The sequence below is a fragment of the Streptomyces sp. NPDC048523 genome (genome assembly GCF_043199815.1).
Taxonomy (GTDB): domain Bacteria; phylum Actinomycetota; class Actinomycetes; order Streptomycetales; family Streptomycetaceae; genus Streptomyces.
In genome coordinates, this window is sequence record NZ_JBICWQ010000005.1 from 731,475 (window position 1) to 786,956 (window position 55,482).

At 71.3% G+C, this 55,482-nt stretch carries 52 protein-coding genes (1 of these 52 cut by a window edge); 33 read left to right on the forward strand and 19 right to left on the reverse strand.

Annotated elements, in window-relative coordinates; all coding sequences use genetic code 11:
• Positions 1-810, forward strand: the 3' portion of a protein-coding gene (locus ACGFWE_RS29020; protein ID WP_393602729.1) for a hypothetical protein. It extends 426 nt beyond the left edge of the window; only the last 810 of its 1,236 coding nucleotides appear in the window; its start codon lies off the left edge, out of view; it ends in the stop codon at positions 808-810.
• A gap of 46 nt (positions 811-856) precedes the next feature.
• Here ACGFWE_RS29020 and ACGFWE_RS29025 read toward each other — a convergent pair whose 3' ends face one another.
• A complete protein-coding gene (locus tag ACGFWE_RS29025) occupies positions 857-2,200 on the reverse strand; it encodes a PH domain-containing protein (RefSeq protein WP_393602731.1) in 1,344 nt (447 codons plus the stop codon).
• Positions 2,197-2,700: a PH domain-containing protein gene (locus ACGFWE_RS29030; RefSeq protein WP_393602733.1), complete on the reverse strand. Its 504-nt coding sequence runs from the start codon at positions 2,698-2,700 to the stop codon at positions 2,197-2,199. Before ACGFWE_RS29030 ends, ACGFWE_RS29025 begins: the two co-directional genes overlap by 4 nt.
• A 31-nt stretch (positions 2,701-2,731) precedes the next feature.
• Between ACGFWE_RS29030 and ACGFWE_RS29035 the strand changes: the two genes are divergently transcribed.
• On the forward strand, positions 2,732-3,883 hold the full coding sequence (locus tag ACGFWE_RS29035; RefSeq protein WP_352387930.1) for an NADH-quinone oxidoreductase subunit D: 1,152 nt from the start codon (positions 2,732-2,734) through the stop codon (positions 3,881-3,883).
• On the opposite strand, the gene ACGFWE_RS29040 is transcribed toward ACGFWE_RS29035, so the two are convergent.
• On the reverse strand, positions 3,848-4,867 hold the full coding sequence (locus ACGFWE_RS29040) for an SAM-dependent methyltransferase (protein ID WP_352387932.1): 1,020 nt from the start codon (positions 4,865-4,867) through the stop codon (positions 3,848-3,850). The genes ACGFWE_RS29035 and ACGFWE_RS29040 overlap by 36 nt on opposite strands.
• Positions 4,868-4,985: 118 nt before the next feature.
• Between ACGFWE_RS29040 and ACGFWE_RS29045 the strand changes: the two genes are divergently transcribed.
• Both ACGFWE_RS29045 and ACGFWE_RS29050 read left to right on the forward strand, forming a co-directional pair.
• Positions 4,986-6,188: a sensor histidine kinase gene (locus ACGFWE_RS29045; protein ID WP_352387934.1), complete on the forward strand. Its 1,203-nt coding sequence runs from the start codon at positions 4,986-4,988 to the stop codon at positions 6,186-6,188.
• Positions 6,189-6,269: 81 nt separating this feature from the next.
• Entirely contained in the window at positions 6,270-6,941 is a 672-nt protein-coding gene (locus ACGFWE_RS29050) for a response regulator transcription factor (protein ID WP_352387936.1), read from the forward strand.
• A gap of 30 nt (positions 6,942-6,971) precedes the next feature.
• Here ACGFWE_RS29050 and ACGFWE_RS29055 read toward each other — a convergent pair whose 3' ends face one another.
• Positions 6,972-8,213: a threonine aldolase family protein gene (locus ACGFWE_RS29055; RefSeq protein ID WP_393602736.1), complete on the reverse strand. Its 1,242-nt coding sequence runs from the start codon at positions 8,211-8,213 to the stop codon at positions 6,972-6,974.
• A gap of 173 nt (positions 8,214-8,386) precedes the next feature.
• Here ACGFWE_RS29055 and ACGFWE_RS29060 point away from each other — a divergent pair, with 173 nt between their 5' ends.
• The 10 genes from ACGFWE_RS29060 (at position 8,387) to ACGFWE_RS29105 (ending at position 16,662) form a co-directional block, all read left to right on the forward strand.
• Entirely contained in the window at positions 8,387-9,316 is a 930-nt protein-coding gene (locus tag ACGFWE_RS29060) for a DUF2520 domain-containing protein (protein WP_352387940.1), read from the forward strand.
• Complete coding sequence (gene panC, locus ACGFWE_RS29065) at positions 9,313-10,305, forward strand: pantoate--beta-alanine ligase (RefSeq protein WP_393602738.1); 993 nt, start codon at positions 9,313-9,315, stop codon at positions 10,303-10,305. The genes ACGFWE_RS29060 and panC overlap by 4 nt, the downstream gene beginning before the upstream one ends.
• Positions 10,302-12,011, forward strand: coding sequence for an L-aspartate oxidase (locus ACGFWE_RS29070; RefSeq protein ID WP_393602740.1), 1,710 nt, complete (start codon positions 10,302-10,304; stop codon positions 12,009-12,011). The genes panC and ACGFWE_RS29070 overlap by 4 nt, the downstream gene beginning before the upstream one ends.
• 5 nt (positions 12,012-12,016) lie before the next feature.
• Positions 12,017-13,000, forward strand: a complete 984-nt coding sequence (nadC, locus tag ACGFWE_RS29075; RefSeq protein WP_352387946.1) for a carboxylating nicotinate-nucleotide diphosphorylase — start codon at positions 12,017-12,019, stop codon at positions 12,998-13,000.
• A 5-nt stretch (positions 13,001-13,005) separates the two neighbouring features.
• Positions 13,006-13,803 (forward strand): type III pantothenate kinase, encoded by a 798-nt coding sequence (locus ACGFWE_RS29080; RefSeq protein WP_352387948.1) that lies wholly within the window; start codon positions 13,006-13,008, stop codon positions 13,801-13,803.
• A 285-nt stretch (positions 13,804-14,088) separates the two neighbouring features.
• A complete protein-coding gene (locus ACGFWE_RS29085) occupies positions 14,089-14,781 on the forward strand; it encodes a hypothetical protein (RefSeq protein WP_393602811.1) in 693 nt (230 codons plus the stop codon).
• Between the two features lie 58 nt (positions 14,782-14,839).
• On the forward strand, positions 14,840-15,004 hold the full coding sequence (locus ACGFWE_RS29090; RefSeq protein ID WP_352387950.1) for a hypothetical protein: 165 nt from the start codon (positions 14,840-14,842) through the stop codon (positions 15,002-15,004).
• Between the two features lie 149 nt (positions 15,005-15,153).
• Positions 15,154-15,546: a BlaI/MecI/CopY family transcriptional regulator gene (locus ACGFWE_RS29095; protein WP_352387952.1), complete on the forward strand. Its 393-nt coding sequence runs from the start codon at positions 15,154-15,156 to the stop codon at positions 15,544-15,546.
• Positions 15,547-15,555: 9 nt separating this feature from the next.
• On the forward strand, positions 15,556-16,104 hold the full coding sequence (locus tag ACGFWE_RS29100; RefSeq protein ID WP_393602743.1) for an amino-acid N-acetyltransferase: 549 nt from the start codon (positions 15,556-15,558) through the stop codon (positions 16,102-16,104).
• A 222-nt stretch (positions 16,105-16,326) separates the two neighbouring features.
• Positions 16,327-16,662 (forward strand): Lsr2 family protein, encoded by a 336-nt coding sequence (locus ACGFWE_RS29105; protein ID WP_007383771.1) that lies wholly within the window; start codon positions 16,327-16,329, stop codon positions 16,660-16,662.
• Between the two features lie 34 nt (positions 16,663-16,696).
• On the opposite strand, the gene ACGFWE_RS29110 is transcribed toward ACGFWE_RS29105, so the two are convergent.
• Positions 16,697-17,464 carry an SCO3374 family protein gene (locus ACGFWE_RS29110; RefSeq protein WP_393602745.1) on the reverse strand — a complete coding sequence of 256 codons (768 nt, stop codon included), beginning with the start codon at positions 17,462-17,464 and terminating at the stop codon, positions 16,697-16,699.
• Between the two features lie 430 nt (positions 17,465-17,894).
• On the opposite strand from ACGFWE_RS29110, the gene ACGFWE_RS29115 reads away from it, so the two are divergent.
• A complete protein-coding gene (locus ACGFWE_RS29115) occupies positions 17,895-20,420 on the forward strand; it encodes an ATP-dependent Clp protease ATP-binding subunit (protein ID WP_352387958.1) in 2,526 nt (841 codons plus the stop codon).
• Between the two features lie 67 nt (positions 20,421-20,487).
• On the opposite strand, the gene ACGFWE_RS29120 is transcribed toward ACGFWE_RS29115, so the two are convergent.
• From ACGFWE_RS29120 to ACGFWE_RS29130, 3 genes are all read right to left on the reverse strand, one after another.
• Positions 20,488-23,808, reverse strand: coding sequence for an NACHT domain-containing protein (locus ACGFWE_RS29120; RefSeq protein WP_393602747.1), 3,321 nt, complete (start codon positions 23,806-23,808; stop codon positions 20,488-20,490).
• On the reverse strand, positions 23,808-24,158 hold the full coding sequence (locus ACGFWE_RS29125; protein ID WP_352387962.1) for a trypco2 family protein: 351 nt from the start codon (positions 24,156-24,158) through the stop codon (positions 23,808-23,810). The genes ACGFWE_RS29120 and ACGFWE_RS29125 overlap by 1 nt, the downstream gene beginning before the upstream one ends.
• A 93-nt stretch (positions 24,159-24,251) precedes the next feature.
• On the reverse strand, positions 24,252-24,872 hold the full coding sequence (locus tag ACGFWE_RS29130) for an HAD family acid phosphatase (RefSeq protein ID WP_393602749.1): 621 nt from the start codon (positions 24,870-24,872) through the stop codon (positions 24,252-24,254).
• 390 nt (positions 24,873-25,262) lie between these two features.
• Here ACGFWE_RS29130 and ACGFWE_RS29135 point away from each other — a divergent pair, with 390 nt between their 5' ends.
• Positions 25,263-25,811 (forward strand): M23 family metallopeptidase, encoded by a 549-nt coding sequence (locus ACGFWE_RS29135; RefSeq protein WP_352388083.1) that lies wholly within the window; start codon positions 25,263-25,265, stop codon positions 25,809-25,811.
• A 729-nt stretch (positions 25,812-26,540) separates the two neighbouring features.
• Here the strand turns inward: ACGFWE_RS29135 and ACGFWE_RS29140 are convergent.
• Positions 26,541-27,137 carry a TetR/AcrR family transcriptional regulator gene (locus ACGFWE_RS29140; RefSeq protein WP_352387966.1) on the reverse strand — a complete coding sequence of 199 codons (597 nt, stop codon included), beginning with the start codon at positions 27,135-27,137 and terminating at the stop codon, positions 26,541-26,543.
• 144 nt (positions 27,138-27,281) lie between these two features.
• Here ACGFWE_RS29140 and ACGFWE_RS29145 point away from each other — a divergent pair, with 144 nt between their 5' ends.
• The 4 genes from ACGFWE_RS29145 to ACGFWE_RS29160 all read left to right on the forward strand — a co-directional run bounded on the left by ACGFWE_RS29145 (position 27,282) and on the right by ACGFWE_RS29160 (position 30,783).
• Positions 27,282-28,847 (forward strand): MDR family MFS transporter, encoded by a 1,566-nt coding sequence (locus ACGFWE_RS29145; protein ID WP_352387968.1) that lies wholly within the window; start codon positions 27,282-27,284, stop codon positions 28,845-28,847.
• Between the two features lie 114 nt (positions 28,848-28,961).
• Positions 28,962-29,510: a helix-turn-helix transcriptional regulator gene (locus ACGFWE_RS29150; protein WP_352387970.1), complete on the forward strand. Its 549-nt coding sequence runs from the start codon at positions 28,962-28,964 to the stop codon at positions 29,508-29,510.
• Positions 29,507-29,941, forward strand: a complete 435-nt coding sequence (locus tag ACGFWE_RS29155; RefSeq protein WP_352387972.1) for a VOC family protein — start codon at positions 29,507-29,509, stop codon at positions 29,939-29,941. Before ACGFWE_RS29150 ends, ACGFWE_RS29155 begins: the two co-directional genes overlap by 4 nt.
• Positions 29,932-30,783 carry a class I SAM-dependent methyltransferase gene (locus ACGFWE_RS29160; protein ID WP_393602813.1) on the forward strand — a complete coding sequence of 284 codons (852 nt, stop codon included), beginning with the start codon at positions 29,932-29,934 and terminating at the stop codon, positions 30,781-30,783. The genes ACGFWE_RS29155 and ACGFWE_RS29160 overlap by 10 nt, the downstream gene beginning before the upstream one ends.
• A gap of 26 nt (positions 30,784-30,809) precedes the next feature.
• On the opposite strand, the gene cseC is transcribed toward ACGFWE_RS29160, so the two are convergent.
• The 5 genes from cseC to ACGFWE_RS29185 all read right to left on the reverse strand — a co-directional run bounded on the left by cseC (position 30,810) and on the right by ACGFWE_RS29185 (position 35,338).
• The gene (gene cseC, locus ACGFWE_RS29165; protein ID WP_352387974.1) at positions 30,810-32,144 is read right to left on the reverse strand and encodes a two-component system sensor histidine kinase CseC; all 1,335 of its coding nucleotides are present in this window, start codon (positions 32,142-32,144) and stop codon (positions 30,810-30,812) included.
• Between the two features lie 17 nt (positions 32,145-32,161).
• Positions 32,162-32,866 (reverse strand): two-component system response regulator CseB, encoded by a 705-nt coding sequence (cseB, locus tag ACGFWE_RS29170; RefSeq protein WP_352387976.1) that lies wholly within the window; start codon positions 32,864-32,866, stop codon positions 32,162-32,164.
• 66 nt (positions 32,867-32,932) lie between these two features.
• Positions 32,933-33,610: a hypothetical protein gene (locus tag ACGFWE_RS29175; protein WP_352387978.1), complete on the reverse strand. Its 678-nt coding sequence runs from the start codon at positions 33,608-33,610 to the stop codon at positions 32,933-32,935.
• Positions 33,595-34,137: a SigE family RNA polymerase sigma factor gene (locus ACGFWE_RS29180; protein WP_020122536.1), complete on the reverse strand. Its 543-nt coding sequence runs from the start codon at positions 34,135-34,137 to the stop codon at positions 33,595-33,597. The genes ACGFWE_RS29175 and ACGFWE_RS29180 overlap by 16 nt, the downstream gene beginning before the upstream one ends.
• A gap of 235 nt (positions 34,138-34,372) precedes the next feature.
• A complete protein-coding gene (locus tag ACGFWE_RS29185) occupies positions 34,373-35,338 on the reverse strand; it encodes an A/G-specific adenine glycosylase (protein ID WP_393602753.1) in 966 nt (321 codons plus the stop codon).
• 332 nt (positions 35,339-35,670) lie between these two features.
• On the opposite strand from ACGFWE_RS29185, the gene ACGFWE_RS29190 reads away from it, so the two are divergent.
• Positions 35,671-36,540 (forward strand): hypothetical protein, encoded by an 870-nt coding sequence (locus ACGFWE_RS29190; RefSeq protein ID WP_393602755.1) that lies wholly within the window; start codon positions 35,671-35,673, stop codon positions 36,538-36,540.
• 51 nt (positions 36,541-36,591) lie between these two features.
• Here ACGFWE_RS29190 and disA read toward each other — a convergent pair whose 3' ends face one another.
• Together disA and radA are read right to left on the reverse strand one after the other, a co-directional pair.
• Positions 36,592-37,716, reverse strand: a complete 1,125-nt coding sequence (gene disA, locus ACGFWE_RS29195; protein WP_352387984.1) for a DNA integrity scanning diadenylate cyclase DisA — start codon at positions 37,714-37,716, stop codon at positions 36,592-36,594.
• 81 nt (positions 37,717-37,797) lie between these two features.
• Complete coding sequence (gene radA, locus ACGFWE_RS29200) at positions 37,798-39,207, reverse strand: DNA repair protein RadA (RefSeq protein ID WP_352387986.1); 1,410 nt, start codon at positions 39,205-39,207, stop codon at positions 37,798-37,800.
• Positions 39,208-39,437: 230 nt separating this feature from the next.
• Here radA and ACGFWE_RS29205 point away from each other — a divergent pair, with 230 nt between their 5' ends.
• The gene (locus ACGFWE_RS29205) at positions 39,438-41,114 is read left to right on the forward strand and encodes a hypothetical protein (protein ID WP_352387988.1); all 1,677 of its coding nucleotides are present in this window, start codon (positions 39,438-39,440) and stop codon (positions 41,112-41,114) included.
• Positions 41,115-41,132: 18 nt separating this feature from the next.
• Here ACGFWE_RS29205 and ACGFWE_RS29210 read toward each other — a convergent pair whose 3' ends face one another.
• On the reverse strand, positions 41,133-41,990 hold the full coding sequence (locus tag ACGFWE_RS29210) for a hypothetical protein (RefSeq protein WP_393602758.1): 858 nt from the start codon (positions 41,988-41,990) through the stop codon (positions 41,133-41,135).
• 71 nt (positions 41,991-42,061) lie between these two features.
• Between ACGFWE_RS29210 and ACGFWE_RS29215 the strand changes: the two genes are divergently transcribed.
• From ACGFWE_RS29215 to ilvD, 4 genes are all read left to right on the forward strand, one after another.
• Positions 42,062-43,003 carry a Ppx/GppA phosphatase family protein gene (locus tag ACGFWE_RS29215; RefSeq protein ID WP_352387992.1) on the forward strand — a complete coding sequence of 314 codons (942 nt, stop codon included), beginning with the start codon at positions 42,062-42,064 and terminating at the stop codon, positions 43,001-43,003.
• 105 nt (positions 43,004-43,108) lie between these two features.
• On the forward strand, positions 43,109-43,933 hold the full coding sequence (locus tag ACGFWE_RS29220) for a sugar phosphate isomerase/epimerase (protein ID WP_352387994.1): 825 nt from the start codon (positions 43,109-43,111) through the stop codon (positions 43,931-43,933).
• 31 nt (positions 43,934-43,964) lie between these two features.
• Positions 43,965-44,576, forward strand: a complete 612-nt coding sequence (locus ACGFWE_RS29225) for a TetR family transcriptional regulator (protein WP_352387996.1) — start codon at positions 43,965-43,967, stop codon at positions 44,574-44,576.
• Positions 44,577-44,743: 167 nt separating this feature from the next.
• Complete coding sequence (ilvD, locus tag ACGFWE_RS29230) at positions 44,744-46,597, forward strand: dihydroxy-acid dehydratase (RefSeq protein ID WP_352387998.1); 1,854 nt, start codon at positions 44,744-44,746, stop codon at positions 46,595-46,597.
• Between the two features lie 69 nt (positions 46,598-46,666).
• On the opposite strand, the gene ACGFWE_RS29235 is transcribed toward ilvD, so the two are convergent.
• Positions 46,667-48,760 (reverse strand): serine/threonine-protein kinase, encoded by a 2,094-nt coding sequence (locus ACGFWE_RS29235; RefSeq protein WP_393602761.1) that lies wholly within the window; start codon positions 48,758-48,760, stop codon positions 46,667-46,669.
• Between the two features lie 182 nt (positions 48,761-48,942).
• On the opposite strand from ACGFWE_RS29235, the gene ACGFWE_RS29240 reads away from it, so the two are divergent.
• The 7 genes from ACGFWE_RS29240 (at position 48,943) to proC (ending at position 53,785) form a co-directional block, all read left to right on the forward strand.
• The gene (locus tag ACGFWE_RS29240; protein WP_393602763.1) at positions 48,943-49,272 is read left to right on the forward strand and encodes an SH3 domain-containing protein; all 330 of its coding nucleotides are present in this window, start codon (positions 48,943-48,945) and stop codon (positions 49,270-49,272) included.
• 47 nt (positions 49,273-49,319) lie between these two features.
• Entirely contained in the window at positions 49,320-49,628 is a 309-nt protein-coding gene (locus ACGFWE_RS29245; RefSeq protein ID WP_352388085.1) for an SH3 domain-containing protein, read from the forward strand.
• A gap of 44 nt (positions 49,629-49,672) precedes the next feature.
• On the forward strand, positions 49,673-50,182 hold the full coding sequence (locus tag ACGFWE_RS29250) for an EamA/RhaT family transporter (protein ID WP_352388004.1): 510 nt from the start codon (positions 49,673-49,675) through the stop codon (positions 50,180-50,182).
• Positions 50,183-50,417: 235 nt separating this feature from the next.
• Positions 50,418-51,197 (forward strand): class I SAM-dependent methyltransferase, encoded by a 780-nt coding sequence (locus tag ACGFWE_RS29255; protein WP_393602765.1) that lies wholly within the window; start codon positions 50,418-50,420, stop codon positions 51,195-51,197.
• A gap of 53 nt (positions 51,198-51,250) precedes the next feature.
• On the forward strand, positions 51,251-52,075 hold the full coding sequence (locus ACGFWE_RS29260; protein WP_393602767.1) for an ABC transporter ATP-binding protein: 825 nt from the start codon (positions 51,251-51,253) through the stop codon (positions 52,073-52,075).
• The gene (locus ACGFWE_RS29265) at positions 52,072-52,857 is read left to right on the forward strand and encodes an ABC transporter permease (protein WP_352388010.1); all 786 of its coding nucleotides are present in this window, start codon (positions 52,072-52,074) and stop codon (positions 52,855-52,857) included. Before ACGFWE_RS29260 ends, ACGFWE_RS29265 begins: the two co-directional genes overlap by 4 nt.
• 115 nt (positions 52,858-52,972) lie before the next feature.
• Complete coding sequence (gene proC / locus ACGFWE_RS29270) at positions 52,973-53,785, forward strand: pyrroline-5-carboxylate reductase (protein WP_352388012.1); 813 nt, start codon at positions 52,973-52,975, stop codon at positions 53,783-53,785.
• A gap of 78 nt (positions 53,786-53,863) precedes the next feature.
• Here proC and trpS read toward each other — a convergent pair whose 3' ends face one another.
• Positions 53,864-54,931 carry a tryptophan--tRNA ligase gene (trpS, locus tag ACGFWE_RS29275; protein ID WP_393602770.1) on the reverse strand — a complete coding sequence of 356 codons (1,068 nt, stop codon included), beginning with the start codon at positions 54,929-54,931 and terminating at the stop codon, positions 53,864-53,866.
• Positions 54,932-55,482: the final 551 nt, after the last annotated feature.

Here is a 55,482-nt window from a genome sequence, read left to right on the forward strand (position 1 = left end):
GGCCGCCGACTGCTGGAGATAGAGGCCGCCCCGGCACGTGCGCTGCCGTCGGGGGAGCGGGCCGACGCGCAGACCGTGGCGGTGGCTGCCGAGGACGGGCCCGAGACGGAAGCTTCGGATGCCGTGGAGGTCGCGGACGGGGCGGAGGCTGCGGAGGTTTCGGAGGCCGCGGAGGCTTCCGAGGAGAAGCCGGAGCGGCCCGCGATCTTCTCCCCGGAGGGGTCCCGGCTGTTCCTGCGGGCGAACGCGGCGCTGAAACGGCTCGACGAGGGCGGCGACGGGGCCATCGGGACGAAGGCCAAGGACGACGCCGATCCCGAGGTCGACAAGGGGCAGTCGGCGAACGCCGGTTCGGCCGCGGCGGAACCCGCCGGCACCGAGGCGGAGGCCGCGCAGGAGGACGAGGCGCGGGGGAAGCCCGAGGCGGCCGACGTGCATGAGCGTGCGGCCGCCACCACCACGGCGAGGGCCGCCGCCCAGCCGCAGCAGCGGCCCGCCGGGCACTTCATAGCGCCGACCGCCGTGGCGGTCGCACCCGCGGCCCCCGTGCGACGCCCACGGGTCGAGGGCGGGTTCGACTTCTTCGGCACCAAGTCGGGGGCCTCGCGGGACGCCCTGGAGGCCGTGCAGAACGAGGACCTCGCCGACGTCGTCGGCCAGGAGGCCCTCGCCCTGCACAAGGCCGAGGCGGAGGCGGAGTTCAAGCCGGCCGGCGAGGAGTCGCGGGGCATCGGCCAGGTCATCGACCTGACGGCCCACGACGAGACGGAACAGATCGACGTACAGGGACTGCGCAGCGCGGTCTCCTGACGGACGCGGTCTCCTGACGGACATACAGATGCTCGCGGGGGCACGGTCAGACCATCCAGCGGTCGGGCCGTGCCCCTCTCCGTCCCGTCCGTGACCGCTCCGCCTGCGCCCCGAGCAGCTCCGCGGCCTCCTGGGCGTCCCGCAGGCGGGCCGTGACGGTCTTGTTGGCTCCCGTGTCCACGTGCACGTCGGCGACCCGCCACAGCCGCTCCCAGGGCCCCTGCGTGAGCCGTACGCTCTGGACCTTCGCGTGCGGGACGAGCGACAGGCGCCGGCGCAGCAGCCCCTGACGGGAGGCGAACACCGCGTCCGTGACGGCGAGTCCGTAGCCGCGCCACCACAGCGGCACGCACCAGCGGGCCCGCCGCGGGGGCCGTGACAGCGTCTGCAGCGGGGGCACGGTCACCCCCGGCAGCACGCGTGCGACGACCGCCTCGGCGACCTCGCGCGGGGCGACCGGCACCAGCACGGAGTTGGACGACCCGGCGACGTCCAGCTCGACGCGCACCCAGCCGCGCCGCCGCCACAGCAGCGGCTCCACGATCCGTACGGTCTGCACGCGCCCCGGCGGCACCGTCTCGTGGGTGCGGTCCAGGAGGCCGTGGTCGATGCGCAGCCCGTCCGGGGACTCGCCCACCGTCCAGTCGTACTCGGTGACGAACCGCCCCACACTGCTCGCCCCCGCCGCGCCGAGCAGCGGTACGGCGGTCGCGAGGACCGTCCACAGGCTGTGGGTGGCCATCCACAGCAGCGACGGAACGACGAGGGTGGCGACCAGAGTGCCCCAGGTGGCGCCCGTCAGCACGACGGAGAGCGCCAGATCACGCGGCGGCGTGCGCATCAGCTCGCGCGCCGGAGCCTCACCGACCTCGTGCGCGGTCTCGGGGGCGAACCCGGCGGCCCGCGCGAGGAGTTCCGCGCGCAGGTCCCGCGCCTCGCCCTCCCCGAGGAAGGCCAGTTCGTCCTTCTTGTCGGTGCCGACGACGTCCAGCCGGAGCTTGGCGACACCCGCCACGCGCGCGAGGAGCGGCTGGGTGACGTCGATCGCCTGGATCCGCTCCAGCCGGATGTGCGCGGTGCGCCGGAACAACAGGCCGGTCCTTATGCGCAGTTCGCTGTCGGTCACCGCGAAGTGGGTGAACCACCAGGTGAGAAAGCCGTACAGGGCGGCGGCCGGGACGATGACGGCGAGGGCGATCAGCAGCGTGGTGGTCGTCAGCCGGGTCAGCTGGCGCTGCGCCTGGTCGGGGTCGTGCACGGCCCACCCGATGACGACGGCGACCGGCGCCCACGCCCGCCTGAGCGGCGTTATGGGATGCAGCCGCCGCTCGGCGACGGGTTCCTGCTCCGGCTTCTCCGCTACGGCGCCGTCGACGCCCGGCGCTGTCACAGGCCCGCCGATCGGGCCTCGCCGAGTTCGGTGAGCCGGTCGCGCAGCCGCTCCGCCTCGGCCGGGACGAGGCCGGGGATGGTCGCGTCGGTCGCCGCGGCCGCCGTGTGCAGTTGGACGCTGGCCAGCCCGAAGTGCCGCTCCACCGGCCCGGAGGTGACCTCCACCAGCTGCATGCGGCCGTACGGCACGACGGTCTCCTCGCGCCATAGCACGCCCCGGCTGATCAGCAGGTCGTCGGCGCGCTCGGCGTAGCGCCAGGAGCGCCAGTTGCGGCCGAGCAGCACCCAGCCCCAGCCCATCAGGCCGAGCGGCAGCAGCGCGAAGGCCGCCCACAGGGGCCCGCACAACAGCCCGAGCAGCAGCCCCAGGGCCACCGCGAGCAGTCCCAGCCACACCACCAGCAACAGCCGCCGCATCCGCAGCAGCCCCCGCGGCAGCCCGGTCCACACCGGTTCGTCGCCCGCGACCTCTGTGTCCTGCCCGCTCCCCGTCTCCATGAGGCCAGCGTACGTAGGAGAGACTGTGTCCATGACTCCTACGACGGAGACCACGGTCGGCATCGGCGGCGCCGCGGAGAGCACCGACATGGTGCTGAACATCGGACCGCAGCACCCGTCCACCCATGGCGTCCTGCGCCTGAGGCTGGTCCTGGACGGCGAGCGCATCCTGAGCGCGGAGCCGGTGATCGGCTACATGCACCGCGGCGCGGAGAAGCTCTTCGAGGCGCGCGACTACCGCCAGATCATCATGCTCGCCAACCGCCACGACTGGCTGTCGGCCTTCTCCAACGAGCTGGGCGTGGTCCTCGCCGTGGAGCGCATGCTCGGCATGGAGGTCCCCACGCGCGCGGTGTGGACGCGCACGCTGCTCGCCGAGCTCAACCGGGTGCTGAACCACCTGATGTTCCTGGGCTCGTATCCGCTGGAACTCGGCGGCATCACCCCGGTCTTCTACGCGTTCCGGGAGCGGGAGGTCCTGCAGAACGTCATGGAGGAGGTCTCCGGCGGCCGGATGCACTACATGTTCAACCGGGTCGGCGGCCTCAAGGAGGACCTTCCGGCCGGCTGGAGCACGCGCGCCCGTGCCGCGGTCTCCGCCGTGCGCTCGCGCATGGACCGCTTCGACGACCTGGTGCTCGGCAACGAGATCTTCCGGGGCCGCACCCGGGACGTGGGCGTCCTCGCGCCCGAGGCCGTCCACGCGTACGGCGTCAGCGGGCCCGTCGCGCGCGCCTCGGGCGTCGACTTCGACCTGCGCCGCGACGAGCCCTACCTCGCCTACGGGGAGCTCCAGGACACCCTGAAGGTGGTGACCCGCGAGGAGGGCGACTGCCTCGCCCGCTTCGAGGTCCTCCTGGAGCAGACCCACAACGCCCTCGACCTTGCCGACGCCTGCCTCGACCGGCTCGCCGAGCTGCCGCCCGGGCCGATCAACCAGCGCCTTCCCAAGGTCCTCAAGGCGCCCGAGGGGCACACGTACGCGTGGACCGAGAACCCGCTCGGCATCAACGGCTACTACCTCGTCAGCAAGGGCGAGAAGACCCCGTACCGGCTGAAGCTGCGCTCGGCGTCGTACAACAACATCCAGGCGCTGGTCGAGTTGCTGCCGGGCACGCTGGTGGCGGACATGGTGGCGATCCTGGGGTCACTGTTCTTCGTGGTCGGGGACATCGACAAGTAGGTCCGCACAGGGCGTGCCCACTGGCTGGAGCAGCCAGCCGAAGTCGCCGAGCCCGCCCGCCGCGGTGAGCTCGGCGGCCTCTCCGGCGCGGGCGAGGGCGCGCACGTACTCCGTGGGGTGCGTGGACGCCAGTGAGAGCGAGGGGCGTGTGCCCTCGATGCCCAGGGCGCGCAGGGCATCGCGCTGGGTCCGCACGCGCCCCCCGGGGAGCGCGCACGCGTCCAGCGCCACCTGGGTCGTGAGGTCGCACGACCCGTCCGGTACGGGTGCCGTCCCGCGCCCGTCACGGAAGCCGGTGAGCGTCCCGAAGAGGGGGCGTGAGGACGCCGTGTGGGCGTAGTCGACGGCGACCGCGAGCCCCCGGTCCACCGCGGCGACCGCCGACGCCCACGCCTCGTCCCGGGGCAGGCCGATCTCGGCCCGCAGTCCCTCCTCGGCCGGCAGCGGCCACCACCGGTCCAGCCACTCGGCCTCCGCACCGGCCACCGGTTCCCCGAGACGCTCGCGGCCGTCGCGTCGTACGAGCACCCGTCGCGGTACGCCGGAGGAGTCCGTCTCGGCGATCTCCACGGGTACGTTGTCCAGCCATTCGTTGGCGAACAGCAGCCCCGTGATGTTCTTCGGCGGCTCGGACAGCCACTCGATCCGGTGATCGAGGGCGGCCGGGCGGTCGGCGACCTCGACGGCGTACACACGCGTGCGTGCGGTCACCTCGGCGGGCAGCGCGGCGAGGACACCGGTGGCCAACTCGCCCCGCCCCGCGGCCATGTCGACGAAGTCGAGCCGGGCGGGCCGGCCCAGCGCCTCGTCGAGGCGGCACAGCAGCCGGGCCACGGCCCGTGCGAACAACGGGGAGGCGTGCACGGACGTACGGAAGTGTCCGGCGGGCCCCTCCGGCCTGCGATAGAAGCCGTCCGGGCCGTAGAGCGCGGCCTCGGTGGCGGCCCGCCAGCCGGTCCAGCCGCCCGTCGTGTCATCGGTCACGTCGCCAGGCTAGGCGCACCGGGGAACGGGGCCTCCACCTTGGGGAGTACGCGCGAGCGGTACGGATCGGTCCTCCGGTTGACCCCTGCACACATCCCGCTTCCCTACGCTGGGTTACGTGCAACGCCTCTATGACTTCCTCCGCAGGCACCCGACAGGGGTCGACGTCTTCTGGGCCGTCTTCCTGCTCGGGATCTCGCTCGCGAGCGAAACCACCCGTGAGGAGTCCCGGGGGACCGAGTCCCCCCTGGCGATCATTCCGATCGTCCTGCTGTTGTGCCTGGTGACAGCGCTGCGCAGGCGTATGCCGGAGCGGATGCTGCTGCTGGCCATCGGGCTCGGCCTCGCGCAGGTCGTCCTGGACGTGCAGACCACGCCCGCCGACTTCGCCTTCCTGGTGATCGTCTACACCGTCGCCGCCACGGGCACCCGCTGGGCCTCCCGGCTGGCGCTGACGGTCGGCCTGTGCGCCGCTCCCGTGGCGCAGCTGCGCTGGTGGAACGACAACACCAGCGGCCTCGGCAATGTCGCCCTCATGGTCTTCCAGGCCGTGCCCTTCGCCCTGGCCTGGGTCCTCGGCGACTCGATCCGCACCCGCCGCGCCTACTTCGCGCAGCTCGAGGAGCGCAACGCCCGCCTGGAGAAGGAGCGCGAGGCACAGGCCAAGGTCGCCGTCGCCGCCGAGCGCGCCCGGATCGCCCGCGAACTGCACGACGTCGTCGCGCACAACGTGTCGGTCATGGTCGTCCAGGCCGACGGCGCCGCCTATGTCCTCGACGCCGCGCCCGACCAGGCCAAGAAGGCCCTGGAGACCATCTCCTCGACCGGCCGCCAGGCGCTCGCCGAGATGCGCCGCCTGCTGGGCGTGCTGCGCACCGGCGAGCACCAGGAGGGCGGCGAGTACGTCCCGCAGCCCGACGTCGAGCAGATCGAGGACCTCGTCGAGCAGTGCCGCGGCTCCGGGCTCCCCGTCGACTTCAAGATCGAGGGCACCCCGCGTCCGCTGCCCAGCGGCGTCGAGCTCACCGCGTACCGCATCGTGCAGGAGGCGCTCACGAACACGCGCAAGCACGGCGGCCCCAACGCGGGCGCGAGTGTGCGCCTGGTCTACTTCGACGACGGTCTCGGCCTGCTCGTCGAGGACGACGGCAAGGGCGCCCCGCACGAGCTGTACGAGGAGGGCGGCGCCGATGGAGCCGGCCACGGCCTGATCGGCATGCGCGAGCGCGTCGGCATGGTCGGCGGCACCCTGGACGCGGGCCCCCGCCCCGGCGGAGGATTCCGCATCAGTGCGCTGCTGCCGCTCAAACCGGCGCACTGACACCGACGCACGCCCCCTGTTGACACCTGTCACGCCCCCTGGCGACCCGCCGTACGACCCCGAGAAAACGGAAGAGGCCCGATGACGATCCGCGTGATGCTCGTCGACGACCAGGTGCTGCTGCGCACCGGGTTCCGGATGGTGCTCGCAGCCCAGCCGGACATGGAGGTCGTCGCGGAGGCGGGCGACGGCGTGGAGGCCCTCCAGGTGCTGCGCGCGACCGCCGTGGACGTGGTCCTGATGGATGTGCGCATGCCCAAGCTCGACGGTGTGGAGGCCACCCGCCGCATCTGCTCGGAGCCCGACCCGCCGAAGGTGCTGATCCTGACCACCTTCGACCTCGACGAGTACGCCTTCTCCGGGCTGAAGGCGGGCGCCTCCGGCTTCATGCTCAAGGACGTGCCCCCCGGCGAACTGCTCACCGCGATCCGCTCGGTGCACAGCGGTGACGCCGTGGTCGCCCCCTCGACGACCCGGCGCCTGCTCGACCGGTTCGCACCGATGCTGCCCACCACCGGCAAGGAGCCCCAGCACAAGGAACTCGAGCGGCTCACCGGCCGCGAACGCGAGGTCATGATGCTCGTCGCGCAGGGGCTGTCCAACGGCGAGATCGCGGCCCGGCTGGTGCTGTCGGAGGCGACGGTGAAGACCCACGTCGGCCGCATCCTGACCAAGCTCGGCCTCAGGGACCGGGTGCAGGTGGTGGTCCTCGCCTACGAGACGGGGCTGGTGCGCGCGGGCGGCCAGGCCTGAGACACGGCCCGGACACCGGCTGCCGACTCCCTAGCGGCCGACCTCCTGGCCGCCGACTTCTTGGTTGCCGACCTCCCGCAGCCGGGCGACGAAGTCGGCGGCCGCCGCCTTCACATCGGCCGCCGTCCACTCCAGGGCGGCGGCACGGACGTAGACCTCGGTCATGGACAGGCCCGGGCCCTTCGCGTCCCAGGGCTGGACGAACAGGGCCGTCCCCGTCTCCTCCGACTGCCGGATCGCCGCCTCGGAGAGCTCGTCGACGCCGTACGGCAGCCAGACCTGGAAGTCGAACGTGTGCGGCACCTCGGGGTGGACCCGCGCCCACGGCACCCCGGCCTGCGCGAACCCCTCGCGCAGCGCGGCGGCCACCACGCGCGCGTGGGTCACGTACTCGGGCAGCCTGGGCAGTTCGTGTTCCAGGCCCGCGAGGGCCGACAGGGCGGTCGGGAACTGCTGGAAGACCGCGCCTCCGTAGCGGTGCCGCCAGGTCTTCGCCTCCTCGACCAGGGCCCTCGGGCCGGCGAGGGCGGCTCCGCCGAAGGCCTGGAAGGACTTGTAGAACGACACGTAGACGCTGTCCGCGAGGTCCGCGATCTCGGCCAGGGGGCGGCCGAAGTGGACGGTGGTCTCCCACAGGCGTGCCCCGTCGAAGTGCACCACCGCGTCCCGCTCCCGTGCCGCCTCCACGACCTCGGTGAGCTCCTCCCAGGTGGGCAGCACGAAACCGGCGTCCCTCAGGGGCAGTTCCAGCATCAGCGCCCCGAAGGGCTCCTCGAAGCCGCGTATCTCGTCGGCCGTGGGCTGCCGCGGTTCGCTCGTCACACGGACCGGGCGCAGACCGGAGACCTCCCTGAACGCGTCGCGCTCGTGCACCTCGGGGTGGGCCAGGGCGTGCAGGGCGACGGTGGGGTTGCCGGTACGGCCCGCCCAACAGCGCAGCGCCACCTGCTGGGCCATCGTGCCGGTCGGGAAGAAGGCGGCCGCCTCCTTGCCGAGGAGTTTTGCGACCTTCTCCTCCAGGGCCTCGACGATGCCGTTGCCGTAGAGGTCGCCCGGCTCGTCCAGGTCGTAGAGCGTGTGCGCCTCGTCGAACAGTGCCAGGCGCTCGCGGAGGGGCGCGAGCAGTCCCAGACGCGCCAGCGTGCGCTCTGCGCTGTGGTAGGCGCTGATGCGCCGTGCGCGGCGGCGCAGGAGCCGTTCCTCCTCCGTGAGCCGCTCCGGCCGGGCCTCGTCCGCCGCCTGCTCCGCGCTCTGCTCCGCTGTGTCACTCATGCGCGGATCATCTCGTGCGCCCCGGGCGCGGGCACCCGGATTTCCGCGCTCCCCGGCCCACACGGAAACCCACAGCCTGTGGACAACCGGACGCCCCTCGAACCGATCGCGTTAACATGACGAGAAATCGTCCGGTACCCAGATGCGGACTGGAACGGGAAGGCCGCCGTCGCGTGACTACAGTCCAACAGCCAGACAGCAAGGACCGCCCGGCGCGGCTCACCGTCGGCGTCGTCGGCGCCGGCCGGGTGGGGCCGACGCTCGCCGCGTCCCTCCAGCTCGCCGGACACCGTCCGGTGGCCGTCTCCGGAGTCTCCGACGCTTCCAGGCGGCGGGCCGCGCTCATGCTCCCGGACGTCCCGCTGGTCACCCCCGCGGACGTCCTGCAGCGCGCCGACCTGGTGCTGCTCACGGTCCCCGACGACACCCTGCCCGGTCTCGTCGAGGGCCTCGCCGAGACCGGTGCGGTGCGGCCGGGGCAGCTGCTCGTGCACACCTCCGGGCGCTACGGCGCGAAAGTCCTGGACCCCGCCCTGCGCGCGGGAGCGCTGCCGCTGGCCCTGCACCCGGCGATGACCTTCACGGGCACCCCCGTGGACGTCCAGCGCCTCGCGGGCTGCTCCTTCGGCGTCACCGCCCCCGAGGAACTGCGGCTGGCAGCCGAGGCCCTCGTCATCGAGATGGGCGGCGAGCCCGAGTGGATCGACGAGGAGATGCGCCCGCTCTACCACGCGGCCCTCGCCCTCGGCGCCAACCACCTGGTCACGCTGGTCGCCCAGGCCATGGAGCTGCTGCGCTCGGCCGGCGTCGAGGCACCCGACCGGATGCTCGGCCCCCTGCTCGGCGCCGCCCTCGACAACGCCCTGCGCTCAGGCGACGCGGCCCTCACCGGACCCGTCGCGCGCGGGGACGCAGGCACCGTCGCCGCGCACATCACGGAACTGCGCAAGCACGCCCCGCAGACCGTCGCCGGCTACCTGGCGATGGCCCGCGCGACCGCCGACCGGGCGCTCGCCCACGGCCTGCTCAAGCCGGAGCTCGCCGAGGACCTCCTCGGGGTACTCGCCACCGGGACCAACGGCGCCGAGGGAGACACCCGATGACCACGACCCTGCTGCGCACCGCCGGTGAACTGCACGCACGCACGCGCGTGGGCCGCCGCGCCGTCGTGATGACCATGGGCGCCCTGCACGAGGGCCACGCCACGCTGATCCGCACCGCGCGCGAGATCGCCGGACCGGACGGCGAGGTCGTGGTCACGGTCTTCGTGAACCCCCTCCAGTTCGGCGCGGGCGAGGACCTCGACCGTTACCCGCGCACCCTGGACGCCGACCTCAAGATCGCCGAGGACGCCGGCGCGGACGCCGTCTTCGCGCCCTCCGTCGACGAGGTCTACCCCGGCGGCGAGCCCCAGGTGCGCATCAGCGCGGGCCCGATGGGGGAACGCCTGGAGGGCGCCTCACGCCCCGGCCACTTCGACGGCATGCTCACCGTCGTCGCCAAACTGCTCCACCTCACCCGCCCCGACATCGCCCTCTACGGCCAGAAGGACGCCCAGCAACTCGCCCTGATCCGCCGGATGGTGCGCGACCTGAACTTCGGCGTCGAGATCGTCGGCGTGCCCACCGTGCGCGAGGACGACGGCCTGGCCCTCTCCAGCCGCAACCGCTACCTCGGCCCGCAGGAACGGCGCACGGCACTCGCGCTCTCCCGAGCCCTGTTCGCCGGCCGCGACCGGCACGCGGCACAGGAGGCGCTGCGCGCCCGGGCCCGAGAAGTGCCCGCCACACACGCGCGTGCCGAGGCCCTGAGCGCCCTCGGCGAGTCCCGCGCGGCCGCCGACGCGCACGCGGTCGCGAAGGCCCTGCCCGGAGCCCCCTCGTCCGTCCGCGCGGCCGCCCGCCTGATCCTCGACGACGCCGCGCGCCAGGACCCGCCGCTCGCCCTGGACTACCTCGCGCTCGTCGACCCGTCCGACTTCACCGAGATCGAGGACGACTTCACCGGCGAGGCCGTCCTCGCCGTCGCCGCCCGGGTGGGGACGACCCGGCTGATCGACAACATCCCCCTGACCTTCGGAGCCGCCGCGTGACCAGCACAGGCATACGACTGCACGCCCCCGCCCCCGGGTGGTCCATCGACGCGGACGTCGTGGTCGTCGGCTCCGGCGTCGCCGGCCTCACCGCGGCCCTGCGCTGCGAGGCCGAGGGCCTGAGGACCGTCGTCGTCACCAAGGCCCGCCTGGACGACGGCTCCACCCGCTGGGCGCAGGGCGGCATCGCCGCGGCCCTCGGCGAGGGCGACACCCCCGAACAGCACCTGGACGACACCCTGGTCGCGGGTGTGGGCCTGTGCGACGAGGAGGCCGTCCGCATCCTCGTCACCGAGGGACCCGACGCCGTACGCCGCCTGATCGAGACCGGCGCGCACTTCGACGAGTCCGAGGCGGGCGACCTGGAGCTCACCCGCGAGGGCGGCCACCACCGCCGCCGCATCGCGCACGCGGGCGGTGACGCCACCGGCGCGGAGATCTCCCGGGCACTCGTCGAGGCCGTACGCGCGCGAGGACTGCGCACGATCGAGAACGCGCTCGTGCTCGACCTGCTGACCGACGCCGACGGCCGCACGGCGGGCGTCACCCTGCACGTCATGGGCGAGGGCCAGCACGACGGCGTGGGCGCCGTGCACGCCCCCGCGGTCGTCCTCGCGACCGGCGGCATGGGCCAGGTGTTCTCCGCGACCACCAACCCGTCCGTGTCCACCGGCGACGGCGTCGCGCTCGCCCTGCGCGCGGGCGCCGAGGTCAGCGACCTGGAGTTCGTGCAGTTCCACCCCACCGTGCTGTTCCTCGGCCCGGACGCCGAGGGACAGCAGCCGCTCGTCTCCGAGGCCGTGCGCGGCGAGGGCGCCCACCTGGTCGACGCCGACGGCGTGCGCTTCATGACCGGGCAGCACGAACTGGCCGAGCTGGCACCCCGCGACATCGTCGCCAAGGGCATCACGCAGCGCATGCAGGAGCAGGACGCCGAGCACATGTTCCTCGACGCCCGGCACTTCGGCGCCGACATGTGGGAGCACCGCTTCCCGACGATCCTCGCCGCCTGCCGCGCCCACGGCATCGACCCGGTCACCGAGCCCATCCCGATCGCACCGGCCGCCCACTACGCCTCCGGCGGCGTGCGCACCGACTCCCGTGGCCGTACGACCGTCCCCGGCCTGTACGCGTGCGGCGAGGTCGCCTGCACCGGTGTGCACGGCGCGAACCGGCTCGCCTCCAACTCCCTCCTCGAGGGCCTGGTCTACGCCGAGCGCATCGCCGCCGACATCACGGGGAGCCGCGCCGGCCTCCACGCGCGCGTGCCCGCCCCTGTCGAGCGGTCCGAGAGGCCCGCGCACCCGCTGCTCGCCCCCGAGACGCGGTTCGCGATCCAGCGGATCATGACCCGGGGCGCGGGCGTACTGCGCTCCGCCGACTCCCTCGCCACGGCCGCCGACCAGTTGCAGCGGCTGCACACCGACGCCCGCGACGCCCTCGCCGAGAACGGCAAGACGGCCGAGCCCGGCGTCGACACCTGGGAGGCCACCAACCTCCTGTGCGTGGCCCGTGTCCTGACCGCCGCGGCCCTGCAGCGCGAGGAGACGCGCGGCTGCCACTGGCGCGAGGACAAGCCGGACCGGGACGACAGGGCATGGCGCCGCCACATCGTCGTACAGCTGAATCCGGACCGGACCCTCGCCGTACGCACCACCGATACCGCAGACTTCCCCCCGACCCGGCAGCATCCTCAGGAGCAGTGACACCAGTGAGCACCGACGACCTTTCCCTCGCCCCGTCCGGCGGCTGCGGCGACGGCTGTGCCTGTGGCACCGCCGACGGCGGCGACGAGGAATACCTGGAGTGCGGGCTCGACCCCGCGCTCGCGCAGCTCCTGGCCGACGCCGGGCTCGACCCGGTGGAGGTCGAGGACATCGCCAACGTCGCCATCCAGGAGGATCTCGACCACGGCGTGGACGTGACGACCGTCGCGACCATCCCCGAGGACGCCGTCGCCACCGCCGACTTCGTCGCGCGCGAGGCGGGCGTCGTGGCCGGCCTCCGGGTCGCCGAGGCGGTCGTCTCGGTGGTCTGCACGGACGAGTTCGAGGTCGAGCGGCACGTCGAGGACGGCGACCGGGTGGAGGCCGGACAGAAGCTCCTGTCGGTCACCACCCGCACGCGTGACCTCCTCACCGCCGAGCGCAGCGCCCTGAACCTGCTGTGCCGGCTCTCCGGCATCGCGACCGCCACGCGCGCGTGGGCGGACGCTCTGGAGGGCACCAAGGCACGCGTGCGGGACACGCGCAAGACGACTCCCGGGCTCCGGTCGCTGGAGAAGTTCGCGGTGCGGTGCGGGGGCGGGGTCAACCACCGGATGTCGCTGTCCGACGCGGCGCTGGTCAAGGACAACCACGTGGTCGCCGCCGGTGGCGTCGCGCAGGCCTTCAAGGCTGTCCGGGAGGCCTTCCCGGACGTGCCGATCGAGGTCGAGGTCGACACCCTGCACCAGCTGCGGGAGGTCGTGGACGCGGGCGCCGACCTGATCCTGCTGGACAACTTCACGCCCGGCGAGTGCGAGGAGGCGGTGGCGCTCGTGGACGGGCGGGCCGCGCTGGAGGCCTCCGGGCGGCTGACGCTGGCCAACGCGCGCGCGTACGCCGACACCGGCGTCGACTACCTCGCCGTCGGGGCGCTCACCCACTCCTCGCCGATCCTCGACATCGGTCTCGATCTGCGCGAGGCGGAGTAGTCGCGATGCTCCTCACGATCGACGTAGGCAACACGCACACCGTCCTCGGGCTGTTCGACGGCGAGGACATCGTCGAGCACTGGCGGATCTCCACGGACGCGCGCCGGACGGCGGACGAGCTGGCGGTCCTGCTGCAGGGCCTGATGGGCATGCATCCGCTCCTCGGGGACGAACTGGGCGACGGCATCGACGGGATCGCGATCTGCGCGACTGTGCCGTCCGTGCTGCACGAGCTGCGCGAGGTGACGCGCCGCTACTACGGCGACGTGCCGGCCGTGCTGGTCGAGCCGGGGGTCAAGACGGGGGTGCCGATCCTCACCGACAACCCCAAGGAGGTCGGCGCCGACCGGATCATCAACGCGGTGGCGGCCGTCGAACTGTTCGGCGGACCGGCCATCGTCGTGGACTTCGGTACGGCGACGACGTTCGACGCGGTGTCCGCGCGCGGGGAGTACGTCGGTGGGGTCATCGCGCCCGGTATCGAGATCTCCGTGGAGGCGCTCGGTGTGAAGGGGGCGCAGCTGCGGAAGATCGAGGTGGCCCGGCCCCGGAGCGTGATCGGGAAGAACACGGTCGAGGCGATGCAGTCCGGGATCGTGTACGGCTTCGCCGGGCAGGTCGACGGCGTCGTGGGCCGGATGGCCCGGGAGCTCGCGCAGGACCCGGACGAGGTGACGGTGATCGCCACGGGCGGGCTCGCGCCGATGGTGCTGGGGGAGTCGTCGGTGATCGACGAGCACGAACCCTGGCTGACCCTGGTGGGGCTGCGGCTGGTGTACGAGCGGAACGTGTCCCGCATGTGACTGCCCGACCGCCCGACCGCCCGACCGCCCGACGGTCCGGCTGTCCAACGGCTCGACCGCCTGACGGCTCGACGGCGCGGCTGCAACCGTCCGGCGGTCCGACCGCTCGGCTGCGATTGTCCGGCGGTCCGACCGCTGGCGGCCCCGCCCCCCGGCGGCCCCGCCCCCCGGCCGCCGCAGGTCCGGGCGGGTGGCTCCTCGCGCCACACCCGTCCGCTATGACGAGTTTGTCTGATTAGCGCGTACTGTCGCCGCATGCCCACGCCATACGGATCCCGCGGCGGCATGGCGTTCGGCGTGGAGGAGCTGCGTGTGCTCCGCCGCGCTCTCGCCCTCGCCCTTCACCCCGCCCCTGCCTCGGCCGAGGACATCAAGGACTGCCACCGCCTCGCCGAGTCCCTCGACGAGGCGGTGCGCGAGGGGGCCCGGCTGCGTGCCTTCCTGGTGGCCGACCTCGCCCGCTACCGCGCCGCACTGCCCGGCACCGCCGCCGGTTACTTCACCCTGCTGGAGGAGGCGCTGGGCGCCGGGTACCGGCCCGACCCCGACGATCTCGCCGCACTCCGGGCGCTGCGCGGCAACCCCGTCGCGGCGGCGCTGCTGATCCGCTGCCAGATGCTGGCCGAACGGGACGTACGAGCCCGTCTCGCGGGCGCCACGAGCACCCGGCGCACTCCGGTGGCCCCGGTGGTCCCCGCCTCCCGTACGCGTCTCCTGGCGTTGCCCGGGGGCCTGTCCGCAGGCCCTTCCGGCGTCCCTCGTGGGGGCGTCCTGGGTGGTCCGGCGGAACAGGACGCCAAGGAGCCGCAGCGCGCACCGCGGAAGGAGCCGGCCAAGCACCCGGTGAAGCCCGCGGAGAAACCGGCCCCCGCCGCCCCGAAGCCCTCCCGCCCCATCCCCACCCCGGGCGAGGTCTTCCCGCGCCGCAAGCCGGCCCAGCCCCCGTCGAACCCGCCGCAGCACCTGGCCGCGGGCTGACACGGCACAGTCCGCACCCCGCCCGAGTTGTCCGTGCGTGCGTGGCTACCCTGGACGCATGGACTATGTCTCCGCGCTCGTGCCCCCGGTCGTCATGGCCGCGTTCTTCATCGGCCTGATCCGGGTGATCGTGAAGACCCAGGGCGGGGCCAACAAGGCCAAGGAGGACGCGGCCGTCGACGCGGCGCTCGCGCGCGCGGAGGCGACCAGGCAGGCCGACTGACCGGCCGCGCCCTCGTCGGCGTACGACTCTCCGAGCCAGCGCGCTTTCGGAGTCGTACGCCCTTTTTGTTGCTGTTTGACGTCGAAAGAGCACGTCCGTCACGCCGATAGCCGGATCTCCCACTATTGTGCTGAGCTGTGCCTCGCCCATTGGGAGAACTCGAAGACGCGGTCATGACGCGGGTGTGGAAGTGGAACCGCCCGGTCACCGTTCGAGAAGTCCTGGAAGACCTTCGGCAGGAACGGTCCATCGCCTACACCACGGTGATGACCGTTTTGGACAATCTCCATCAGAAGGGCTGGGTGCGCCGTGAGGCGGAAGGCCGGGCCTATCGATATGAGGCGGTCTCCACACGGGCCGCCTACGCCGCCGCACTGATGAACGACGCCTGGTCCCAGAGCGACAACCCCGCCGCCGCTCTCGTCGCCTTCTTCGGGATGATGAGCGAGGAACAGCGACTGGCACTGCAGGACGCTGTACGGATGGTCGAGGGGCCGTCCATGGAGAACCCCGACTCGGCATCGCGGGACGGCGGGCGATAGCGTCCGCTCATGTCCGCGAAGAGGCCCTCCGCCGAGAACCCCGAAGTCACCGCAAAAGCCATCACGGTCCGGCGGGCCCGCACCAGCGATGTCGCCGGCATCCGTGGTCTGCTCGACACCTACGTCCGCGACCGCATCCTGCTCGACAAAGCGACGGTGACGCTTTACGAGGACATCCAGGAGTTCTGGGTCGCCGAGCGCGACGACAACGCCGAGCTGGTCGGCTTCGGCGCCCTGCATGTCATGTGGGAAGACCTCGCGGAAGTGCGCACTCTCGCCGTGAAGCCCGGGCTGAAGGGGGCCGGCGTCGGGCATCAGTTGCTGGAGAAGTTGTTGGAGACGGCCCGCTGGCTGGGTGTTCGCCGCGTTTTCTGTCTCACCTTCGAAGTGGACTTCTTCGGCAAGCACGGCTTCGTCGAGATCGGTGAGACACCCGTTGACACCGATGTCTACGCGGAGCTGCTGCGTTCCTATGACGAAGGCGTGGCAGAGTTCCTCGGTCTCGAACGAGTGAAACCGAACACCTTGGGCAACAGTCGGATGCTTCTGCATCTGTGATCGCCAAGGATTCCGCCGCTCGGCCCTGCCCAGGTTCCCTATGTCCGAAACGCGCATGTTTCCGGACGGGGTGGCCCCTGTCGGTCTCTCCCGGGGGTTTGTGTTTTCCAGGCAAAAGCGGTTTGCTTTCCGACGTACTGCAGTACTGCATATAACAGGGGACGGCGAAACGGCGGACGCCGCAGACCCCCGGCCCTCAAGTATTGGATGAAAGGAAATCCGGTGGCACAGAAGGTTCAGGTCCTTCTTGTCGATGACATCGACGGCGGCGAGGCGGACGAGACCGTCACGTTCGCGTTGGACGGCAAGACGTACGAGATCGATCTCACGACCGCCAATGCGGACAAGCTTCGTGGCCTTCTCGACCCGTACGTGAAGGGCGGTCGCCGCACCGGAGGCCGTGCTTCGGGCGGGCGCGGAAAGACGCGGGCCGCTTCCGGCGGCAGCCAGGACACCGCTCAGATCCGCGCCTGGGCCAAGGAAAACGGTTACGAGGTCAATGACCGCGGCCGTGTTCCGGCGAGCATTCGCGAGGCTTACGAGAAGGCCAACGCCTGATCGAAAGGTCCATGAAGGCCGGGGCCGCGAAGGCTTATGCCCGAGCGCGCCGCAGCCGCAGCCGGTGGCACTGGGTCGCCACCGTGTTCACGACGCGTACGAGATCGGGGGCGCCTCCATCGCCCCCCAGCGCCGACATGGTCGGCAGCGAGGCCTCGACCTCGCACCCAGGCTCGGGGGGTCGCAGCCATACGGCGGCCCCCTGCAGGGCGCCCGGGCGCCCCGGGGCGTGAGGCCGCAGGCCTGCGGTGACCCCGCTCGCCTCTGTCTGTGACGGCAGGGGTACGAATCCGCCCGGCTCCGGGAGTGAGGGCGGGACAAGAGATGCGACCGCGCCGGGCCCCGGACGCGCGGGCCGCCCCGACGGCACCTTGCCGGGCGCGCCCACCGCGGGCTCCGGCGGACGCGGTGCCCGCATCACGCATCCACTGCCGAGCGCCCGCAGGTCGAGCGCCAGCGTGCCCCACTCCAGCCAGTCCAGCAGGCCCGGCAGCTCCTCCGCGCTGCCCGCCGCCACCAGGAGCCGCATGCGGTCGCCCCGCAACGCCACCGGAGAGGCCTCGGTGAGATGGCGCAGGGCCGCGCGACCCGCCTGCGCCGGAACGTCCAGGACGTCGAAGCGCAGCCCCAGAAGCAGTCGTACGGGAGATTCGGGGGCGCTCGCGGGCACCGTGGGCCAGCCCAGTTCGTTCTCGTACCAGCGGCGGACCGGATCGTCGCCGGAGGTTGCCCCGTCGAGCGGTCGTCGGGGGAGCGGGACCGCGGTGAGATCCGCGGCCGGAGGGAGGTGGCTGGCGACCATGCCGAGTGCAACCGCCGGAAAGGCTCGAGAGTTACGCTGGGTGTACCGGCGTGCGCGAAGAGTGGTCGAACAGGGGGCGTGCGGGGGTGCGGAGTGGCACAAGGTTGTTCGCCCGTAGCGGAGGGACGGGGGGCGTACGGCATGGAGTGTCGGTCCGAGCGGGTAAGACATCCCTAGTGGGAGGGGGCGACACGCAGGAAAGGCCGTCTCACGTTCGCCATCGGCGTACTGGCGACTGGGGTAACTGCCTGGCCTGCGGGAACATCGTCTCGCACCATCGGGTTGGAGCAGATGTCGGCGTTCGGGGTCAGGAGGCCATCGACGGTGTCGGCAGTTGGAATGAGCGGTCCCCGCTTGCGGGACTAAGCTGCGGAAGGACAGGGAGGGGAAGTTCCCCCCACTGCCTGACCGCTCTGAGGAGCGATTAACGATGTTCGAGAGGTTCACCGACCGCGCGCGGCGGGTTGTCGTCCTGGCTCAGGAAGAAGCCCGGATGCTCAACCACAACTACATCGGCACCGAGCACATCCTCCTGGGCCTGATCCACGAGGGTGAGGGTGTCGCCGCCAAGGCCCTTGAGAGCCTCGGGATTTCGCTCGAGGCGGTCCGCCAGCAGGTGGAGGAGATCATCGGCCAGGGCCAGCAGGCCCCGTCCGGGCACATCCCCTTCACCCCCCGTGCCAAGAAGGTCCTGGAGCTGTCGCTCCGCGAGGCCCTTCAGCTCGGCCACAACTACATCGGCACGGAGCACATCCTGCTCGGCCTGATCCGTGAGGGCGAGGGCGTCGCCGCCCAGGTCCTGGTCAAGCTGGGCGCAGATCTCAACCGGGTGCGGCAGCAGGTCATCCAGCTGCTCTCCGGTTACCAGGGCAAGGAGACCGCCACCGCCGGCGGGCCTGCCGAGGGCACCCCCTCGACGTCCCTGGTCCTCGACCAGTTCGGCCGGAACCTCACCCAGGCCGCTCGTGAGTCCAAGCTCGACCCGGTCATCGGGCGCGAGAAGGAGATCGAGCGGGTCATGCAGGTGCTGTCCCGCCGTACCAAGAACAACCCGGTCCTGATCGGTGAGCCCGGCGTCGGCAAGACCGCCGTCGTCGAGGGCCTCGCCCAGGCCATCGTCAAGGGCGAGGTGCCCGAGACGCTGAAGGACAAGCACCTCTACACGCTCGACCTCGGCGCGCTGGTCGCCGGCTCCCGCTACCGCGGTGACTTCGAGGAGCGCCTGAAGAAGGTCCTCAAGGAGATCCGCACCCGCGGCGACATCATCCTGTTCATCGACGAGCTGCACACGCTGGTCGGTGCGGGTGCCGCCGAGGGCGCCATCGACGCCGCTTCGATCCTGAAGCCGATGCTGGCCCGCGGTGAGCTGCAGACCATCGGTGCGACCACGCTGGACGAGTACCGCAAGCACCTGGAGAAGGACGCGGCCCTCGAGCGCCGCTTCCAGCCCATCCAGGTCGCGGAGCCGTCACTGCCGCACACGATCGAGATCCTCAAGGGTCTGCGCGACCGGTACGAGGCCCACCACCGTGTCTCGATCACGGACGAGGCCCTCGTCCAGGCCGCGACGCTGGCCGACCGGTACATCTCGGACCGCTTCCTGCCGGACAAGGCGATCGACCTGATCGACGAGGCCGGTTCCCGGATGCGCATCCGCCGGATGACCGCGCCGCCGGACCTGCGCGAGTTCGACGAGAAGATCGCGGGAGTGCGCCGCGACAAGGAGTCCGCGATCGACTCGCAGGACTTCGAGAAGGCCGCCTCCCTCCGCGACAAGGAGAAGCAGCTCCTGGCCGCCAAGGCCAAGCGGGAGAAGGAGTGGAAGGCCGGCGACATGGACGTCGTCGCAGAGGTCGACGGCGAGCTGATCGCCGAGGTCCTCGCGACCGCCACCGGCATCCCGGTCTTCAAGCTGACCGAGGAGGAGTCCTCGCGTCTGCTGCGCATGGAGGACGAGCTCCACAAGCGGGTCATCGGCCAGGTCGACGCCGTCAAGGCGCTGTCGAAGGCGATCCGTCGTACGCGTGCGGGCCTCAAGGACCCGAAGCGTCCCGGTGGTTCGTTCATCTTCGCCGGTCCGTCCGGTGTCGGTAAGACCGAGCTGTCCAAGGCCCTCGCGGAGTTCCTCTTCGGTGACGAGGACGCGCTGATCTCCCTCGACATGTCGGAGTTCAGCGAGAAGCACACGGTCTCGCGGCTCTTCGGTTCGCCCCCCGGATACGTGGGCTACGAAGAGGGCGGCCAGCTGACGGAGAAGGTGCGGCGCAAGCCGTTCTCGGTGGTTCTCTTCGACGAGGTCGAGAAGGCCCACCCGGACATCTTCAACTCGCTGCTGCAGATCCTGGAGGACGGTCGTCTGACCGACTCCCAGGGCCGGGTCGTGGACTTCAAGAACACGGTCATCATCATGACGACCAACCTCGGCACCCGGGACATCTCCAAGGGCTTCAACCTGGGCTTCGCGGCCTCGGGTGACAAGAAGACCAACTACGAGCGCATGAAGAACAAGGTCTCGGACGAGCTCAAGCAGCACTTCCGGCCCGAGTTCCTCAACCGCGTGGACGACGTGGTCGTCTTCCCGCAGCTGACCCAGGCCGACATCCTCCAGATCGTCGACCTGATGATCGGCAAGGTGGACGAGCGTCTCCGGGACCGGGACATGGGCATCGAGCTCTCCCAGTCCGCCAAGGAGCTGCTGTCCACGAAGGGTTACGACCAGGTGCTGGGTGCGCGGCCGCTGCGTCGCACGATCCAGCGCGAGATCGAGGACACGCTCTCGGAGAAGATCCTCTTCGGTGAGCTGCGTCCCGGTCACATCGTGGTCGTCGACACCGAGGGCGAGGGTGAGACCAAGACCTTCACCTTCCGCGGCGAGGAGAAGTCGGCGCTGCCGGACGTCCCGCCGATCGAGCAGGCGGCCGGCGGTGCCGGGCCGAACCTGAGCAAGGAGGCGTAAGCCTCACGGCCGCAGGGCCGACAAGAGGGGCCGGTGCTCTCAGAGCACCGGCCCCTCTTGCGTCCCGTCACAGCCTGCCGGGCTCCACGACCTGCCCGTTCACCTCGATCGCCAGTCCGGTGCGACGGCTCAGCGGGGTCAGGTCCAGGGGCGCGTCGTCGGCGTTCTCCAGGGTGAGCCGGGTGAGGGAGGGAAAGACCCGGGCCAGGTCCCTGGCCGAGCCGCCCCGGGTGACGTTCCGGAGGGTGAGGGAGCGGATCGCCGGGAGGGGTTCGAGTTCGCGGGGTCTGCGGGGCAGCACACCGTCCTCCTTGTCGACGGCCGGCGTCACGACCTGGCGCGGCAGCCGCAGCGAGGCGAGCGAGAAGTCGAGGCTACTGAGCGAGGGGGCGCGGGAGGCCGCGAGCAGGAGGGAGTGCGCGTGGCAGTCGCCCTCCACGACGAGTTCGCGCAGCGCGGGCCACTGGGACAGGTCGTTGATCATCATCTTGGCCGGACTGCTCAGCCGTAGCCGCTGCACGGTCGGGTGGCCCGGAGGCAGCGGGATATTGCTGTCGAGCAGCGTCCCCGTGAGCGACAGGTCGGTCAGCCGGTCGAGTGTCCGAAGTACCGCCAGGTCGGCCTTCTCCGTCTCGTGGAGCTCCAGATGGAGCGAGGTGAGGGGGAGGCCTTCGAGGGCCGGCCAACGTCTGACCCGGGGACACCGGACGAGCGACAGGGCCGTCAGCCCGGACAGCGCGCGGACGAAGGAGAGACTGTCGAGTAGTGGGTTTCCGAGCACGGTCAGCTTGTCGATCCCCCCGTCCGGCAGCAGTTTCGCCAGGTCGGGACCGCTGACGGGCATGCCGACCACCAGAAGGCCGATGGGCCCGCAGTGCGTCAGCGCCGCGGCCATGGCGGGGTTGAACACGCCCACCACCTCGTGCTCCAGCGGTATGTGGGCCAGGACCTCACGGGCGTACGCCTCCGCCGGATAACGGGGCCAGGCGTTGAGGAGGACTTCACGGACATGAGGGGAGGGATGTCCGGCGAAGCGCCGCAGCAGCGGCAGGGACGCAGGGTCGCCGATGTCCCGGATCACCTGGACGACCGCCTCGGCCTCCCGGTCGTCGAGCCCTTCCGGGTCCGGGATCAGGGGAAGGACGTAGGACCCCAGAGAGGTCAGCTTGGCGGCCGCGGTGTCGTCGGGCGGCGGGATCAGCGCGCGGACGCGGCCCGCGATCCGCTCCCGTACCTCTTCCGCCAGCACCACCGCGCCGAGGGCGCACCGGGCAGCCAGGACATGGATGTCCCCGCGCGTGCGGGGGTCCGCGGCCCGGTCGCCCTTCTCGATCAGACCTTCGATCAGCCGGCGCACCTCGCCCCGGTGGCAGTGGCCCACGGCCAGCAGGATGATGTCCTGCCACTCCTCGTCGGTCGCGTGACTCAGCAGTTCGCCCAGGCCGTCGCTCTCCTGGAGTTCCTTCGCCGCCAGGTAGTCCTGGAAGGTGCGATGGATGAACTGGATGGCGGTGTCGTTGCGTTCCTGGAGGAGGCCGCTGCGATTGAGCAGATGGGTCAGTACGTCCTCGGCGGTGCCCTGACGGCCCACCTGGGGCATGCCCCTCATGGCGAGCTCGATCTGGTGTCGCGCCTGCTCGTGGTTGAACTCGGCGTATCCGCTGCGGGCCAGCCAGGCCGCGATCCGCTGGAGCAGCTGCTGGTGCTCCTCCACGCCGAGGGTGATGCCCTCCGGTGCCGCGACCCGGCGCAGGGTGTCCCGGCTGCCCAGCAGCATGGTCAGCGCCGCGTTGTACAGCGACCAGCGGGTCTCCGGCAGAAAGCCGCGGCGGCGCCGGTGCAGCGCGCAGACGACGGCGGCCAGCAGCGGGGTGCGGGACAGGTGGAGCAAGGTGGCGTTGCGGCCCAGTTCCTGTTCCAGGGCGCGCTCCAGGGCACGGAGGTTCGCGTCCTCGGCGGCGGCCCGGTGCGGGTCGCGGAAGCCCGCGCACTCCAGGCGGGCGGCGGCGTGCCAGGCCTTCGAGAAGGCCAGGACGTCCTCGTCCCGCATGGGCAGCAGCCGTAACTCCTCGAAGTGCTCGGAGCCGAGCCAGTCGGGGGCCACCGCCAGGGGCCGTACGGTGACCAGGCAGCGGTTGTGCGGGTACATCGTCAGGAGGTCGGCGAGGCGGCGCCGGGCCTCCTCCCGGTCCGCGGGCGGAACCTCGTCCATGCCGTCGACCAGGAGCAGTGCCCGCCCGGCCTCCAGCACCCGGCGGGCCCAGCCCTCGGGGATCTCGTCGATCTGGAGCTCGGCGACGGTGGCCAGTTCGTGCGGTCTCGGGAAGGCCATCCCCCGGGACAGCAGGCTGCGCATGGGGATGACGAAGGGCACCAGGTCGTTCAGCTCGGCGAGTTCGTGGTCGAGGGCACCGCAGGCGGCGTGCGAGGCGAGCCACCACACCAGCGTGGTCTTGCCCGCGCCGGCCTCACCGCGCAGCACCGAACGCGGCCGGTCGGCGAGCAGGTCGTTGATCCGGCGCGGGGCGACGACCGCCTTGGACACCGGTACGTTCTCGCGCGTCTCCGAGGCCGACAGGGCCTCCAGGCTCAGATAGGCGGTGTCGAGGTCCCAGTTGGTCTCGGTGGTGCCCAGCTCGTCGATGCCGAAGATCTCGATCTTGCGGTAGCGGGTCTTCAGAGCGCGCGCGTAGTGCCGTTCGAAGCGTTCGTCCTGGAGGTGATGACCGGGTACGACGGTTTCGAGCACCGGAGGCACATGGCCCGGGGCGGCACCCGTCACATGGTGGGGGAAACCCGGTGCCTGCAGGATGCGCTGTACGGGGACCGCCTCGACGCGTCGGTGGTCGCGGCCCCGCGGTACCTGGGTGACCACACCGATCAGGACGGAGCCGGCGAACACCGGGGCTCCGGACAGCCCCGCGAACGGCGACTCGCCCGGCCCCGGCGCAGCGACGGGGGCGCGGTCGAACTCGACGACCAGCATGGATCTGATCCGGCCCGCCATCGGCAGGACCGTGCCGGTGAACTGGTCGTACTCCAACTGCTCGTCGGGACCGTAGCGTTGGACCGCGGGGAACCCGACGACCTGGCAGCCGGGCAGCGGGTCGGGTGGCCCGACGGCTCCCCACCGCAGCCTGGCCAGCGCCCACCGCTCCGGATCCACCAGCTCCTCGCCGGTGAGCAGGAGAGCCACGTCGCTCTCCTCGTCCTGCCACACCGCCCGGCTGGGCAGGGGCTGTTCGCTCTCGGGGTGGACCGTGCGGATCCACTCCTTGTTGCGCAGCACGTGGGCGCTGGTCAGTACCAGCCGGGGCGACAGCATGATCCCGCTGCCCTGCGAGCCCGCCAGCACCACCACGGACCGCTCGACGGCCGAGCGCAGCATCACCGCGGGTCGGGGGTGCCCCGGCCGAACGCCGCGACGCTGCCCTCGGTCTCATTGCCGACCTTCAGAGGAGCGCCGGTGCGGGTGTCCTGGGCGCGCAGTGTGAAGGAGACCTTGTGCGTACGGCTGTCGCCCCGCGTGCCGTCCGCGCCCGCGTCGACCACCCAGGCCTTCACTCGCGCGCCGGCCTTGATCTCCCTGCGGATCTCGACCGTGAACTCCATCTGGATGTCGCCCAGTTCGAAGACGACGTCCTGCCCCGCAGCACGCCGGGCCGCGGTCAGCAGTTCGTCGCGGATGGTCTGTACGGCGTCCGCGAGTTCGATGCGTGACTCGTCCGCAGCGCTCATGGGTCCTCCCTGTGCCGTCGGAACGCGTGATGGGGCCGGTACCCGAAGGTACCGGCCCCACGACGTTCGTGTACGCGGTCCGCTGTCAGTGGGTCAGGACAACTGGCCGTTGTAGTCCGGGAGTTTGAAGGTCTTCTCGGCGTGGCCGCCCGACAGGTCGGTGGCGCTGTTGCCGATGTTCGCGATGATCGTGTAGCCCTTGTTCTCGATGTCGACGCGCTGGGCGGTCTTGTAGGCGGCCACGTCCTTGAAGAGGTCGATGAAGCCGCGGACGTAGAGGCCGCCGACGTACTTGAGGTTGTAGTTGGTCGCCGAGGCGATGATGCCGGGGCGGGCGGTCACGAAGAACAGGGAGACGCCGTGCTCCTGGGCGTACTTCGCGGCCTCCAGGACGGGCTTGTTGGCCGGCGAGGGGTAGCTGAAGCCGAAGTCCGTCTCCAGGGTGGTGTTGTCGATGTCGAAGACGATCGCCTGCTTCTCACCGGGCTTGGTGGCCGCGATACGCGTCTTCAGGTAGGGCAGTGCCTGGTTCATCACGGCCTGGCAGTCGGACTGCCAGGTGGCGTAGTCGACGTCCGCGGCGGCGGCCGTGGCGGTCGTGGGGGCGCTTGCGGTGGCCGTCGCGGCCTCGGCGGGTACGGCCAGGGCGACGAGTGCGGCTGCGGAGACGGTCGTTACGGCTGTGCGGCGCGCCCAGGGGCGTCGGCTTCTCATTGTCGTGGGGGTCCTCTCACGTCCGTATGCCGTTGTCTGGTGCATGTTCGGGGACGAGGGTGGCGCGAGAGGAACCGTAGGGTTACCGGTTGGTAGGAAGCCAGAGACGTGCGTCACTTGGCGAGGCTTTTGCCTTGCGGCCGCCGGTGACTTGCCGCACAGGCGATTTGTCCATTACTAGCCGGAATAGTGGAAGTTCCAGGGCCGAATTCAAGGCGATTCCGACAAAGAGGGGGACTTTACGGATGTCCTTCTCGCCCCATTACTACATTCCGTCGTAGTTGCGCTGTTTGGGGGTATTCGCCCTCCGGGGTTACCAAGGGATGCGCCATCCGGCCGCCGTCGTGCGTCGGGTGGTTTCCCCTTGTCCCCGGCTTCATGAGGTTCCGAATGTTCCAGCGCGTCTCCCACCGCTCCTCCCGTACGTCCCTGCTCCGCACCCGTGTGGCCGTCATGGCCGCGTCCGTCGGGGCGTCGGCTGTGCTGGGGGCCGGAGTCGCCTCCGCCGCGTCCTCCTCGGCGTCCTGGGTCGACCCGGTGAAGAAGTACACGCTCAGCGCGAGCTACGCCCAGGCCGGCAGCATGTGGCACTCGACCCACAGCGGGCAGGACTTCGCGGTGCCGAGCGGTACGACCGTCGTCGCCGCGCACGGCGGGACCGTCGTCAAGGCGGGTCCGGGCGGTGCCGGTGACGGTCCCGCCTACGGCAACGCCATCGTGATCAAGCACGGCAACCGGACGTACTCGCAGTACGCCCACCTCTCCCGGATCAAGGTCAAGGTCGGCCAGATAGTCAAGACCGGTCAGCGCATCGCCCTGTCCGGCAACACCGGCAACTCCAGTGGCCCGCACCTGCACTTCGAGATCCGCACGACCGCCAACTACGGCTCGGCCATCGACCCGGTCGCCTTCCTGCGCGGCAAGGGAGTCAAGGTCTGAGCCTGACGGCGGGCGCGCGGGGTGTGTTCTGCCGGGGTCGGTGAGCGGGGGCGGCTTGCGGGGGTGGGCGTTCTTCCCTCCGGGGCGAGGGCGGCCGCGGGGGCGGGCTGTGCGGGGGTGCGCCGTGCGGGGGTTGGGCCGGCCGTGAGGGCGGCGCCACGTTGGGGCGGGCCGCGGGTGTCGGCCCGTCGCGCTGTCCCGACCGAACCGCGGGCCGGTCGGTCTGGTTGCCCTCGGAGCGGGCGGCGGGCGTCGGGCTCTCGTGCTGCCTCGGGGCCGAACCGCGGGTGTCGGCTCGTCGCGTCGCCCTCGGCTGAACCGTAGGCCGACCAGTCCGGTTGTCCTCGGGGTGGGCGGTGGACGGCGGGCGGCGGGCGCCGGGCTCTCGTGCTGCCTCGGGGTCGAACCGCGAAAGTCAGCTCGTCGCGTCGCCCTTGGCCCAACTGCGGGCCGGTCGGTCCGGTTGTCCTCGGGGCGGACGGCGGACGGCGGACGGCGGACGGCGGACGGCGGGCGTCGGGCTCTCGTGCTGCCTCGGGGCCGAACCGCGGAAGTCAGCTCGTCGCGTCGCCCTCGCCCCGGACCGTAGGTCCTTCTGGTTGCCCTCGGCCCGACTGCGGGCGTCAGCCCCTTGCCCCCTCGGCCCGACTGTGGGCGTCAGCCCCCCGTTCCCCTCGGGCTCCGGCCACGGGCGTCAGTCACTCTCGCCGCCGCCCCGAACCGCACCCCCTACCCCTCCCCGCTCCCCCCGTGCGCCCGCGTCACCAGGTCCGTCGCGACCTCCAGGACGGCCTTGCGCTTGGCTTCCGGGTCGCCGGCGATGTCCTGGAGGAAGAACATCCCGGCGTGCAGGGTGAAGATCGCGCTGACGCAGCGGACCTGGTCGGTCAGGGCCGCCTCGGGGTCGACGATGATCTCGCGCAGGCCCTGCATGCGTTCCTTGAAGGTCTCGCCGACGCGCAGTTCACGGACCGCCGCCTGGTTCTCCTGCATGAAGCGGAACAGTGGCGTCGCACCGGCCAGGAGCTCGCTGTAGCGCCGTACGATCTCCTGCTTCGTCTCCAGCGTGTGCGGCTGCTTCCGGCCCCACTCGATCAGGTCGAGGATCGGCTGCGTCAGGTCGTCGAAGATGCTGACAAGGATCTCTTCCTTGGTCTTGAAGTGGTAGTACAGCGCCGCCTTGGTGACGTCCAGGTGCTCGGCGATCTCCCGCAGGGACGTCTTCTCGTACCCCTGCTCCGCGAAGAGTCCGAGCGCCACGTCCTGGATGCGCTGGCGCGTGTTGCCGCGGCGCTGCTGCTTCGTGACGTCCATGGTGCCGCCCATCCTCGTGCTCCTCGGCTTTCCATAAAACTTACTTGACGCCCGGCTAGTTACGCGTCTACCTTCCCTCAGTGTAGACAACTAGCCGGGCGGCAAGTAAGTACCCCGGTGAGGGCAATACCGCAGGACCTCAGGGGAGTGGGAACAATGGCGGACACACAGACGGTCGAGACCGAACCGGACAAGAAACAGCGCAGTGTGCGGGTCGTCCTGCTCGCGCTGATGATCACCATGATGCTCGCGATGCTCGACAACATGATCGTGGGCACCGCGATGCCGACGATCGTCGGCGAGCTCGGCGGGCTCGAGCACCTGTCGTGGGTCGTCACGGCCTACACGCTGGCCACCGCGGCCGCCACCCCGCTCTGGGGCAAGCTCGGCGACATGTACGGCCGCAAGGGCGTCTTCATGACGTCGATCGTGCTCTTCCTGATCGGCTCCGCGCTCAGCGGAATGGCCCAGGACATGGGGCAGCTCATCGGTTTCCGGGCCGTGCAGGGCCTCGGCGCCGGCGGTCTGATGGTCGGCGTCATGGCGATCATCGGTGACCTGATCCCGCCCCGTGAGCGCGGCAAGTACCAGGGCATGATGGCCGGCGTCATGGCGCTCGCGATGATCGGCGGCCCGCTGGTCGGCGGCACCATCACCGACAACTGGGGCTGGCGCTGGTCCTTCTACATCAACCTGCCGCTCGGCGTGGTGGCGCTCGGCCTCATCAGCGTCGTCCTGCACCTGCCGGCGAAGCGCGCGCAGGCGCGGATCGACTATCTGGGCGCCGCACTGCTGACCATCGGCATCACCGCCATCGTGCTGGTGACCACCTGGGGCGGCACGGAGTACGCCTGGAGCTCCGCGCGGATCATGGAGCTGATCGGCATCGGTGTGGCCGCGCTCGTCGGGTTCGTGTTCTGGCAGACCAAGGCGACCGAGCCGGTGCTCCCGCTGCACATCTTCCGCAGCCGCAACTTCACGCTGATGTCGATCATCGGCTTCGTCACCGGCTTCGTGATGTTCGGCGCGACCCTCTTCCTGCCGCTGTACCAGCAGTCCGTGCAGGGTGCCTCCGCCACAAACTCCGGGCTGCTGCTCCTGCCGATGCTCGGCGCGATGCTGGTGACCTCGATGGTCGCGGGCCGGATCACCACCAACAGCGGGCGGTACTACGTCTTCCCGGTCCTCGGCAGCGTCCTGATGGTGATCGGGCTGTACCTGCTGTCGACGATGGACACCGGGACCTCCCGGTTCACCTCCGGTGTCTTCATGGCCGTCGTCGGACTCGGTATGGGCTGCCTGATGCAGATCACCATGCTGGTGGCGCAGAACAGCGTCGAGATGAAGGACATGGGCGTCGCGTCCTCGTCCACCACCCTGTTCCGGACCCTCGGCTCCTCCTTCGGTGTCGCCATCATGGGCGCCCTGTTCAACCACCGCGTCCAGGACACCATGGCCGCGCGGGGCGGGACGCTGGGCTCGAAGGTGACCGAGCAGTCCGCGCAACTGGACGCGAAGAGCCTGGAGAAGCTGCCGGCCGCGGTGCGCGAGGCGTACCAGTACGCGGTCTCCGCCGGCACGCACTCGGCGTTCCTGCTCGGCTCGATCGTCGCCGTGGTCGCGCTGGTGGCGGCGGTGTTCGTCAAGGAGGTGCCGCTGAAGGGCGCGGGACCGCAGAAGTCGGCGGACGACCCGGCGCCGGCTCCGCTGGTCGAGGTCTGAGCCGACCCCGTCGCCCCCGCTGAACCGAAGGCCCCCGGATGGTGTCCGCCCCGGGGGCCTTCCCCATGTGCGCCCGCGGGGTCGATGTCAGTGCCGCGTGCCACCATCGGCCCCATGGACAAAGTGCGGCAGATCAGGCTCGCCAAGGACGCCATGGACCGGGACTGGGCCGATCCGGGGCTCGACCTGGACGCCGTCGCCGCGCACGCCGGGTACTCGCGCTTCCACTTCCTCCGGGCCTTCAAGGAGGCGTACGGCGAGACGCCCGGGCAGTACCTCACGCACCGGCGGATCGAGCGGGCCGAGGAGATGCTGCGGGGCGCCGATCTGAGCGTGACCGAGATCTGCCACCTGGTCGGCTTCAGCAGCCTCGGCACCTTCTCCGCCCGCTTCAAGGCGCGGACCGGGCTCACCCCGAGCGAGTACCGCACCCGGCACGTGGGCCGCGGCGCCGCCCTGATCCCCGGGTGCTACGCCATGCTCTGGGCCGGCGGCTTCCCCACCACGAGAGCCGCGGAGAGAACCACGAAGAGGACCACGCAGGCACCCGCGAAGCGACCCCCGAAGAGAACCGCAACTTTGGAGAAGCGGCCCGACCCCGCCGCTGCCTACGGTGACGGAGACCGAGACGAACCCCCGGACGACAGGAGAGCGGAGCCATGATCCAGGGCCTGGGCATCAGCACCGTATGGACCTTCGACCAGCAGCGCACCAAGGCCTTCTTCACCGAGAAGCTCGACTTCCAGGTGCGCAGCGAGGTCGCGATGGGCGAGATGACATGGGTCACCGTCGGCGCCAAGGAGCAGGAGGGCGTCGAGCTGGCCCTGATGAGCCTCGACGGCCCGGGTCTGGACCCCGAGTCCGCCGAGGCGCTGAAGAAACTCGTCGGCAAGGGCGTGATGGGCGCGGGAGCCTTCCGGACCGACGACTGCCGCGGTGACTACGAGACGTTCCGGGCGCGCGGGGTGGAGTTCGTCCAGGAGCCGCAGGAGCGGCCGTACGGCATCGAGGCGATCTTCCGCGACGACAACGGCAACTGGTACTCGCTGACCCAGCGCCGCGAGGAACTGGACTTCTCGAAGGACTGGGCGTGAGCGAGGACGTGGCCGGGGCCGACCACACGGCCGTCCGGGTCGCCCTCTGGCGGGCCCTGCACGTCCGCGCCGATCCGCCGCCGCATGTGCTGGAGGACGAGATCGGGCTCAGGCTCGCGGACCCGGGCGACGGGTGGCGGGACCGCCCCGACATGGACGTGACGGCCACGCGCCGCACCCGCGCGTCGATCGTGGCGCGGACCCGGTACGTCGAGGACCTGGTCGTCGAACGGGGCGTGGAGCAGTACGTCGTCCTCGGCGCCGGCCTCGACACCTTCGCCCAGCGCAGACCGGAGGTCGCCGTGGCGGGCGGGCTGCGGGTCTTCGAGGTCGACCGGCCAGGGCCGCAGGCATGGAAGCGCCGACGGCTGCTGGATCTCGGGTTCGGTGTCCCGCAGTGGCTGCGTCTCGTGCCCGTCGACTTCGAGGGGGACTGGTGGGGGCGGCTGGCCGAGGCGGGGTTCGATCCCGGGCGGCCCACTGTGGTGGCCGCCACGGGCGTCACCATGTACCTCACCCAGGAGGCGGTCGAGGCCATGTTCCGCCTGGTCGCCGGACTCGCCCCGGGGTCCACGTTCGTGACGACCTTCATACGGCCGCCGCAGGACGTCGAACCGGAACAGCGACCGCAGTTGGAGGCCGCTGTGGCGGGAGCCCGCGCGGCGGGCACGCCGTTCCTGAGCTTCTTCCGGCCCGCCGAGATCCTGACCCTGGCCCGCGAGTCCGGCTTCCGGGAGGCCCGGCATGTCCCGGCGGAGGAGCTGGACCGCCGGTACTTCACGGGCCGGACGGACGGCGTACGACCGTCCAGGGGGGAGGAGCTGATGGTGGCGACCACCTGACGGCGTCCCGCCCCACCCACCCCGGGTCACGGCAGCAACGGATAGCTCCCCGTCGCGGTGGGCGCGTGCTCGGGCAGCCACAGCACCGCCACCGCCCCCTCCGAGGGCACCCCGTCCGGTGCCCCCGCCGGCCGTACGTTGCGGAAGGTCAGCCGCGCCCCCAGCACCCGCGCCTGACCGGCCGCGATCGTCAGCCCGAGCCCGTGTCCGTGCCCCGCGCGGTCCGCGCTGCCCGTGCGGAAGCGGCTCGGGCCGTCGGCGAGGAGGTCCTCCGGGAAGCCGGGCCCGTGGTCGCGGACGCGGATGACGCGGCCCTCGACGGTGACCTGGATGGGCGGCTTGCCGTGCCGGGCCGCGTTGGCGAGGAGGTTGAACAGCACGCGCTCCAGGCGGCGCGGATCGGTCATGACCTCCGACTCGTGCACCACGCGGACCTCGATCTCCGGGTCCTTGGCCGCCACCCGCCGGGCGACGAACTCACCGAGCAGGATGTCCTGGAGCTCGGCCCGCTCGGAGGCGCCGTCGAGCCGGGCCACCTCCAGGACGTCCTCGACAAGGGTGCGCATGGCTTTCGCCCGGTCCAGGACCAGTTCCGTGGGCCGGCCCGGAGGCAGCAGTTCCGCGGCCGTCAGCAGGCCCGTCACCGGTGTCCGCAACTCGTGCGCGATGTCCGCGGTGACCCGCCGCTCGGCCTCCAGCCGCTGCTGGAGCGCGTCCGCCAGGGCGTCCACGGCGCTCGCGAGGTCGTCGGTCTCGTCCCGTACGACCCCGCCGATCGCGTCCCGCACCCGTACGTCCGTCTCGCCCTTGGCCATCTGGTTCGCCGCGGCCGCCGCCTTCCGCAGCCGCCGCGACAACTGCCCGCCGATGAGCACGCCGAGCGCGCTGCCGCCGAGGACCACCGCGATCGAGCCGATCACCAGGGCCTGGTCGAGGTCGTTGAGGATGTCGGTGCTGCGGTCGGTGAACCCGGTGTGCAGCGACAGCACATGCCCGCCCTTGACCGGGACCGCGGCCCAGATGTCAGGACCCCGGTCGGGCCGGTCGGAGACGTACGTCGCCCGGCGGCCCTCCTCGACCTTCTCGCGCAGCGCGGGCGGCAGACGGCGGTCGTCGACCGCGATGCTGGGGAAGTTCGGCTTGCCGGTCAGTTCGTAGCTGCGCTGGGCGATCTGGATCCGCTCGTCCGCGAGATCGCGCGCGTTGTCCAGCATCGACACGCGCGCCGCGTTGTGCACGACCAGGCTCAGCGCGATCGCGACGAGTGCGCCGACCAGCGCGATGGCCGCGCTGAGCTTCCATCTCAGCCCTGTCCGCACCACCACGCGCTCCGTCACCCGGCCCCGAAGGATCCCCCGCATGCTCCAGGTCCCCCTGCTCAGGCCTTCAACTTGTAGCCGAAACCGCGGACCGTCTCGATCCGGTCCTGGCCGATCTTCGTCCGCAGCCGCTGCACATGGACGTCCACGACCCGGGTGTCACCGCCCCAGCCGTAGTCCCACACCCGCTCGAGGAGCTTGTCGCGCGACAGGACCGTACCCGGCGCGGAGGAGAACTCCAGGAGCAGCCGCATCTCCGTCGGGGTGAGCGCGACCGGCTGTCCGGCCCTGCGCACCTCCATGCCCTCGGTGTCGATCTCCAGCTCACCGAAGGTCAGCACGCCCCCGGCGGCCGCGTCCGTGCCCTCCTCGCCCCGGTCGGCGCCGCCCGCGTGCCCGAAGCGGCGCAGCACCGCGCGGATCCGGGCGACCAGGACGGCCCCGTCGAACGGCTTGGTCACGTAGTCGTCGGCGCCGGCCTCCAGACCGAGCACCACGTCGATCGAGTCGGCGCGTGCCGAGAGCATGATCACCGGCACGGTGGACTCGTCGCGGATACGGCGGCACAGGCTGACCCCGTCCAGGCCCGGCACCATGACGTCCAGCAGGGCGATGTCGGGGCGGTCCGCCCGGAACGCCTCCAGGCCCGACAGTCCGTCGGGCATGGCGGTGACCGCGAAGCCGTCCCGCTCCAGGGCGAGTTGGGTGGCCTCGCGGATGACGTCGTCGTCCTCGACGAACAGCACGTGGGTCTGGTCTGCCATCCGGGTGCTCTCACTCTTCGGTGTCGTGGCGGTCACTGGGGGATCGTTCCGGGCGGCCCGATCGGTTCAGCTGTCGGGCACCGGCGTCGGATCCGTGCCGACGACGTCGCTGTAGTCGCTGTGCGTCCGGTACACCGCGGCGAACCTCCCCGAGGCCCAGCGGTACGTGATCACGTTCTCGCCGGACGGCTCCGCCACCGGGTCGTCCTTCTCGTACACCTGCTTGGTCACCACCAGGTCGCCGCGGTCGATCTCGGCGTAGACCGGAGGTTCCTCGGCCTGGAAGACATTCTGGTACGAACCGCCTTCCTCGCGGTACACGTACGAGCCGACGCCCACCGGATCCGCACAGGTCACGACATTGACGACGACGTCGTCGGCCGAGCTGCCGGTCAGGTCGCCGTAGATCAGGTCGACGGGGTACTGGTCGGTGCCGCACGGCTCCAGATCGCGTTTGACCGCCTCGGAAACCTTCGGGTCCGACCTGAGCAGAGCGATCGCGCCCTTGCGGTCGAGGCGCGGGGAGGCCAGGGCGGACGGCAGGACCGAGGGCGAGGCGCCGTCGGCCGCCGCCGCGTGCGCGGGACCCTCGTCACGGGTGCCGGTGCCGCCGGTGGCGCAGGCGGAGACGAAAAGGGCGAGGGCGGCCAGCACGACCACCGCCGTGCTCGCCGCCTGCAAGATCCCCCGGACCGGAGCGAGGTCCGGCCGGGTGGGCCCGGGTTCGGTCAGGCCGCCGCGCAACGCTCCCGCTCCTCACGCTCCAGCGCGCGTGCGTCCAGGTCGCGGGCCTCCAGCTCCTCGCGGAGCCGGGCGAGCGCCCGGTGCAGCGTGCTCTTGACCGTACCGGCCGACATGCCGAGGGCGGCGGCCGTCTCCTCCGTGGACATCTGCTCCCAGTGTCGCAGCACCACGACACTGCGCTGCTTGGGGGCGAGCACCTTCATGACGTCCATCAGCAGGGCGCGGTCCGCGTGCTGCTCGGTGGAGTCGTCGACCGAGGCGTCCGGGAGCTGCTCGGTCGGCACCTCCTCCAGCTTGCGCGCCCGCCACCACTCCGTGCGGGTGTTGATCATCACCCGGCGCAGGTAGGCGTCCGCGAGCCGCTTGTCCTCGATGGTCTCCCAGCGGCCGTACGTCCGTACGAGCGCCGTCTGGAGCAGGTCCTGCGCGTCGACCGGGTCCGGGACCAGACGGCGTGCGCTGCGCAGCAACGCGTCCTGCCGGGTGCGGACGTACTCCTCGAACTCGAGCACCTCGCCCTGCGCCATGTCGACCGCCTCCTGATCCCCGTTCCGGCAGTCTCTGCCGGTTCTCATCGCGTGTGCTGCCGCCTGGTGTGCGGCATGGCAATGAAGCTACGGAGCAGTTGTCACGGGGCTGTGCGGAGCAGCGCGCGGCTGGCAATCAGCTGTCCGTCGGTTGTGTAACGGAAACCGAAAAAGGGTAAACCGGCGCGGTCGTTCGCGCCGGTTCAGGATGATTCGCCGGTTTGCTTCGTGCCGACTATGTCAACGGCAGCCGATACAAACCACCCGGCAGGGGCTCGACAAGTCCGTCCGCGACGAGACCGTCCAGCGCCCGCGCCCGCTGCACCGGCTCATGCCACACCCGGTCGAGCACCGGCTGCGGGACGGGTGCGTGGGCCTCCCGCAGCACGGCGAGCAGCCTGCCGCGGACCTGGCGGTCGGTACCGGCGTACGTCTGCCCGCGCCGCGGCGGCCCCTCGTGCTCGGGCTTGCCTGCGAGCCGCCACGCGCACTGGGCGGCGATCGGGCAGCGCTGACAGCTCTCGTTCCTGGCCGTGCAGACGAGCGCGCCGAGCTCCATGGAGGCGGCGGCCCAGCGCGCGGCGGTCTTCTCGTCCTGGGGCAGCAGGGCGCGGGCGAGCTTGCGTTCGGCGGCAGTGGTGGCGTTCGGCGGGTACTGCACGCCGGTGACGGCCCGGGCGAACACCCGCCGCACATTGGTGTCGAGCACGGCATGCCGCTGCCCGTACGCGAAGGAGGCGACGGCGGCCGCCGTGTACTCGCCGATCCCGGGCAGCGCGAGCAGCTGCGCGTGGTCCGTCGGTACGTCACCGCCGTGCCGTTCCGTTATGGCGAGCGCGGCGCCGTGCAGCCGCAGCGCCCGGCGCGGATAGCCGAGCCGGCCCCAGGCGCGCACGGCCTCCCCGGGCGCCTCCACGGCCAGATCGGCGGGCCGCGGCCACCGCGCGAGCCACTGCTCGTAGACCGGCAGCACCCGGCTCACGGGGGTCTGCTGGAGCATGAACTCACTGACCATCACCCCCCACGGCCCGGCCTCGGGCCGCCGCCACGGCAGATCCCGGGCGTGTTCGTCGAACCAGTCGATGACGGGAGAGTGCAGGCCCGCTCCGCGGGGAGCGTCGGTGACGCCGTCGGCGGGGCTGCTGTGCGAGGGCAGGGGCGAGGGCGAGGGCTGAGGCTGGGGCTTCGTGGGCGCAGTCATGGCCTTCCGATCCTGCCATGGCCGGGGGCCCGCGCGGGCGTACCGCCATGCCCGGGATCTACCGGACCCCGTCCGCGTCCGCGTCCCGAGGACGGCACCGTCCGGCTGCCGGAGGTGACGAACTGCAGCTCCTGCGAGAGCGGTTGACCGGGCCGTACGTCACGGACCGTAGGCGGCTGGTCGATGCGGTCACACTCCGCGATCGTCATGTGTCGGCCCCGACGAAAGGCAGGGACGGGGCGGCCGTTTCCGGAATGATGATCCTGAAAAGTTGTGGCGCCGGGCGGCGGGTGAGGACGGCGAACTCGCCGATCTCTCGTACAGTTTGCGCCGTGGGATCTCTGCGCAATCCGGTCGGGCCGCTTCCCTCCTCCATCTACTGGCGACGGAGGGCCGTCATGCTGTCCGTCCTCGCCGTGCTGGCGCTGCTGATCGCATGGATCGTCAGCTCCGGCGGCGGAGGCGGCAGGAACGGCGCGGACGGGCCCAACGACAAGAATCCCTCCCCCTCCACGATCACCCCCGGACCCTCCGGTTCCGGGCCCGCGATCAGTCAAGCCCCGGGCGGCCGCGACGAGTCGACGACCGGTGGCGACACCGGCGGGGGTTCGGGATCGGGCTCCGGTTCGGCCGCCGGTGCCGGTGCGGGGGGCGGCTCGGGAGCCGGCGGTGAGACCGGTACGGGCGGCTCCGCCGGGGCGGGCGGGTCCGGAAGCGCGGGCAGCGCCGGAAGTGCCGGGAGCGGCGGCACGGGCATCGGGGTGGGGCCGGCAGACACCCTCCCGGCGGGCTCCTCCATCCCCAACTGCACTGCGGGCGCGGTGAAGTTGCGCGTGCGGAGTCTGCACAACGCCTACGACCCCGGCCAGACCCCCACCTTGCTGCTGACCGCGACGAACTCCTCCGCCGGTGACTGCAAGGTCGATCTCGGGCCCAAGCGCGCGGTGTTGACGATCACTCAGGCCGGTTCGGACGACCCGTACTGGTCGTCCGCCGACTGTCCCAGGAGCGCGGGGAACCTGGTCTACCGGGCTCCGGCACGGAGCAGCATCACGTACACCGTGAAGTGGGACCGCAAGCCGAGTGCTCCGCAGTGCGCGACGCCGCCCGCGGGGTCGGCGGGTCCGGGGACCTACCTGGTGGAGGTCAAGGCACCCGGATATGCCACGGCCCAGGCTTCGTTCGTGCTGGAGAACGACTGACCGAGGTGCCGTCGTCGTGGCCGGGGCGCGGTCTCCGCGCCCCGGGTGTGCCTACACGTACCGTTCCAGGATCGAGCTCTCGGCCAGCCTCGACAGGCCCTCCCTGACGCTGCGTGCCCTTGCCTCGCCCACTCCGTCCACCGTCTGGAGGTCGTCGACGCTGGCCGCCAGCAGCTTCTGGAGGCTGCCGAAGTGCTCCACCAGGCGGTCGATGATCGCGCCCGGCAGGCGGGGCACCTTGGCAAGCAGGCGGAAGCCGCGGGGGGAGACGCCCGAGTCGATCGCCTCGGGGGAGCCGGTGTAGCCCAGGGCGCGGGCCACGGCGGGGAGTTCGAGGAGCTCGGCGTGGGTCAGGGCGTCCAGTTCGTACAGCGCCTCCTCGACCGTGCGGGAGCGCTTCGCGGTGGGTTCGGGGACGTAGTCCCGGACGACGAGTTCGCGTTCCGGCTCCACGCCCGCGATCAGCTCGTCCAGCTGGAGGGAGAGGAGGCGGCCGTCCGTGCCGAGTTCGAGCACGTACTCGGCGATCTCCGTGGCGATCCGGCGGACCATCTCCAGGCGCTGGGCGACGGCCGAGACGTCCCGGACCGTCACGAGGTCCTCGATCTCCAGCGCGGAGAGCGTGCCCGCCACCTCGTCCAGGCGCAGCTTGTAGCGCTCCAGGGTCGCCAGGGCCTGGTTCGCCCGGGACAGGATCGCCGCCGAGTCCTCCAGGACGCGGCGCTGGCCGTCGACGTACAGGGCGATGAGGCGCATCGACTGGGAGACCGAGACGACCGGGAAGCCGACCTGCTTGCTCACCCGGTCCGCGGTGCGGTGCCGGGTGCCGGTCTCCTCCGTCGGGATCGTCGCGTCGGGCACGAACTGCACGCCCGCCCGCAGGATCTTCGACAGGTCCGACGAGAGCACGATGCCGCCGTCCAGCTTGCACAGCTCACGCAGGCGCGTGGCCGCGAACTCGACGTCCAGGACGAAACCGCCCGTGCACATCGTCTCCACCGTCTTGTCGAAGCCGAGCACGATGAGTCCGCCGGTGTTGCCGCGCAGCACCCGCTCGAGGCCGTCGCGCAGGGGGGTGCCGGGGGCCACGGCGCTCAGGGAGGCGCGCATCAGGCCTTCGGAACCGGCACTCCCACCGGACTTTCCGGGAGCTGCCGCCCGGTCGTTGGCTGCCACTGCTCTCCTCCGGTCGCGGGGTCTTGGGCCCTCCCATGTCGCACATTCGGTTCGTACGGACGGGCGAGACCAGGGCAAAGTCTACCGGCGGTCCTCCTCGTCCCGTGGGGCCTCCCGCCGACGCGAGCGCGGAAGGACCCTCAGGGCGTCCCCTATGTCCGCGACTTCCAGGACCTTCATGCCGGCCGGGATCTTGCCGGGATCGCCCGGTACGAGCGCGTGCGTGAAGCCCAGACGGTGTGCCTCGGAGAGCCTGCGCTGGACGCCCGTGACCCGTCTGACCTCGCCCGCGAGCCCCACCTCGCCGATCGCGACGAGGTTCTTGGGCAGCGGGGTGTCGCTGGCCGCCGACGCCAGGGCGAGGGCGATCGCCAGGTCCGCGGCAGGTTCCGAAAGCTTTACCCCACCGACCGTCGCGGAGTAGATGTCCCGCTTGCCGAGGGCGCTGATCCGGCCCCGCTGCTCCAGGACGGCGAGCATCATCGAGACGCGGGAGGTCTCCAGACCCGAGGTGGTGCGCCGGGGCGAGGGGATCTGGGAGTCGACGGTGAGCGCCTGCACCTCGGCCACCAGAGGACGGCGGCCCTCCAGGGTGACGGTGAGGCAGGTACCGGGGACCGGTTCATCACGACGTGTCAGGAAAAGTCCGCTTGGGTCCGCGAGGCCCGTGATGCCCTCGTCGTGCAGCTCGAAGCAGCCGACCTCGTCGGTGGCGCCGTAGCGGTTCTTGACGCCCCGTACGAGCCTGAGGCGCGCGTGCCGGTCGCCCTCGAAGCTCAGGACCACGTCCACCAGGTGCTCCAGCAGGCGCGGGCCGGCGATCGCGCCGTCCTTGGTGACATGGCCCACCAGGAGGGTGGACATCCCGCGCTCCTTGGAGACCCGGATCAGCGCCCCGGCGACCTCGCGCACCTGGGCCATGCCGCCCGGGGCGCCGTCGATCTCCGGGGAGGCCACCGTCTGCACCGAGTCGAGGATCAGCAGCGACGGCTTCACCGCGTCCAGATGTCCGAGGACCGCGGACAGGTCGGTCTCGGCGGCGAGATACAGGTGGTCGTCGATCGCGCGGATGCGGTCGGCGCGCATCCGGACCTGGCTCGCGGACTCCTCGCCGGTCACATAGAGCGTGCGGTGCTCGTCGCTCGCCGACTTGGCCGCCACGTCCAGCAGGAGCGTGGACTTGCCGACGCCGGGCTCGCCCGCGAGGAGCACCACCGCGCCGGGCACGAGACCGCCGCCGAGCACCCGGTCCAGCTCGGGCACGCCGGTGGAGCGGGCGGTGGCCTGGCGGCCGTCGACCTGGCCGATCGGCACGGCGGAGGTGGTGACACGGCCGGGTGTCGTCGTACGCACCGCGGGCGCGCCGTACTCCTCGATCGTCCCCCAGGCCTGGCACTCGGGGCAGCGACCGAGCCACTTGGCCGTCTGCCAGCCGCACTCGGTGCAGCGGTAGGACGGGCGCTCCTTGGCGGACTTCGTACGGGCAGCCATGCACGAACCGTAACCGCCGCCACTGACAACGCCTGCCGCCGCCCGCCGGACGGCATGCGTCCCGGCCCCGGACCGTCCCGCGCCCCGGCGCGTGAATCGGCCACGTCACGACGGGAACGAGCCATGGAATCCGGGGTTCCTGTCCCCGATTGAGGGATCGTTTCACCCGTACGGAGTAAAAGTGCTCAAGGTGCAGGAAGGGGCCATCTTTCGCGTCCTACGGTCCACGGATGATGAGCAGCAGTCCGGAGACCTCGACCCGCACCACCGGCGCGCACCGGGCGCAACGGCAGGAGCGCGACCGCGCTGCGGCGCGCACGCTGGCGCAGCGGCCGACCGCGCGCTACGAGCCGTACCTGGACGGCCTGTTCACCTACTGCCTGTCCGTGCTGTGCGACCACGACGCGGCGACCGCCGCCCTCGGGGACGTCCTCGCGCTCGCCGACAAGCGCGGCGGCCCGGACGCGGCCGGCGACCGCAGGGCCTGGCTGTACGCGCTGGCCCGCTGGGCCTGTCTGCGCAAGCTGGCGGAGGCCAAGCAGAAACGTCAGGCCACGCACGCGGCGGGTCGTCACGGAGCTGCCCAGGACCCCGCCCGACCCCCGGTCGCCGAGGACGTCCTGGAGTCGCGGCGCCGCGAACTCTCCCTGCTGGCCTGGCCGGAGGCGGCCGGTACGACTCCCGAGCAGCGCGAGGCGCTCGAACTCGCCGTACGCCACCACCTCGCCGCCCACGAGGTCGCCGCCGTCCTCGGCATGGACCTCGCCGGAGCCCGCGAACTGCTCGCCTCCGCCGCCTGCGAGGTAGAGCGCACCCGCGCGGCCCTCGCCGTCGTCGAGACCGGTGACTGTCCGAGCGTGGCGCGGCTCACCGGCGACAACCAGTTCGTGCTCAGCTCCGCCCTGCGCCGCGAACTCGTGCGTCATGTCGACGACTGCCCGCGCTGTCGCCGCAGTGCCGAGCGCGCGATCCCCGGCCGCTGGCCCGGCGCCATGACCACGCCCGCCGAGCTGCCCGTGCTCGAAGCGCCCCGCGCGGCCCTGCACATGGCGTCGGCGCACCCGCCACGCGCGCGTGGCGCGGCCGTGCCCCGCTTCGACCGGCGTGGCTTCCCGATGGACCCCAAGGACCGGGCCGCCCGCCGCGACCGCCTCCGTGCGCGTGCCGTGACCACGACCGTCGTCGCCACCGTCGTCGCCGCCCCCGTGCTCGCCCTGTGGGCCGCCTACCGGGGCGGTCCGGGCGAGGGGGCCGACGGCCACTCCGCCACCGCCAGCGAGGCGCACGGCCCCGACAGCCTGGACGGCGTGGTGGCGAGCGGCGGCTACCAGAACGCCGGCAACGCGAGCACGAGACCCGGCACCCGTTTCGCCAAGGACGGCAGGCCCGACGTCTCCGTGGAGGTCGTGAGCGTCGCGGGCGCCGGCAAGAAGGGCGCCGGACACCTGCAGGTCGACGCCGGCAACGACGGCGACACCACCCTGATCACCCTCACCGCGACCGGCGACGCCCCGGTCCGCTGGTCCGCCACCACGGGCGCCTCCTGGCTCTACCTGAGCCAGTCCGCAGGAACCTTGAAGGCCGGCGAGTCGTTGACGATCAAGGTGTACGTCGACCATCTGCGCGAGCCGTCCGGCCCCTGGAGCGCGCGCGTGGCGATCGCCCCGGCCGGTGCCGTCGTCACCATCCAGGGCTACGGCACGGCCCCCGCGCCGTCCGCCCCCGGCGAGCCGACGACACCCCCGCCCAGCCCCAGTCCCACGGCCTCGTCCCCCTCGGATCCCACTCCGAGCGACCCGCCGTCCTCGTCCCCCTCCCCGACCCCGCCGGACCCCACCCCGTCCGACTCGGCGAGCCCGTCATCCTCACCGACGGGCAGTGACGAGCCGAGCCCGTCCACGTCATAGCGGATGCGTTTCCGCCGCTCAGACGGTCGGGTCCGCCGGATGCGGTGCCAGCAGGGGCAGTTGGGAGGCCAGGCGCTGCTCGCAGAGTTCGACCAGGCGGTCGTAGCCGGCCTTGCCCATCAGTTCGATCAGTTCGGGGCGGTAGGAGACGTAGACCGGGTCACCGGCGCCGTGTGCCGAGGTCGCCGAGGTGCACCACCAGTGCAGGTCGTGGCCGCCCGGACCCCAGCCGCGCCGGTCGTACTCGCCGATCGACACCTGGAGCACGCGCGTGTCGTCGGGCCGGTCGATCCAGTCGTACGTCCGCCGCACCGGCAGCTGCCAGCACACGTCCGGCTTGGTCTCCAGCGGCTCGCGGCCCTCCCGCAGCGCCAGGATGTGCAGCGAGCAGCCCTGGCCGCCGGCGAAGCCGGGCCGGTTCTGGAAGATGCAGGAGCCCTGGAAGGGCCGGGTCTGCCGGTCGCCGTCCTCGTCCTCCGAGACCCAGCCGCCCGTCGTGCCCGCGGCGTGGTGCTGCCAGATGTCCGGAGTGAGCCGCGCCACGTGCTCGGCGACCCGCTTCTCGTCGTCCTCGTCGGAGAAGTGGGCACCCAGAGTGCAGCACCCGTCGTCCGCGCGGCCCGCCTGGATGCCCTGGCAGCCGCTGCCGAAGATGCAGTTCCACCGAGAGGTCAGCCAGGTCAGATCGCAGCGGAAGACCTGCTCGTCGTCCGCCGGATCCGGAAACTCCACCCACGCGCGCGCGAAGTCGAGCCCCTTCTCGTCGGCCTTCAGAGCCTTCAGGGCCTTCCGCGACTGCTTCGGTGGCTTCACCCGCGAAGGACCGTCGGCAGAAGCGGCCGTTTTGTCGTCCTTCACCTTTTTCGTCTTTGGCACTCGTCCAGGGTAAGTCGCCCGAGCCCCCTCCGGAGACAGTCGAACGCCCAGCTGGCAGTAGCGTTCCCCCCATGAGACTCGGTGTCCTCGACGTGGGTTCGAACACGGTGCACCTGCTCGTGGTGGACGCGCACCACGGCGCACGCCCCCTGCCCGCGCACTCGCACAAGGTGGAACTGCGCCTTGCCGAACTCCTCGACGAGGCCGGGGCGATCAGTCCCGAAGGCGTCGAGAAGCTGGTCGCGGTCGTCAAGGACGCACTCCAGGCCGCCGAGGACAAGGGCGTCGAGGACCTGCTCCCGTTCGCCACCTCCGCCGTCCGCGAGGCCGGCAACGCCGACGACGTCCTCGCGCGCGTGCGGGCCGAGACCGGCGTCGAGCTCCAGGTCCTCACCGGCGCCGAGGAGGCCCGTCTCACCTTCCTCGCGGCCCGCCGCTGGTTCGGCTGGTCGGCGGGCAAGCTCCTGGTCCTCGACATCGGCGGCGGCTCCCTGGAGGTCGCCTACGGCATCGACGAGCAGCCGGACGCGGTGGCCTCCCTCCCGCTGGGCGCGGGCCGTCTCACGGCGGGCTGGCTCCCCGGCGACCCCCCGGACCCGGACGACATCAGGGCCCTGCGACGGCATGTGCGCGCCCAGATCGCCCGTACGGTCGGCGAGTTCGCCCGCTTCGGCGCCCCCGACCACGTGGTCGCCACCTCCAAGACCTTCAAGCAGCTGGCCCGCCTGGCCGGCGCGGCCCGCTCCGCCGAGGGCCTCTACGTCCAGCGCGAACTCAAGCGCGAGTCCCTGGAGGCCTGGGTCCCGAGGCTGGCCGGCATGACGACGGACCAGCGGGCGGAACTCCCGGGCGTCTCCGAGGGCCGGGCGAACCAGCTCCTGGCGGGCGCCCTGGTGGCCGAGGGCGCGTTGGACCTTTTCGGGGTGGAAACGGTGGAAATCTGCCCGTGGGCGCTCAGGGAGGGCGTCATTCTGCGCAGACTTGATCACATGGGTCCGGCGCAAGGTCTCTGAGGCCGAGAGCAACCGCACACCGGTCGACACCCGCCTCGTGGCAATCACCACAACGGCGAACAGGCACCCCACATCCACCCGGGCGAACCCTTTAGGCTGACGACCGTGGCAGAACCAGTCGTACGGATCCCGGATGCGAAGGTCGCCCTCTCGACGGCCTCGGTCTACCCGGAGTCGACGGCGACGGCCTTCGAGATCGCCGCACGCCTCGGATACGACGGCGTCGAGGTCATGGTGTGGACCGACCCGGTCAGCCAGGACATCGAGGCCCTGCGCCGCCTCTCCGACTACCACGGCATCCCCATACTCGCCGTGCACGCCCCCTGCCTGCTCATCACGCAGCGGGTGTGGTCCACGGACCCCTGGGTCAAGCTCCAGCGCGCCCGTGCGGCCGCCGAGAAGCTGGGCGCTAGCACGGTCGTCGTCCACCCGCCGTTCCGCTGGCAGCGTCAGTACGCCCGCGACTTCGTCAGCGGGATCTGGCGGATGGCGGACGAGACGGACGTACGGTTCGCCGTCGAGAACATGTACCCCTGGCGCTACCGCGACCGCGAGATGCTCGCCTACGCCCCCGACTGGGACGTCACCAAGGACGACTACCGGCACTTCACGATCGACCTCAGCCACGCGGCGACCTCCCGGACCGACGCGATGCAGATGGTCGACCGGATGGGGGACCGTCTCGGCCACGTCCATCTCGCCGACGGCAAGGGTTCCGCTAAGGACGAGCACCTCGTGCCCGGCCGAGGCGCCCAGCCCTGCGCCGAGCTCCTGGAGCGCCTCGCGCTGAGCGGCTTCGACGGCCATGTCGTCATCGAGGTCAACACCCGCCGCGCGATGTCCGGCGCCGAACGCGAGGCCGACCTCGCCGAGGCCCTGGCCTTCACCCGCCTCCATCTGGCCACGCCGGTGAGGGTGCCGCGGCGATGAGAAGCCAAGCGACCATGCAGGTGTCCCGGCCGTGAGCGACGTCACCGCCCGGAAGCGCGGCCGGCCCCGTCGTACGGAATCGGACGCGGCCGGCACCCGTGACCGGATCCTCGTCGCGGCCCGTGAGGAGTTCTCCGAGCGGGGCTACGAGAAGACCTCCGTGCGTGGCATCGCCAAGGCCGCCGGAGTCGACTCGGCCCTGGTCCACCACTACTTCGGCACCAAGGAACAGGTCTTCGAGGCGGCCGTGGAGGTCGCCGCCGCGCCCGCGCTGAGCACCCCCGACGCGCTCGCCGAGGGCCCGCTGGAGGACGCCGGAGAGCGACTGACCCGCTTCATCTTCGGCGTCTGGGAGAACCCGGCGACCCGCCTGCCCATCCTGGCGATCGTCCGCTCCGCCGTGACCAACGAGACCGCGGCCACCGTCTTCCGCCGGCTCGTCGCCGCCCAGCTGCTGCGCCGCATCTCCGACCAGCTGGACCTGCCGGACGCCGAGCTGCGCGCCGAGCTGGCGGCCGCGCAGCTCGTGGGGACGGCCATGCTGCGGTACGTGATCAAGGTGGAGCCGCTGGCCTCGACCGACATCGAGCAGATCATCGCGCGAGTGGCCCCGGTGGTGCAGCACCATCTGACCGGGCCCTGACGGGATCCCGGCCGACCCTGACCAGACGCTGCTCCGAGACGGGCGTCCCGCATTCCGGACACCTTGTCCCGAACCCTGGATGACCGGCGTACGCTCGTTAGCAGTCAGAAGTCTCGTACGACCGTCTCTGAAGTCTCTGACGACCGTCTCTGAAGGAGCGAGCGACGATGCCCGAGCTGAGGTCCCGCACAGTCACCCACGGCCGCAACATGGCGGGCGCACGCGCCCTTATGCGCGCCTCCGGTGTACCCGGTGCGGACATCGGCCGCAAGCCGATCATCGCGGTCGCCAACTCCTTCACGGAGTTCGTGCCGGGCCACACCCACCTGCAGCCGGTCGGCCGGATCGTCTCCGAGGCGATCGTCGCGGCCGGCGGCATCCCGCGCGAGTTCAACACCATCGCCGTCGACGACGGCATCGCGATGGGCCACGGCGGCATGCTGTACTCCCTCCCCTCCCGCGACCTGATCGCGGACTCGGTGGAGTACATGGTCGAGGCCCACTGCGCCGACGCCCTGATCTGCATCTCCAACTGCGACAAGATCACCCCGGGCATGCTGAACGCCGCGCTGCGGCTCAACATCCCCACGGTCTTCGTCTCGGGCGGCCCGATGGAGTCCGGCCGCGCGACCCTCGTGGACGGTACGGTCCGCACCCTCGACCTGGTCGACGCGATGTCCGAGGCCGTGAACGAGAAGATCTCGGACGCGGACATGCTCCGTATCGAGGAGAACGCCTGCCCGACCTGCGGCAGCTGTTCCGGCATGTTCACCGCCAACTCGATGAACTGCCTGACCGAGGCCATCGGCCTCTCCCTCCCCGGCAACGGCTCGGTCCTCGCCACGCACACGGCCCGCAAGCAGCTGTACGTCGACGCGGCCGACACCGTCATGGACATCACCCGGCGCTACTACGAGCAGGACGACGAGACGGTCCTGCCGCGCAACGTCGCCACCTTCGCGGCGTTCGAGAACGCCATGGCGCTCGACATCGCCATGGGCGGCTCCACCAACACGATCCTGCACCTGCTGGCGGCGGCCCAGGAGGCGGAGATCCCCTTCGGCCTCGCCGAGATCGACGCGGTCTCGCGCCGCGTCCCCTGCCTCGCGAAGGTCGCCCCGAACGTGGCGAAGAACCGCACGTACTACATGGAGGACGTGCACCGCGCGGGCGGCATCCCGGCCCTCCTCGGCGAACTGCACCGCGCGGGCCTGCTCAACGAGGACGTGCACTCGGTGCACAGCCCGTCGCTGGCGGACTGGCTGAAGACGTGGGACGTCCGCGGGGGCTCCCCTTCCGCGAAGGCCCTCGAGCTGTGGCACGCGGCCCCCGGCTGTGTCCGCTCCGCCGAGGCCTTCTCCCAGTCGGAGCGCTGGGAGGCGCTGGACGAGGACGCCGCCGAGGGCTGCATCCGCAGCGCCGAGCACGCCTACTCCAAGGACGGCGGCCTGGCAGTCCTCAAGGGCAACCTCGCGGTCGACGGCTGTGTCGTGAAGACGGCCGGCGTCGACGAGTCGATCTGGACGTTCGAGGGCCCGGCCGTCGTCTGCGAGTCGCAGGAGGAGGCCGTTCAGAAGATCCTCACCCAGCAGGTCAAGGAGGGCGACGTCGTCGTCATCCGCTACGAGGGCCCCAAGGGCGGCCCCGGCATGCAGGAGATGCTCTACCCGACCTCGTACCTGAAGGGCCGCGGCCTCGGCAAGGCCTGCGCCCTGATCACCGACGGCCGCTTCTCCGGCGGCACCTCCGGCCTGTCCATCGGCCACGCCTCCCCGGAGGCCGCGGCCGGCGGCACCATCGCCCTCGTCGAGGACGGCGACCGCATCCGCATCGACATCCCCGGCCGGTCGATCGAGCTCCTGGTCGACGACGAGGAGCTGGCCCGTCGCGCGGCCGCACTGGACGGCGCCTACGCCCCGAAGAACCGCGAGCGCAAGGTCTCGGCCGCGCTGCGCGCCTACGCGGCGATGGCCACCAGCGCGGACAAGGGCGCGGTGCGGGACGTGTCGAAGCTGGGCTGAGGCCTCCCCGGCCAGACCCCCGGCAGACCTGGGGCCGTCTTTTCGGGGGCGGCCCCGTTTTTTGGTGCGCTACCAGTCCGAGGGGACGCGGGTGTCCACGGCGAAGACGGTGCCGTCGGGGGCGGTGGCGTAGACGTGACCGTCGGCGAGGACGGGCTTGGGCAGCGCGCCGGCGACAGTGCCGGAGTTCGTGCCGAGGCGCGCCGGGGTCTGCCCGACGAGGCGTCCTTCGGCGGCGCTGATGGCCAGGAGCCGTCCGTCGGCCGCGGTGAAGTACACATGGCGGGCGTCGGCGACCGGTACGGAACCACGGCTCACGGACGTCTCGAGGGTCCAGAGCCGTTTGCCCGCCTCCGTGTCCACGGCGTCCAGGGAACCGTTGGTCGCCAGGACGTAGACCACGTTCCCGTGCACAGTGGCCTGGGCGTCGGAGCGCGCCACCGGGAGTTTCACCCGGTCCGACGCCCCGCTGGCCGGGGTGTAGCGGACGACGGCGTCCGTGTCGCCGTACTGGTTGTCCGTGGCGAGGAAGAAGACCGATCCGTCGTGCACACCCACGGGAGTCAGATTTCCGCTCAGCCGCGCGTCCCAGCGCACCGCTCCGGTGGCCGGGTCCACCGCGGTGACCCGGGTGGTCGAGGCGTCCCCGGAGAGGTTCATGGTGTAGGCCAGCGGGTCCCCGGCGAACGAGACGAACGTCGGCATCGGCTGCCCCGGCATCCGTCGGCTCCACTTGGAGTCACCCGTGGTGGCGTCCACCCCGGTGACCGTTCCGTCGAGAAGGGTCAGCAGGAGCATGTCCCCCGCGACCTGCAGGGCGTGATGTGCGGGCAGGTTCCGTCGCCAACGCACCTTGCCCGCGGCGGGATCGAGCGCCTCCAGGTGTCGTCCCTCGTCCACCATGGGCTGTACGAGACCGCCCCCGACGGCCGGTGCTCTGCTCGGGCTCGACTCGGCGACGGAGCGCTGCCACAGCAGGGTGCCGTCCGACGGATCCAGGGCGAAGACCGTACCGGGCCGCGCACAGACCAACTGACGGGTGCCGTAGGAGCACTGCACCGCACCCGTGCCCTTCGGAACCGGGTTCACCTCCCAGCCGGCGAACCCGGAAGCCGCGGCCGTGGGCTTGTCGCCGCTCTTCGCCGCGATGCCGCCACCGTCGCCGAGTCCCTGCACGCAGACGAGGACGCCGGCCAGGACGAGCACGGCCGCGACGGCGGCGAGGACGGCCTTTCCGGACGGACGCCTCCGCGGCGGTGACGCCGGCCTCTTCGGACCCGGCTCCGGCACATCACCCGTGCGCTGTGCCGGTATGAACGCCTGCGTGTCGTACGAGGCCGCGACCGACCGCAGCTCCCGCATCAACTCGTCCGGGGTGGGCCGGTCCTCGGGCTCCTTGGCGAGGCACCGCACGATGAGCGGCGCGAGATTCTGCGGTACGCCCGTCAGGTCCGGCTCGTCGTGCACGACCTGGTAGGCCACGACATACGGACTGTCGGAGTCGAACGGCCCGCGCCCGGTGGCCGCGTGCACCATCACCGATCCGAGCGCGAAGATGTCGGCGGCGGGACCCACCTCCCTGGGCCGCCGGAACTGCTCCGGCGCCATGAACGGCGGCGTCCCGATCAACTTGCCCGTCTCGGTGCGAAGTTCGCTGTCCTTTGGCCGAGAAATACCGAAGTCGATGACCTTGGGCCCGTCCTCGGCGAGCAGCACATTGCTCGGCTTGAGATCCCGGTGGACCACTCCGACCCGGTGGATGTCGCGCAGCGCCTCGGCGAGCCCGGCCATCAGCCGACGCAACTCGGAGGGCGCCATGGGCCCGTTCCGCTTCACCTCGTCCGAGAGAGTCGGCCCGGGGATGAACAGCGTGGCCATCCAGGGCCGTTCGGCATCGGGGTCGGCATCGACGACGGACGCGGTGAACGCCCCGCTCACCTTCCGCGCCGCGGCCACCTCCTGCCGGAAACGCCCCCTGAACTCCGGGTCCTTGGCGAACTCGGAATGGACGACCTTCACCGCGAGCTTCATCCCCGAGGCGCTGCGCGCGACATGCACGACGCCCATCCCGCCGGACCCCAGGCATGACTCCAGTTGATAGTGACCGGCGTACTCGGGAAGTTCCGCTTCCGCGCCCGCTCCGGTGTTGCCCTGTGGCGCCATGGAACCACCCCCGTGCTGATCGTCCGCGCGCGCGACGCACGGAGCCTAGTCGATGACTCGTACGGGACAGAGGCGGCTTGCTAGTCTCCGCGTGCGAGTTACGTACATGTGTTTCATGGCGTGATTCAGGGGAATCAACGGGACCCCATGGCAGTCATGGGGAGCAACGGGGGAGGATTTTCATGTCTGTTGACCACGTGGAAGAGACCGAGGGCCTCAAGGAGACCGAAGCCCTGACGGCTACGGCTACGGCTACGGCGTCGGTTCGCTACTACTCGATCGCGCCCGGAGTCCGTCTCAACGTCCGCAGCGGCCCCGGCACGAGCTACAGCGTCGTGCGGGTACTGCCCGAGGGCGCGAAGGTGCCGATCTACTGCCAGACGCCCGGCACCACGGTGACCGGCCCCTACGGCACCAGCAACATCTGGGACAACATCAGCAACAGCCAGTACATCTCCGACGCGTACGTACTGACCGGCAGCGACGGCTACGTCGCCGACCGCTGCTCCTGAGTCTCCCTGGGGGGATCCTCATGACATCCCTGAAACGCAGATCCGGCATGCTCCTGGCCCTCGCCGGCGCCTTCCTCATGGTGGGTGCCGCCCACGCCGAGGCGGCCATTCACTACTACGACGTCGCCCCGGATCTCCGACTGAACGTCCGCCGTGGACCCGGCACGCAGTACGGCATCGTCCGCGTCCTGCCCGAGGGCGCGAAGGTGGCGATCTACTGCCAGACGCCGGGCGAGACGGTGTCGGGCTACTACGGCACGTCGAACATCTGGGACAACATCGCCAATGGCGAGTTCGTCTCGGACACCAACGTCAATACCGGCCGCGACGGCTACGTGGCATCGCGCTGCGGCTGATCCCCGAAGGGAGCCCGCCCCCGTCCCGGAGCCATAATCGTCCCGTGAGCGACGAATCCGGCACCCAGGACATCCCCGCGGGCTCCCCAGAGGGCGGCCCCCGCCCCGAACCCCTCCGCCTCTTCGGCACGACCTGGGTGCACCACGACAACGGCTACGCCCTCCGCCGCGTCGGCGCAGCAGCAGGCTCACTCGCCGCCGCCGTCGCCTCCTGCCTGATCCTCCGCTTCGCCTACGAGGGCCTCCAGATCGCCGACACCGGCAGCTTCGTGACCGTCCTCGTCATCGCGATGTTCGCGATCTGCAGCGCGCTGGCCTTCCGCAACACCTGGGACGGCTTCGGCAACCGCCCCGACCCCGACCGCCAAGCCTCCCTCCGCGGCCTCCTGGCCATCGGGTTCGTCGGGTCCCTCCTCGCGTACTTCTTCCGCTCCCTCACGGAGGCGCCGGGCGAGAAACTGCACCGGCGGGAGTACGAGGCCGCACGCAGGGAGCACGAGCAGCGCGGTGCTCGTCGCACGGGCAACCCCTCGAAGAAGAAGCGCCGCCGCTGAGATCCGGACCGGGAGCGGGGCCGAGAGCCCGGCTGAGATCCGGGCCCAGAGCCGGGCGGAGATCCGCGCCGAGATCAGTCGGCAGTTCCAGCGCCCCGCGCCCCAGCCCCCCATCACCGCTGGACGGCTGGCCCACGCCGCGGAGCCGCCCATCCCGCAACTCCGGTCCCTCTCCTACCGGTTCTCTCACCGTAAACTCACCGCGCCCCGATCCGCGTCCGGCCACCATGGCCTCATGGCCGCTTCCTTCCACAGCACCCGAGCCCACTCCTTCAACGCCGCCGCAGCCCAGTACGCCGCCAACCGCCCCTCCTACCCGCCCGCCCTCTTCGACGCGATCGAGGAACTCGCCGGGCACCCTCTCACCGGCGCCCGGGTCGCCGACGTAGGAGCCGGCACCGGGATAGCGACCGCGCTGCTGCACGCCCGAGGCGCCCAGGTCGTCGCGGTCGAACCCGGAGACGGCATGGCCGAGCAGTTCCGTCGCACCCACCCCGGCATCCCGATCATCAGGGGCGACGGCAACGACCTCCCCCTCCTCACGGACTCCGCCGATCTCCTCACCTACGCCCAGTCCTGGCACTGGACCGACCCCGCCCGCGCGGTCCCGGAAGCCCGCCGCGTGCTGCGGCCGGGCGGTGCGCTGGCCCTGTGGTGGAACACCTACGCCCTCGACGTCCCCTGGATCGCCGGTCAGGTCGACCGGGTCGCCGAGCACTTCAAGGACTACGGTGCCCACCCGGCCGTCGAGGTGAACGGCAACGGAGCGCGGTCCGCCCTGGCCGACCCCAGCGGCCGCCTGGACTTCGCCCACCGAGTGGTCCGCTGGAGCCGCCGCGTGCCCGTCGACACCCACCTCGCCAACATCGGCAGCCACTCGCTGTTCCTGGTCGCCGGTGAGGAACACGCGAGCGCCTTCCTCACCGAGGAGCGCAGGATCCTGCTGGAACAGTTCCCCGACGGAACCGTCGAGGAGACCTACGACGTCGAGCTGCTGGTCGCCCTCAACACCTGACCCAGCACCGGGACCGCTTGACGGCCCGGACCCGCCCGAGGATTATTCATCGCATGATGAATAAAGAGCCCGGGCCATCCGCCGACCCCACGGACGAAGGGCCCGCCAGCCCCGCCACCCCCGCCGTCCACGCCGACGGCCTCACCGTCGTCCGAGGCCCCCGCACCGTCCTGCGCGACCTCGCCTTCGACGTCCCACGCGGCCAGATCACCGGCCTCCTCGGCCCCTCGGGCTGCGGCAAGTCCACCCTGATGCGCTCGATCGTCGGCACCCAGGCCAAGGTCACCGGCACCCTCGACGTCCTCGGCCGGCCCGCGGGCCACCCCGCCCTGCGCACCCGCATCGGCTACGTCACCCAGGCCCCCTCCGTCTACGACGACCTGACCGTCCGCCAGAACCTCGACTACTTCGCCGCGATCCTCGCCCCCGGCCGCGCCGCCGCCGACCGCCGCCAATCCGACGTCACCCGAGCCATCGACGACGTCGACCTCACCACCCACGCCGACTCCCTCGTCGGCAACCTCTCCGGCGGCCAGCGCAGCCGCGTCTCCCTCGCCGTCGCTCTGCTCGGCACCCCCGAACTCCTCGTCCTCGACGAACCCACCGTCGGTCTCGACCCCGTCCTGCGCCGCGACCTGTGGAACCTCTTCCACGACATCGCCGCCCGCCGCGGCGCCACCCTCCTCATCTCCTCCCACGTCATGGACGAGGCCGAGCGCTGCCACCGCCTCCTCCTGATGCGCGAGGGCCGGATCCTCGCCGACGACACCCCCGAAGCCCTCCGCACGCGCACCCACTCCGACACGGTCGAGGAGGCCTTCCTCCACCTGGTCGACCAGGCCGTCGAGGCAAGCCGCACCAAGGAGCACACGCGATGACCACGACCACCCCGACCGGTCTCGCGCCAGCCCCCACCAGCGCCCTGAGCCTGTCCCGCACCACCGCCACCGCGGCCCGGGTCCTGCGCCAGCTCCGCCACGACCCCCGCACCATCGCGATGATGATCCTGATCCCGTGCCTGATGCTGCTCCTGCTGCGCTACGTCTTCGACGGCAGCCCGCGCACCTTCGACAGCATCGGCGCCTCCCTCCTCGGGATCTTCCCGCTGATCACGATGTTCCTGGTCACCTCCATCGCCACCCTGCGCGAACGCACCTCCGGCACCCTCGAACGCCTCCTCGCCATGCCGCTCGGCAAAGGCGACCTCATCGCCGGCTACGCCCTCGCCTTCGGCGCTCTCGCGATCATCCAGTCCACCCTCGCGACCGGCCTGGCCGTCTGGTTCCTCGGTCTCGACGTCATCGGCAGCCCCTGGCTCCTGCTGCTGGTCGCCCTGCTCGACGCTCTGCTCGGCACCGCCCTCGGCCTGTTCGTCTCCGCCTTCGCGGCCTCCGAATTCCAGGCCGTCCAGTTCATGCCGGCCGTGATCTTCCCCCAACTCCTCCTCTGCGGCCTCTTCACCCCGCGCGACGACATGCACCCCGTCCTGGAGACCCTCTCCGACGTCCTGCCCATGTCCTACGCCGTCGACGGCATGAACGAGGTCCTCAGGCACACGGACATGACAGCGACCTTCGTCCGCGACGCACTGATCGTGGCGGGCTGCGCACTGCTGGTCCTGGGACTGGGAGCGGCGACACTGAGGCGCAGGACCGAATAGGACCGCACCACAAGGGGCAGCCGCCCCTCCCACACAGAGCAGCAACCCCCGGACCCATGTCCCGCCCACCGGACACCCACCCTGCCCGCCGCACCCCGGTGCCAGACTGAACCGCATGAGCCAGAAAGTCGCAGTCCTCGGCACCGGCAAGATCGGCGAAGCCCTGCTCAGCGGAATGATCCGCGCCGGCTGGGCCCCGGCCGACCTCCTGGTCACCGCCCGCCGCCCCGAGCGAGCCGAAGAACTCCGCAATCGCTACGGAGTCGCCCCGGTCACCAACCCGGAAGCCGCGAAGACCGCCGACACCCTGATCCTCACGGTCAAACCGCAGGACATGGGCACCCTCCTCGACGAACTCGCCCCGCACGTCCCGGCCGACCGCCTGGTCATCAGCGGCGCCGCCGGCATCCCCACCTCCTTCTTCGAGGAGCGCCTCGCCACCGGCACCCCCGTCGTCCGCGTCATGACCAACACTCCCGCCCTGGTCGACGAGGCCATGTCCGTCATCTCCGCCGGCACCCACGCCACCGCAGACCACCTCGCCCACACCGAGGAGATCTTCGGCGCCGTCGGCAAGACGCTCCGCGTCCCCGAGTCCCAGCAGGACGCCTGCACCGCCCTCTCCGGCTCCGGACCGGCCTACTTCTTCTACCTGGTCGAAGCCATGACCGACGCCGGCATCCTGCTCGGCCTGCCCCGCGACAAGGCCCACGACCTGATCGTCCAGTCCGCGATCGGCGCCGCCACGATGCTCCGCGACAGCGGCGAACACCCGGTGAAGCTCCGCGAGAACGTCACTTCCCCCGCGGGCACCACCATCAACGCCATCCGCGAACTCGAGAACCACGGCGTACGCGCCGCCCTCATCGCCGCCCTCGAAGCCGCCCGCGACCGCAGCCGCGCCCTGGCCTCCGGCAAGAAGGACTGACCCCCCACCGGGGGCGGCCACCCCGCAGCGGCCACCACGTCCTTCGTGGCCACCACGCGAACGAAGCCGCCCCCGTGCCTACCGAGCAGCGTTCAGCACGACACCCCCATCGAGCGCGCCGGTATCCACAGCAGCCGTATCCGAAGCCGAAGCGGCCGGAAGCAGCCCGATCGCGCGATAAGCGGCATCCACGGTCGGCCGGGCCATCGCCCGAGCCCTCTCCGCGCCATCCCGCAGCACCCCCTCCACATAGCCAGGATCCGCGCACAACTCCTTGTGCCTCTCCTGCACGGGCCTCAAGACCTCGACCACGGCCTCGGCGGTGTCCTTCTTCAAGGCGCCGTACGACTCATATACACCGCTCAGCTCCGATGGGTTCCCACCCGTGCAGGACGCGAGGATCTCCAACAGATTCGCCGGCCCCGGCCGGGCCTCCCGGTCGTACACGACGTCCCGCCCGCTGTCGGTCACGGCCCGCATGACCTTCTTCCGCACGGCGTCCGGTTCGTCGAGCAGATAGACGATCCCCGGCCCCGAGTCGTCGGACTTCCCCATCTTCGACGTCGGCTCCTGGAGGTTCATGACCCGCGCACCCACCTTCGGCACGGTGGCCCGGGGCACCACGAACGTGTAGCCGTACCGCTGGTTGAACCGCACCGCCAGATCGCGCGTCAGCTCCACGTGCTGCGCCTGGTCGTCCCCGACCGGCACCTCGTCGGCCCCGTACGCCAGGATGTCCGCGGCCATCAGCACCGGATACGTGAGCAGCGAGAGCCGCACACTCCCGCCCCGCGCCCGCTCCCGAGCCGCCTTCTCCTTGTACTGGATCATGCGCCGCATCTCACCGTCCGTGGCCACACACTCCAGTACGTACGACAGCCGCGCGTGCTCGTCCACATGACTCTGCACGAACACGGTGCACGCCTCGGGGTCCAGCCCCGACGCCAGCAACAGCGTCGCCGCCTGCCGACTCAGCCGACGCACCCGCGCCGGATCGTGGTCGACGGTCAGGGCATGCAGGTCGACGATGCAGAACAGCGATTCCGCCCGGTGCTGGTCGACCGTGGCCCACTGCCGCATGGCTCCCAGATAGTTCCCCAGCGTCAGATGCCCCGTCGGCTTGACCCCGCTGAAGACCCGCGTCATCTCTCCACCTCCTGGTCGAGACCGCCGCTCCTGGCGGCCGACCCTCAGGAGTCCTGGAGGGAGATACGCGAACGGCCGCCGAGGCGGCGGCCGTTGAGTGCATACGTGCTCACGGCCGCCGTCAGGCGGCCCACCACTGCTGGGTGCACGTACGCGTTGTCATGCCTGCCAGCGTACGCCGCAGAGGAGCCGTCCGGACCTGAGTTGACACTCCCCAGCCCCGTACGTAGTGTTCTCCGAGTTGTCCGACGTGAGCGCCGACCCCGGTCGGTCCCCGGACAGCCATTCCGCAGGTACCAGCCAACAAACGACGACAGTCGATCTGTCTGCCGTCGCTGTATTGGCGTGCGTATTCGCGAAATGAGGAATCCACGTTCGAAAGGACGGTGGCCCCCGATTAGCTCGGGAGCCGGGAATCCGCTAAAGTCTCACTCGTCGGAACGGCCCAACAGCCGAGAAGACAAGCCCCCTGACTGGGAATCAGGCCCGAAAGGATCTGATAGAGTCGGAACCGCCGGAAAGGGAAACGCGAGAGCGGGAACCTGGAAAGC

Bases quoted from the DNA above. Each gene is read 5' to 3' on its own strand.
- ACGFWE_RS29030 (WP_393602733.1), bottom strand. From the start codon at position 2,700: ATGGAGACGGGGAGCGGGCAGGACACAGAGGTCGCGGGCGACGAACCG.
- ACGFWE_RS29035 (WP_352387930.1), top strand. From the start codon at position 2,732: ATGACTCCTACGACGGAGACCACGGTCGGCATCGGCGGCGCCGCGGAG.
- ACGFWE_RS29050 (WP_352387936.1), top strand. From the start codon at position 6,270: ATGACGATCCGCGTGATGCTCGTCGACGACCAGGTGCTGCTGCGCACC.
- ACGFWE_RS29055 (WP_393602736.1), bottom strand. From the start codon at position 8,213: ATGAGTGACACAGCGGAGCAGAGCGCGGAGCAGGCGGCGGACGAGGCC.
- panC (WP_393602738.1), top strand. From the start codon at position 9,313: ATGACCACGACCCTGCTGCGCACCGCCGGTGAACTGCACGCACGCACG.
- ACGFWE_RS29080 (WP_352387948.1), top strand. From the start codon at position 13,006: ATGCTCCTCACGATCGACGTAGGCAACACGCACACCGTCCTCGGGCTG.
- ACGFWE_RS29085 (WP_393602811.1), top strand. From the start codon at position 14,089: ATGGCGTTCGGCGTGGAGGAGCTGCGTGTGCTCCGCCGCGCTCTCGCC.
- ACGFWE_RS29090 (WP_352387950.1), top strand. From the start codon at position 14,840: ATGGACTATGTCTCCGCGCTCGTGCCCCCGGTCGTCATGGCCGCGTTC.
- ACGFWE_RS29100 (WP_393602743.1), top strand. From the start codon at position 15,556: ATGTCCGCGAAGAGGCCCTCCGCCGAGAACCCCGAAGTCACCGCAAAA.
- ACGFWE_RS29110 (WP_393602745.1), bottom strand. From the start codon at position 17,464: ATGGTCGCCAGCCACCTCCCTCCGGCCGCGGATCTCACCGCGGTCCCG.
- ACGFWE_RS29115 (WP_352387958.1), top strand. From the start codon at position 17,895: ATGTTCGAGAGGTTCACCGACCGCGCGCGGCGGGTTGTCGTCCTGGCT.
- ACGFWE_RS29120 (WP_393602747.1), bottom strand. From the start codon at position 23,808: ATGCTGCGCTCGGCCGTCGAGCGGTCCGTGGTGGTGCTGGCGGGCTCG.
- ACGFWE_RS29125 (WP_352387962.1), bottom strand. From the start codon at position 24,158: ATGAGCGCTGCGGACGAGTCACGCATCGAACTCGCGGACGCCGTACAG.
- ACGFWE_RS29130 (WP_393602749.1), bottom strand. From the start codon at position 24,872: ATGAGAAGCCGACGCCCCTGGGCGCGCCGCACAGCCGTAACGACCGTC.
- ACGFWE_RS29135 (WP_352388083.1), top strand. From the start codon at position 25,263: ATGTTCCAGCGCGTCTCCCACCGCTCCTCCCGTACGTCCCTGCTCCGC.
- ACGFWE_RS29140 (WP_352387966.1), bottom strand. From the start codon at position 27,137: ATGGGCGGCACCATGGACGTCACGAAGCAGCAGCGCCGCGGCAACACG.
- ACGFWE_RS29145 (WP_352387968.1), top strand. From the start codon at position 27,282: ATGGCGGACACACAGACGGTCGAGACCGAACCGGACAAGAAACAGCGC.
- ACGFWE_RS29150 (WP_352387970.1), top strand. From the start codon at position 28,962: ATGGACAAAGTGCGGCAGATCAGGCTCGCCAAGGACGCCATGGACCGG.
- ACGFWE_RS29155 (WP_352387972.1), top strand. From the start codon at position 29,507: ATGATCCAGGGCCTGGGCATCAGCACCGTATGGACCTTCGACCAGCAG.
- cseC (WP_352387974.1), bottom strand. From the start codon at position 32,144: ATGCGGGGGATCCTTCGGGGCCGGGTGACGGAGCGCGTGGTGGTGCGG.
- cseB (WP_352387976.1), bottom strand. From the start codon at position 32,866: ATGGCAGACCAGACCCACGTGCTGTTCGTCGAGGACGACGACGTCATC.
- ACGFWE_RS29180 (WP_020122536.1), bottom strand. From the start codon at position 34,137: ATGGCGCAGGGCGAGGTGCTCGAGTTCGAGGAGTACGTCCGCACCCGG.
- ACGFWE_RS29185 (WP_393602753.1), bottom strand. From the start codon at position 35,338: ATGACTGCGCCCACGAAGCCCCAGCCTCAGCCCTCGCCCTCGCCCCTG.
- radA (WP_352387986.1), bottom strand. From the start codon at position 39,207: ATGGCTGCCCGTACGAAGTCCGCCAAGGAGCGCCCGTCCTACCGCTGC.
- ACGFWE_RS29205 (WP_352387988.1), top strand. From the start codon at position 39,438: ATGATGAGCAGCAGTCCGGAGACCTCGACCCGCACCACCGGCGCGCAC.
- ACGFWE_RS29215 (WP_352387992.1), top strand. From the start codon at position 42,062: ATGAGACTCGGTGTCCTCGACGTGGGTTCGAACACGGTGCACCTGCTC.
- ilvD (WP_352387998.1), top strand. From the start codon at position 44,744: ATGCCCGAGCTGAGGTCCCGCACAGTCACCCACGGCCGCAACATGGCG.
- ACGFWE_RS29235 (WP_393602761.1), bottom strand. From the start codon at position 48,760: ATGGCGCCACAGGGCAACACCGGAGCGGGCGCGGAAGCGGAACTTCCC.
- ACGFWE_RS29240 (WP_393602763.1), top strand. From the start codon at position 48,943: ATGTCTGTTGACCACGTGGAAGAGACCGAGGGCCTCAAGGAGACCGAA.
- ACGFWE_RS29245 (WP_352388085.1), top strand. From the start codon at position 49,320: ATGCTCCTGGCCCTCGCCGGCGCCTTCCTCATGGTGGGTGCCGCCCAC.
- ACGFWE_RS29255 (WP_393602765.1), top strand. From the start codon at position 50,418: ATGGCCGCTTCCTTCCACAGCACCCGAGCCCACTCCTTCAACGCCGCC.
- ACGFWE_RS29260 (WP_393602767.1), top strand. From the start codon at position 51,251: ATGATGAATAAAGAGCCCGGGCCATCCGCCGACCCCACGGACGAAGGG.
- ACGFWE_RS29265 (WP_352388010.1), top strand. From the start codon at position 52,072: ATGACCACGACCACCCCGACCGGTCTCGCGCCAGCCCCCACCAGCGCC.
- proC (WP_352388012.1), top strand. From the start codon at position 52,973: ATGAGCCAGAAAGTCGCAGTCCTCGGCACCGGCAAGATCGGCGAAGCC.
- trpS (WP_393602770.1), bottom strand. From the start codon at position 54,931: ATGACGCGGGTCTTCAGCGGGGTCAAGCCGACGGGGCATCTGACGCTG.